Annotated in this window: 49 protein-coding genes and 1 tRNA gene (2 of these 50 only partly in view); 28 read left to right on the plus strand and 22 right to left on the minus strand. The window is 62.2% G+C overall.

The genetic code is table 11. The features are described 5' to 3' along the window. From NY78_RS01360 to NY78_RS01375, 4 genes are all read left to right on the plus strand, one after another. Positions 1 to 1,112 carry the 3' portion of an HD domain-containing phosphohydrolase gene (locus tag NY78_RS01360; RefSeq protein ID WP_231583680.1) on the plus strand. It extends 313 nt beyond the left edge of the window, so 1,112 of the gene's 1,425 nt are visible here — the last part of the coding sequence; its start codon lies off the left edge, out of view; the stop codon is at positions 1,110 to 1,112. A gap of 4 nt (positions 1,113 to 1,116) precedes the next feature. After that, the gene (locus NY78_RS01365) at positions 1,117 to 1,767 is read left to right on the plus strand and encodes a Crp/Fnr family transcriptional regulator (protein WP_043630699.1); all 651 of its coding nucleotides are present in this window, start codon (positions 1,117 to 1,119) and stop codon (positions 1,765 to 1,767) included. A 114-nt stretch (positions 1,768 to 1,881) separates the two neighbouring features. Further along, positions 1,882 to 3,792: an anaerobic carbon-monoxide dehydrogenase catalytic subunit gene (gene cooS / locus NY78_RS01370; RefSeq protein WP_043630701.1), complete on the plus strand. Its 1,911-nt coding sequence runs from the start codon at positions 1,882 to 1,884 to the stop codon at positions 3,790 to 3,792. An 11-nt stretch (positions 3,793 to 3,803) separates the two neighbouring features. Further along, positions 3,804 to 4,589 carry a nucleotide-binding protein gene (locus NY78_RS01375; RefSeq protein ID WP_043630702.1) on the plus strand — a complete coding sequence of 262 codons (786 nt, stop codon included), beginning with the start codon at positions 3,804 to 3,806 and terminating at the stop codon, positions 4,587 to 4,589. 165 nt (positions 4,590 to 4,754) lie between these two features. Here NY78_RS01375 and NY78_RS01380 read toward each other — a convergent pair whose 3' ends face one another. The 10 genes from NY78_RS01380 to NY78_RS01425 all read right to left on the minus strand — a co-directional run bounded on the left by NY78_RS01380 (position 4,755) and on the right by NY78_RS01425 (position 13,865). Further along, positions 4,755 to 5,675: a manganese-dependent inorganic pyrophosphatase gene (locus tag NY78_RS01380; protein WP_043630703.1), complete on the minus strand. Its 921-nt coding sequence runs from the start codon at positions 5,673 to 5,675 to the stop codon at positions 4,755 to 4,757. Positions 5,676 to 5,843: 168 nt separating this feature from the next. Then, the gene (locus tag NY78_RS24425; RefSeq protein WP_156180819.1) at positions 5,844 to 6,560 is read right to left on the minus strand and encodes a PTS sugar transporter subunit IIC; all 717 of its coding nucleotides are present in this window, start codon (positions 6,558 to 6,560) and stop codon (positions 5,844 to 5,846) included. A gap of 81 nt (positions 6,561 to 6,641) precedes the next feature. Then, complete coding sequence (locus NY78_RS01390; protein WP_043630705.1) at positions 6,642 to 7,103, minus strand: PTS sugar transporter subunit IIB; 462 nt, start codon at positions 7,101 to 7,103, stop codon at positions 6,642 to 6,644. A 2-nt stretch (positions 7,104 to 7,105) separates the two neighbouring features. Beyond that, positions 7,106 to 7,543 (minus strand): PTS sugar transporter subunit IIA, encoded by a 438-nt coding sequence (locus tag NY78_RS01395; RefSeq protein ID WP_043630706.1) that lies wholly within the window; start codon positions 7,541 to 7,543, stop codon positions 7,106 to 7,108. Positions 7,544 to 7,757: 214 nt separating this feature from the next. Then, positions 7,758 to 8,645, minus strand: coding sequence for an RNase adapter RapZ (gene rapZ, locus NY78_RS01400; RefSeq protein WP_043630707.1), 888 nt, complete (start codon positions 8,643 to 8,645; stop codon positions 7,758 to 7,760). A gap of 87 nt (positions 8,646 to 8,732) precedes the next feature. Next, the gene (locus NY78_RS01405) at positions 8,733 to 9,182 is read right to left on the minus strand and encodes a PTS sugar transporter subunit IIA (protein ID WP_043630708.1); all 450 of its coding nucleotides are present in this window, start codon (positions 9,180 to 9,182) and stop codon (positions 8,733 to 8,735) included. Then, positions 9,183 to 9,731 (minus strand): ribosome hibernation-promoting factor, HPF/YfiA family, encoded by a 549-nt coding sequence (hpf, locus tag NY78_RS01410; protein ID WP_043630709.1) that lies wholly within the window; start codon positions 9,729 to 9,731, stop codon positions 9,183 to 9,185. A 52-nt stretch (positions 9,732 to 9,783) separates the two neighbouring features. Then, positions 9,784 to 11,220 carry an RNA polymerase factor sigma-54 gene (rpoN, locus tag NY78_RS01415; RefSeq protein WP_043630712.1) on the minus strand — a complete coding sequence of 479 codons (1,437 nt, stop codon included), beginning with the start codon at positions 11,218 to 11,220 and terminating at the stop codon, positions 9,784 to 9,786. A gap of 129 nt (positions 11,221 to 11,349) precedes the next feature. Continuing rightward, on the minus strand, positions 11,350 to 11,886 hold the full coding sequence (locus tag NY78_RS01420) for a KdsC family phosphatase (RefSeq protein ID WP_043630713.1): 537 nt from the start codon (positions 11,884 to 11,886) through the stop codon (positions 11,350 to 11,352). Positions 11,887 to 12,230: 344 nt separating this feature from the next. Next, complete coding sequence (locus tag NY78_RS01425; protein ID WP_043630714.1) at positions 12,231 to 13,865, minus strand: CTP synthase; 1,635 nt, start codon at positions 13,863 to 13,865, stop codon at positions 12,231 to 12,233. Positions 13,866 to 14,045: 180 nt separating this feature from the next. Between NY78_RS01425 and NY78_RS01430 the strand changes: the two genes are divergently transcribed. The 5 genes from NY78_RS01430 to NY78_RS01450 all read left to right on the plus strand — a co-directional run bounded on the left by NY78_RS01430 (position 14,046) and on the right by NY78_RS01450 (position 17,961). Continuing rightward, entirely contained in the window at positions 14,046 to 14,858 is an 813-nt protein-coding gene (locus tag NY78_RS01430; RefSeq protein ID WP_043630716.1) for a phosphoribosylformylglycinamidine synthase subunit PurQ, read from the plus strand. Between the two features lie 246 nt (positions 14,859 to 15,104). Next, a complete protein-coding gene (gene tadA, locus NY78_RS01435; protein WP_047959965.1) occupies positions 15,105 to 15,662 on the plus strand; it encodes a tRNA adenosine(34) deaminase TadA in 558 nt (185 codons plus the stop codon). A 63-nt stretch (positions 15,663 to 15,725) separates the two neighbouring features. Next, a tRNA-Ser gene (locus NY78_RS01440) sits at positions 15,726 to 15,819 on the plus strand. Positions 15,820 to 16,185: 366 nt separating this feature from the next. After that, positions 16,186 to 16,890, plus strand: a complete 705-nt coding sequence (locus NY78_RS01445; RefSeq protein WP_231583682.1) for a DUF599 domain-containing protein — start codon at positions 16,186 to 16,188, stop codon at positions 16,888 to 16,890. A 96-nt stretch (positions 16,891 to 16,986) separates the two neighbouring features. Beyond that, positions 16,987 to 17,961: a radical SAM protein gene (locus NY78_RS01450; RefSeq protein ID WP_043630719.1), complete on the plus strand. Its 975-nt coding sequence runs from the start codon at positions 16,987 to 16,989 to the stop codon at positions 17,959 to 17,961. A 50-nt stretch (positions 17,962 to 18,011) separates the two neighbouring features. On the opposite strand, the gene NY78_RS01455 is transcribed toward NY78_RS01450, so the two are convergent. Continuing rightward, the gene (locus NY78_RS01455; protein WP_043630721.1) at positions 18,012 to 18,296 is read right to left on the minus strand and encodes a hypothetical protein; all 285 of its coding nucleotides are present in this window, start codon (positions 18,294 to 18,296) and stop codon (positions 18,012 to 18,014) included. Positions 18,297 to 18,564: 268 nt separating this feature from the next. After that, positions 18,565 to 20,292, minus strand: a complete 1,728-nt coding sequence (locus NY78_RS01460; RefSeq protein WP_043630722.1) for an aldehyde ferredoxin oxidoreductase family protein — start codon at positions 20,290 to 20,292, stop codon at positions 18,565 to 18,567. Positions 20,293 to 20,899: 607 nt separating this feature from the next. Here NY78_RS01460 and NY78_RS01465 point away from each other — a divergent pair. Further along, positions 20,900 to 21,679, plus strand: coding sequence for a DODA-type extradiol aromatic ring-opening family dioxygenase (locus NY78_RS01465; RefSeq protein ID WP_053062108.1), 780 nt, complete (start codon positions 20,900 to 20,902; stop codon positions 21,677 to 21,679). Positions 21,680 to 21,890: 211 nt separating this feature from the next. After that, entirely contained in the window at positions 21,891 to 23,003 is a 1,113-nt protein-coding gene (locus NY78_RS01470) for an acyltransferase family protein (protein ID WP_043630724.1), read from the plus strand. Positions 23,004 to 23,121: 118 nt separating this feature from the next. Here NY78_RS01470 and NY78_RS01475 read toward each other — a convergent pair whose 3' ends face one another. Continuing rightward, positions 23,122 to 25,056 (minus strand): autotransporter outer membrane beta-barrel domain-containing protein, encoded by a 1,935-nt coding sequence (locus NY78_RS01475; RefSeq protein ID WP_043630726.1) that lies wholly within the window; start codon positions 25,054 to 25,056, stop codon positions 23,122 to 23,124. A 140-nt stretch (positions 25,057 to 25,196) separates the two neighbouring features. Between NY78_RS01475 and NY78_RS01480 the strand changes: the two genes are divergently transcribed. Beyond that, positions 25,197 to 25,394 (plus strand): hypothetical protein, encoded by a 198-nt coding sequence (locus tag NY78_RS01480; RefSeq protein ID WP_043630727.1) that lies wholly within the window; start codon positions 25,197 to 25,199, stop codon positions 25,392 to 25,394. Between the two features lie 16 nt (positions 25,395 to 25,410). Here NY78_RS01480 and NY78_RS01485 read toward each other — a convergent pair whose 3' ends face one another. The 4 genes from NY78_RS01485 to NY78_RS01500 form a co-directional block, all read right to left on the minus strand. Continuing rightward, a complete protein-coding gene (locus tag NY78_RS01485) occupies positions 25,411 to 28,278 on the minus strand; it encodes a caspase family protein (protein ID WP_043630729.1) in 2,868 nt (955 codons plus the stop codon). Positions 28,279 to 28,742: 464 nt separating this feature from the next. After that, positions 28,743 to 31,592 carry an FAD-binding and (Fe-S)-binding domain-containing protein gene (locus tag NY78_RS01490; RefSeq protein ID WP_043630731.1) on the minus strand — a complete coding sequence of 950 codons (2,850 nt, stop codon included), beginning with the start codon at positions 31,590 to 31,592 and terminating at the stop codon, positions 28,743 to 28,745. Positions 31,593 to 31,755: 163 nt separating this feature from the next. After that, entirely contained in the window at positions 31,756 to 32,499 is a 744-nt protein-coding gene (gene mtnP, locus NY78_RS01495) for an S-methyl-5'-thioadenosine phosphorylase (protein WP_043630733.1), read from the minus strand. A 63-nt stretch (positions 32,500 to 32,562) separates the two neighbouring features. Continuing rightward, positions 32,563 to 33,078 carry an adenine phosphoribosyltransferase gene (locus tag NY78_RS01500; RefSeq protein WP_043630734.1) on the minus strand — a complete coding sequence of 172 codons (516 nt, stop codon included), beginning with the start codon at positions 33,076 to 33,078 and terminating at the stop codon, positions 32,563 to 32,565. A 108-nt stretch (positions 33,079 to 33,186) separates the two neighbouring features. Here NY78_RS01500 and NY78_RS01505 point away from each other — a divergent pair, with 108 nt between their 5' ends. The 14 genes from NY78_RS01505 to NY78_RS01570 all read left to right on the plus strand — a co-directional run bounded on the left by NY78_RS01505 (position 33,187) and on the right by NY78_RS01570 (position 48,078). Then, positions 33,187 to 34,518 (plus strand): amidohydrolase, encoded by a 1,332-nt coding sequence (locus tag NY78_RS01505; RefSeq protein ID WP_043630736.1) that lies wholly within the window; start codon positions 33,187 to 33,189, stop codon positions 34,516 to 34,518. Between the two features lie 113 nt (positions 34,519 to 34,631). Continuing rightward, positions 34,632 to 34,874, plus strand: coding sequence for a PxxKW family cysteine-rich protein (locus NY78_RS01510; RefSeq protein ID WP_043630737.1), 243 nt, complete (start codon positions 34,632 to 34,634; stop codon positions 34,872 to 34,874). A 146-nt stretch (positions 34,875 to 35,020) separates the two neighbouring features. Then, positions 35,021 to 36,244, plus strand: a complete 1,224-nt coding sequence (locus tag NY78_RS01515) for a M20 family metallo-hydrolase (protein WP_043630739.1) — start codon at positions 35,021 to 35,023, stop codon at positions 36,242 to 36,244. 254 nt (positions 36,245 to 36,498) lie between these two features. Then, the gene (locus NY78_RS01520; protein ID WP_043630741.1) at positions 36,499 to 37,155 is read left to right on the plus strand and encodes a class I SAM-dependent methyltransferase; all 657 of its coding nucleotides are present in this window, start codon (positions 36,499 to 36,501) and stop codon (positions 37,153 to 37,155) included. Positions 37,156 to 37,303: 148 nt separating this feature from the next. Beyond that, positions 37,304 to 39,166 (plus strand): tRNA uridine-5-carboxymethylaminomethyl(34) synthesis enzyme MnmG, encoded by a 1,863-nt coding sequence (gene mnmG, locus NY78_RS01525; protein WP_043630743.1) that lies wholly within the window; start codon positions 37,304 to 37,306, stop codon positions 39,164 to 39,166. Between the two features lie 40 nt (positions 39,167 to 39,206). Continuing rightward, positions 39,207 to 40,289: a hypothetical protein gene (locus NY78_RS01530; protein ID WP_043630885.1), complete on the plus strand. Its 1,083-nt coding sequence runs from the start codon at positions 39,207 to 39,209 to the stop codon at positions 40,287 to 40,289. A 141-nt stretch (positions 40,290 to 40,430) separates the two neighbouring features. Then, positions 40,431 to 41,249 carry a hemolysin family protein gene (locus tag NY78_RS01535; protein ID WP_043630745.1) on the plus strand — a complete coding sequence of 273 codons (819 nt, stop codon included), beginning with the start codon at positions 40,431 to 40,433 and terminating at the stop codon, positions 41,247 to 41,249. A gap of 209 nt (positions 41,250 to 41,458) precedes the next feature. Beyond that, positions 41,459 to 42,985, plus strand: a complete 1,527-nt coding sequence (gene lnt, locus NY78_RS01540; RefSeq protein WP_043630886.1) for an apolipoprotein N-acyltransferase — start codon at positions 41,459 to 41,461, stop codon at positions 42,983 to 42,985. Positions 42,986 to 43,005: 20 nt separating this feature from the next. Next, positions 43,006 to 44,116, plus strand: a protein-coding gene (gene prfB, locus NY78_RS01545; RefSeq protein WP_156180821.1) for a peptide chain release factor 2 whose coding sequence is annotated in 2 segments (ribosomal slippage) — positions 43,006 to 43,080 and positions 43,082 to 44,116 — 1,110 coding nt in all. Because the reading frame shifts where the segments join, the coding sequence is not laid out codon by codon here. Continuing rightward, complete coding sequence (locus tag NY78_RS01550; RefSeq protein ID WP_043630747.1) at positions 44,103 to 44,972, plus strand: GGDEF domain-containing protein; 870 nt, start codon at positions 44,103 to 44,105, stop codon at positions 44,970 to 44,972. Before prfB ends, NY78_RS01550 begins: the two co-directional genes overlap by 14 nt. An 8-nt stretch (positions 44,973 to 44,980) precedes the next feature. Further along, a complete protein-coding gene (locus NY78_RS01555; RefSeq protein WP_043630748.1) occupies positions 44,981 to 45,811 on the plus strand; it encodes a MinD/ParA family protein in 831 nt (276 codons plus the stop codon). A 112-nt stretch (positions 45,812 to 45,923) separates the two neighbouring features. Next, entirely contained in the window at positions 45,924 to 46,199 is a 276-nt protein-coding gene (locus NY78_RS01560; protein WP_024826291.1) for an HU family DNA-binding protein, read from the plus strand. A gap of 4 nt (positions 46,200 to 46,203) precedes the next feature. After that, complete coding sequence (locus NY78_RS01565; RefSeq protein WP_043630751.1) at positions 46,204 to 47,073, plus strand: UshA-like (seleno)protein family 2; 870 nt, start codon at positions 46,204 to 46,206, stop codon at positions 47,071 to 47,073. A 129-nt stretch (positions 47,074 to 47,202) separates the two neighbouring features. Then, positions 47,203 to 48,078 (plus strand): UshA-like (seleno)protein family 2, encoded by an 876-nt coding sequence (locus NY78_RS01570; protein ID WP_420705114.1) that lies wholly within the window; start codon positions 47,203 to 47,205, stop codon positions 48,076 to 48,078. A gap of 329 nt (positions 48,079 to 48,407) precedes the next feature. Here NY78_RS01570 and NY78_RS01575 read toward each other — a convergent pair whose 3' ends face one another. The 5 genes from NY78_RS01575 to NY78_RS01595 form a co-directional block, all read right to left on the minus strand. Further along, the gene (locus NY78_RS01575; protein WP_043630755.1) at positions 48,408 to 49,565 is read right to left on the minus strand and encodes a glycosyltransferase family 4 protein; all 1,158 of its coding nucleotides are present in this window, start codon (positions 49,563 to 49,565) and stop codon (positions 48,408 to 48,410) included. After that, positions 49,562 to 50,455 (minus strand): glycosyltransferase family 2 protein, encoded by an 894-nt coding sequence (locus NY78_RS01580; protein WP_043630757.1) that lies wholly within the window; start codon positions 50,453 to 50,455, stop codon positions 49,562 to 49,564. Before NY78_RS01580 ends, NY78_RS01575 begins: the two co-directional genes overlap by 4 nt. After that, a complete protein-coding gene (locus tag NY78_RS01585) occupies positions 50,448 to 53,036 on the minus strand; it encodes a glycosyltransferase (RefSeq protein WP_043630759.1) in 2,589 nt (862 codons plus the stop codon). Before NY78_RS01585 ends, NY78_RS01580 begins: the two co-directional genes overlap by 8 nt. 238 nt (positions 53,037 to 53,274) lie before the next feature. Next, on the minus strand, positions 53,275 to 54,702 hold the full coding sequence (locus NY78_RS01590) for an ABC transporter ATP-binding protein (protein WP_043630761.1): 1,428 nt from the start codon (positions 54,700 to 54,702) through the stop codon (positions 53,275 to 53,277). After that, a complete protein-coding gene (locus NY78_RS01595) occupies positions 54,692 to 55,573 on the minus strand; it encodes an ABC transporter permease (RefSeq protein WP_231583684.1) in 882 nt (293 codons plus the stop codon). The genes NY78_RS01590 and NY78_RS01595 overlap by 11 nt, the downstream gene beginning before the upstream one ends. Before the next feature lie 85 nt (positions 55,574 to 55,658). Between NY78_RS01595 and NY78_RS01600 the strand changes: the two genes are divergently transcribed. Both NY78_RS01600 and NY78_RS01605 read left to right on the plus strand, forming a co-directional pair. Further along, complete coding sequence (locus tag NY78_RS01600) at positions 55,659 to 57,641, plus strand: glycosyltransferase (RefSeq protein ID WP_043630763.1); 1,983 nt, start codon at positions 55,659 to 55,661, stop codon at positions 57,639 to 57,641. Positions 57,642 to 57,644: 3 nt separating this feature from the next. Continuing rightward, positions 57,645 to 57,671 carry the 5' portion of a glycosyltransferase family 4 protein gene (locus NY78_RS01605; RefSeq protein WP_043630765.1) on the plus strand. Its footprint extends 1,071 nt past the window's final position, so only the first 27 of its 1,098 coding nucleotides appear in the window; it begins with the start codon at positions 57,645 to 57,647; its stop codon lies beyond the right edge, outside the window.

Genomic DNA, 57,671 nt, shown 5'->3' on the forward strand with positions numbered 1-57,671 from the left:
ATCAGGCCATTTGCCGCGACGGCTTTGTCCTGTGGATCGAAGAATCGGCCCACCGCACCGTTTCCCCGGGGGGCGACCTCTTTTATATCGGTTTTTTGCGCGACGTCACCGAAGAAAAAAGCACCAGCTGGGCCTTGACCGAAGCCGAGGAAAAATATCGTTCCATCTTCGAACATGCCGTGGAAGGCCTGTTCCAGATGACGCCGGCCGGCCGCTTCGTCACGGTCAATGGAGCCCTGGCCCGGATGCTTGGCTACAACGCCCCCCAGGAACTGACCGCCCGGGGCGATGCCGCTGCTGCTGTTTTCGTGCGCCCGGAAGACCGACAATTTCTCCACGCAGCCCTGGTGGAAACAGGCGTGGTGCGGGCCATGGAGACCGAGCTGGCCCGGGCCGACGGCCAACACCTCTGGGTGTCGATCCAGGCCAGGGCCGTTCGCAGCAGCGACGGCTCAGTGGTCCTTTACGAGGGGTCCATGGAAGACGTCACCCAACGGCGCCATTCCCAGGAAGCCCTGCGCCGGACCCTCAAACAGACCCGGGCGCTGTTTCATCAGACCGTCAAATCCCTGTCCACCACCGTGCGCTTCCGCGACCCCTATACAGCCAGCCACCAGGATTCCGTCTCCCGGTTGGCCGCGGCCATGGCCCGCACCCTCGCATTGTCCGATGACACCGTGGCCGGCATCCGGGTGGCCGGCCAGCTCCACGACATCGGCAAGATCAGCGTGCCGGTGCGCTACCTGTGTAAACCCGGCCGCCTTGTGGGGCTGGAATGGGAGTTCATGAAGCAGCATGCCGCCACGGGCTACGAGATTTTAAAAGATATCGACTTTCCCTGGCCGGTAGCCGAAATCGTGCTGTGCCATCACGAACGCTTGGACGGGACCGGCTACCCCCGGGGCCTGGACGCTTCGGCCCTGGGCATCGAAGCCCGGATCCTGGCCGTGGCCGACGTACTGGACGCCATGGCCTCCAACCGCCCCTACCGCCCGGCCCTGGGTGTGGACGCCGCTCTGACAGAGCTGGCCCGACACAAAGGCACAGCCTTTGACCCCGACGCCGTCGACGCCGCCCATGACGTGATCGCTGCGGGCACTGTGCGTTACTGACGCCATGCGCCTGACCGATTCCGATCTGCTGCGCGAACTGGACCAGCCGGAATTTGCCCCGATCCGCGAGGCCTTTGCCTCCCGCCGCTATTCCAAAGGCGCTCAGGTTTTCGCTCCACGCGAAAAACAAAACAGCCTGTTCATTGTGGCCAGGGGCCGGGCCAGGGTCTATCTGGCCTACCGGGACAAGGAATTCACCATGGCCATCCTGGATGCCGGTGACGTCTACACCACCCACACCCGGGCCTTTGTCGAGGCGCTTGACGACCTCACCCTGCTGGTGGCCGACCTGAAAACCGTGGGCCGCTTCCTGACCACCATGCCGGCGCTGACCACGTCCATGGTCAAGGTGCTTGGGGACCTTCTATCCCATGCCTTTTCGGTCATCGACGGACTGGCCTTTTTCGACGTGCGAATGCGCCTTCTCCAGCTCCTGCTCTACGAAGCCGAGCGGGCCAATGCCGTTGACGAGCACATCCTGTGCTTCGCCCACGGCCTCAACGTCGAACAGCTGGCCACCATCGTCGGTTCTTCCCGGCAGACCGTCTCCTCGCTGCTCAATGTCCTGGAGCGGGAAGGGATCATCGAGATGCGCGCCCGAGGCGTCATCTGCGTCCCCGACTTCGCCGCTCTGGCCGCCCTGATCGATTCCTAGTGCCTTTGTCGGCAATCTGACAGACACCCCCTGCCTCGAAATCGTAACTCAGGCCAAACGTCCGTATGTTCCGCCGGTGCATCCCCGCCCGGCCGGGCAAACCAGGAGGATGGCATGGCCAAGGATACGAGAACCATCGAGGACCTGTCCCAGTGGGAAGATGCCCGCCGGATGCTTTATAAGGCCCAAAACGAAGGCATCGCCACGGTCTGGGACCGGCTGGCCGAGCAGACGCCGCATTGCAATTTCTGCGACCAAGGATTGACCTGCAGCAAGTGCGTCATGGGCCCCTGCCGCATCAACCCCAAAGGCCCCAAACGCAGGCTCGGCGTCTGCGGAGCCGACGCCGATTTGACTGTCGCCCGCAATTTCGGCCGGTTTATCGCGGCCGGGGCGGCGTCCCACTCCGACCATGGCCGCGATCTGCTGGACGTCCTGGAAGCCGTGGGCCAGGGTGAGAATATCGACTATGCCGTGCGCGACCCCCAAAAGCTCGCCCGGTTGTGCACCGAGGTCGGTCTTGATCCGGTTGGCCTGGATGCCACGGCCCAGGCCAAGGCCCTGGCCGAGGTGTTTTCCAAGGATTTCGGCACGCGCAACCCCGCCCTGTCCCTGCTCTCGCGCGCCCCGCAAAAACGCCGGGACATATGGCAGGACACCCGTACCACGCCGCGCGGCATTGACCGGGAATGCGTGGAGATGCTCCACCGCACCCACATGGGCGTGGATTGCGATCCGGTCTCCATCTGTCTCCACGCCGCCCGCACGGCCCTGGCCGATGGCTGGGGCGGTTCCATGATCGGCACCGAACTCTCCGACGTCCTTTTCGGTACGCCGCGCCCGGCCACGGTCGAGGCCAACCTCGGGGTCCTGGCGGCCGACAAAGCCAATATCCTGGTCCACGGCCATAGCCCGGTGGTCTCGGAAATGATCCTGGCTGCGACCCGCGATCCGGCCATGCTGGCCAAGGCCCAGGCCGCCGGCGCAGCCGGCATCAACGTAGCCGGCCTGTGCTGCACCGGCAATGAGGTGCTCATGCGCCAGGGCGTGCCCCTGGCCGGCAACCACCTCATGACCGAACTGGCGCTGGTCACCGGGGCCGTGGAAATGATCGTGGCCGACTACCAGTGCATCATGCCAAGCCTTGTGCAGATCGCTTCCTGCTACCACACCCAGTTCGTCACCACGTCTGAAAAAGCCCACTTCCCCGGGGCGGCCCACCTGGAATTCACCCTCGGCAACGCCCGGGAAATGGCTATTCAGGCGGTCACCCTGGCCATTGAGGCCTTCCCCCGGCGCGACCCCTCCCGGGTGGAGATCCCGGTTGCTCCGGTGAACCTACGCACCGGTTATTCCAACGAAGCCATTCTCGAAGCCCTGGGTGGTTCGGCCGAACCGCTCCTGGCTGCGATCAAGATTGGCCTGGTGCGCGGGGTGGTCGGCATTGTCGGCTGCAACAATCCCAAGCTGCCCCACGACGGCCTGCTGGTGGGGCTGGCCCGGGAACTTATAAAGCAGGACGTCCTGGTGGTGGTTACGGGCTGCGCCACAGTTGCCATGGGCAAGGCCGGGCTTATGACCGAGGACGGACTGGAGCAGGCCGGGGTCGGGCTGGCGGAGTTTTGCAGCCGCTTCGACTTGCCGCCGGTGCTCCATGTGGGCAGTTGCGTGGACAACTCCCGGATTCTGGCCCTGTGCGCCTTGCTGGCCGATGCGCTTGGCGTCGATATCGCCGATCTGCCCGTGGCCGCCAGCGCCCCGGAATGGTATTCGGAAAAGGCGGCCGCTATTGGCCTGTATGCTGTGGCCAGCGGCATCATGACCCATCTGGGCCTTCCTCCCAACATCCTGGGCAGCGAGCTGGTGACCAATCTGGCCGTCAGCGGTCTGGAAGACGTCTTTGGCGCAAGTTTCGTGGTGGAGCCGGACCCGGTCAAGGCGGCCGCCGCCATCAGCCGGCGCATTACCGCCAAGCGACTGGCCCTGGGCCTTAATGACCGGTTTGACGGCACGGTGTATTCCTAGGTGGAGCAGATATGAAGATCGCATTTGCCGGCAAAGGCGGCGTCGGGAAAACCACGCTGACAGCGCTCCTGGGCGACTATCTGGCCCGTTTGGGTCGGGATGTGGTCTTAATCGACGCCGACACGGCCCTGTCGTTGGGCGCAGCCTGCGGTCTGCCGGAAGAGGCCCTGCCCGCAGCCCTGTGCCACCGTGAAACCCTGGTGCGCCAACGCATCGGCGATGGGGTCTATCTCAATCTCACGCCCCGGGTGGACGATCTGCCCGGGGAGGTGAGCGTAGCCGTGCCGGTTGGCGACGGACCGCGCCCGGGCGGGCGGCTGGGGGAAAAGCGCCTGCTCGTCATGGGCGGAGTATCCGGCGGCGGCGGCGGCTGCGCTTGCGCGGCCGGGCATCTGCTCCAGGCGGTCATTGCCCATGTCCTGACGGCCGACGATGTCTACACGCTGGTCGATTGCGAGGCTGGCGTGGAGCATCTGGGGCGGGGGACGGTGCGCGACGTGGACGGATTGGTGGTGGTCAGCCAGGCATCGCGCCGGTCCCTGGCCGTGGCCGCCCGGGTGTCGGCCCTGGCCCGGGAACTGGGACTGACCCGCCAGATCCTGGCCGTGACCGGCTGCGATGGGGCGGCCCTGGACGCTTTGCCAGCCCTGCCCGGTTTGCCGTCCGTCCAGGTGGCGGTGCCGCCCCTGGCCGGCCTGCTCCAGCGCCAAGCCTTGGACGGCAGTGTCCTGTCCCTGCCTGAAGTGGCGACGGCCGACGCCGCCTGCGCCGCCCTGCTGGCCGGCCTTGGCGACTGAGGTCGTCCTTCCCAATCCGCTGACACTGACCAGGACAACCACCGAGAAAAAAACTTTTCACAAACAATCGGCACGAATTCGTTCAGCCAAAGACGCCAACGCAAACCCGAAAAAAAAGGGAGCGGTCCGAAAACCGCTCCCTTTTGCGCGTTTACGCCAAAGGACTTAGGCGAAAGCCTTTTCAAACGGCGGCACGACCTGCTTTTTGCGGGACAGCACGCCTTCGAGCCACACCGAGTCGCCCTTCACTTCGACGCCGAAGGCCTTGGCAACGTAGCTCGGATCGTCGGAGACGATCAGCATCTCGGAGCCTTCCTTCATGATGTCGGTGAGGAGCAGGAAGACGCTGTGACGGCCCTCAGCCTTGACCTTCTTGCACTCGGCCAAAAGGTCGGCCTTGACCGGCTCAAGGATGGACAGGTCGACCACTTCGAGCTGGCCGATGCCGATCTTCTTGCCGCCCATGTCGAAGTCCTTGTAGTCGCGGAAGACCAGGTCGCGGGCCGGGGTGCCGCCAACGGCCGACTTCACTTTGAACATCTCGACGCCAAGGCCCATGGTGTCGGAAACGCCGGCGATCTTGGCCAGGGCTTCGACAGCGGCTTTGTCAGCCGGGGTGCAGGTGGGCGACTTGAACATGACGGTGTCGGACAGGATGGCGCACAGCATGATGCCGGCCATGGGCTTGGAGATCTCCACCTTGGCGCAGTCGTACATCATCTTGACCACGGTGCAGGAGCAGCCGACGGGCTTGACCAGGATGTCCAGGGGATTGGGGGTGGTCACGTCGCCAAGCTTGTGGTGGTCGTAGATGCCGATCAGTTCGCCCTTGGACAGGTTGTCCAGGCTCTGGGCCAGATCGGAGTGGTCGACCAGGATGATCTTCTTGTCGGTGGCATCGGTGATGATTTCCGGAGCAGCCACGCCGAACTTCTCAAGGACGAAGGCGCTTTCCGGGTTCAGGGGGCCCTGAGCGGCGGCGATGGCGCCCATGCTCTGGGACTTGTTCATGAGATCAGCCACGGCAATGGCGGCGGCAACGGAATCGGTATCGGGGTTTTTGTGACCAACCACGTAAACGGACATACTCTTTTCCTCCTGGTGGTTTTTCGAAGACCCTGTCGGGTCGGCTCCGCATTTAAAACTTGTGAATAATATCCCAAAACCCGTCCTTTGCCAAGTCAAATCCCCGGCTGACAGTGTCTTTTTTGCGCCCCCGCCCGTCCGGCTGTGGCTCGGGTTTGTGAAAAAGGCCTAGAAAAAACGCCAGAGAACGGCCGCGCCCATACCCCCGGCCAGGGTCACGTAAGCCGGACGGTAGCGCAGGGAAAGAACCGCTCCGAGGCTGCCGAGAATCCACAGCTGGCCCCAGGTGGCCTTGGATGAGGAAAGATAGGGCCACACCAGCGGCAGGGCCACGGAAAAAATGGCGATCAACCCGGCCAGGGCCGCGCTAAAGGCCACCCCCTGCAGGACCGCCATATTGACCAGGGCCCGACGTATAAGACGGCCGGGTTCGATGGGAGCATGCTGGCGTTGACGGGCCGCAGTGTACCGGGAAAAGACAATGTTCTCCACCACCCGTTGCGCCCCTTCCAGGGTCGAGAACAACCGGGCCAGGACAGAGGTGGCGGCGGCCACACACAGGGCTTCGGCCGGGGTGGTCAGGGAAAAGACATGCATCAGGGACAGGCCGGCCAGGGTGGCGGCGGCGGCGTTTGGCGGAATGATGGTGCCGGCCGGAATGCCGTCGAGCCAGAACAGCTCGTAGAAAATACAGAGCCTAAGGGTCGCGTCGAGATCACCCTGGCAGGCGGCCCAGAAGCAGCCGATCAGCAGCGGGCGTTCCAGCAGTGCGACGTTTACGGCAAAGCGAAACGACGAGAAAAGGACAAAAAAAAAGCGACGCCAAGGACGTGGAGCAGGATATCGGCCTGGTGGGTCATGGCATGTCTCTCGCCTGCAAGGAATCGTTTAAACCTGAAAACGGAAGCGATAGCTGTACCCGTGTTCTGCCGTTCCTGCAAACCCAGATCATCCTGCCCCGCTCCCTCAGGCCAAACGCGGTTGGGCCGGATCTCCCGGCAGGCAGCGGTAATCCAGGCGCACGCCCTGGTCCCGCAAAAATTCCAGGCAGGATTCGTCTTCTTTGGACAGGGCTACATGGGGGCAGATCTGGCGCTTGCCGGGAGCATAATGAAGATTACCGAGATTGAGGTTTGAAAAATCGAACCCGCGCTCGTAGGCGGCCTGGGCATCCCGACAGTTGGAAAAAAGGATCAGGGCTTCGCTGATGTCAAGCGGGGCGCGGGAGAAATAGGCGGCCAGATCGGCAACAGGCAGAAACACGATCTCAATCCCCGAGGGAATGGCCAGGGACATGATTTCCTGGCGCAGATGATCAGCGGCCAGCTCATCGTTGACCACCACAATCATGCGGGCATGGGTGAACGGCAGCCAGGTTTCGATAATCTGGCCGTGCACGAGGCGGTTATCAACGCGCACGAATGCCACGGCTAGCCCTCGGCCACCTTTTTGCGAAGCACTTCGCCGGCCACGACAATGCCCTGGCAACCGGCCTGTTTGGCCTCAACCGCCAGCGCTTCCAGGGGCTTGGTCCGCGAGCCGAGGATTTTGATCAGCATGGGCAGGTTGACGCCGGTGAGCACTTCCAACCGGCCCGTCCCCAGGAGCGACAGGCTCATATTGGTGGGGGTCCCGCCGAACATGTCGGTGAGGATGAGCACCCCGCCGCCCTGCTCGGTTTCCTTGATGGCGGCCTTCAGCGCTGTCAGCGTCTCGTCCACGGCTTTGGTCAGATCAACGCTGACGGCTTGGCAGAACTCCTGGGGACCCAGAATAAATTCCGCAGCGGCAATGAGCCGCGAACCATAGTCGGTGTGGGTGACGACCACCACGCCCACCGGCGCGTCCGTTCGGGACTGGGCATTCATAAGCAAACATCCCTGAGCATAACGCCCCAACTAGAGGACCCGGTCATCCGGCAACGGCCACGGCGCTGCCTGCGCCCCCTTGGCCGTTCTCCAGACCACGACCAGCCTTCCTGGTCAGTACCCCGCGACAAAACACGCCGTTTCAGGTGAGAATCCGCCCCGGCCCGGCTGACGGACACCGGGAACGTGACGAAAAACGTCCTGGACCGCCCCGCTACCCGCGCTCGATGTGTCGATGTTCCAAAGAAATATTGTAGCCAGCCTTGGACAACGTGTCAAAGACGGACTCGGCCACGGCCACAGAACGATGCCGGCCGCCGGTGCAGCCAAAGGCCAGGGTCAGACGGTAGCGCCCCTCCTTGCCGTAAAGCGGCAGCAGGTAGTGCAGGAATTCGGTGAGGCGGCGCAAAAACTCCCGGCCCGGGTCTTCGGCCAGCACATAATCGCGAACGGCAGCCTCCTTGCCGGTATGCTCCCGCAATGCCTTGTCGAAATACGGGTTGGGCAAAAAGCGCAGATCAAAGACCATATCCGCTTCGGAGGGGGGGCCATATTTGAAGCCGAAGCTCATGACATGGACCTTGAGCGTGCCGGCGGTGGGCCGGATAGAGGCCCATTTTTCCTGCAATTTGCGACGCAGATCGTGGATGGTGAAATGGGTGGTGTCGAGCACCATGTCGGCGGCGTCACGAAGCGGGCGCATCCGCTCGCGTTCCTCAAATACCGCCTGTTCAAGTCCCCGTTCGGCGCTTTCCAGGGGATGGGGCCGCCGGGTGGTGGCGTAGCGGCGGATGATTTCGCCGGTATCAGCTTCAAAAAAGATAATTTGGGGGGCGACGTCCTTGACCTTGATCTGGGCCAGGGTCGCGCCCCAGTCCGTATCGAGATCTGCCTGGCGCACGTCCATGCCAAGGGCCAGCCCCTTGTAGCGCTGGCCGCCCTTCTCGTCGAACAGGTTCATGAGCTTGGGCACGAGGCTGACGGGCAGGCCGTCCACGCAAAAAAAACCCAGGTCCTCAAAGACCCGCAGGGCCGTTGACTTGCCGGAACCGGACAAGCCAGTCAAAATGACGATGATGAGGTCCCTGGCTGCATTTTCCATGGCGTCCTCTCCCCGGCCCGAGGCTTTAACAGATTCCCCGCGCGGCTGTGTGACAACAACCGCGCGGGGAGATGATTTCTGGCGGACCTAGGCGGCGGTGAGCACCTGCCACAAGGCGGCGTCGTTTTCGGCGTCCAGAAAGGCGCGCCGGAAGGTCTCGTCGGAAAGCAGCCGGGAGATGTGGGCCAGGATGCGCAAATGCAGACCCGCAACATGTTCAGGCGCCAGCACCAGGAAAAAGATGCGGCAGGGCTTGAAGTCCAGCGCATCGAAGCTGACGCCGGCAAGGCTTCTTCCAACGACGATGACGATGCGTTCGAGGCTCTCCATCTTGCCGTGGGGGATGGCCACCCCGTCGCCGATGCCCGTGGTGCCCAGATTTTCGCGGTCAAGCAGCACCTGATGGGCGCGTTTGGCGTCAAACTCGGGCCAGTGCGCCTTGATCGGGGCCACCAATTCCGCCAGCACCTCGGACTTGGACTCCGACGCAAGCTCCCCGATCACGAAATCGGGCTGGAGATAGTCCTCTAACCGCATTTAGACGCCCGTTCCAGGATCGATGAGGCCGAAGTCGCCGTTGCGCAGTCGGTAGATGACATTGGGCCGTTCGCTTTCGGAATTGATAAACACCAGGAACTCGTACTTGAGCGCCTCAAGCTGCATGGCGGCCTCTTCAACGGCCATGGGCTTGGGCTCGTACTTGTCCGTCTCGATGATGGTGGGGATGCGGCCGCCCTCGCTGTCCTCACTGATGCTGATGACGTCCATGCGGACCTGCTCGATGGTCTGGCGACGGCGGTCCTTCTGCTTTTCCCGGAATTTCTTGGCCTGGGCCTCAATTTTGTCGAGAATCAGGTCAATGGTGGAGTACATGTCCTCGGACACTTCGTGGGCCGAGATGTGCATGTTGTCGGCCTGGAAGATCACGTCGGCCATCTGGCGGGTCTTTTCCACAGCCAGATTGACCTGCAACTCCGAAGAGTCCACGGCCGTGGTGTATTTGGCAAGTTTTTCAAAACGCTTGCGGGCATAGTCCCGCAAGTGATCGGATGGTTCAAAATTTTTGAAATTAAAGGTGATGTTCATGTTATCCTCCGGGATGGCGTGGTGTGGGGCCGGGAAAACCCGGTCCGAAGCATCAGAAAACCGCCTTGCGTTTCGACGATGACTCGATGCCCATGGCCGTTCGGTATTTGGCCACGGTTCGCCGGGCGATGTTGATTTGCAGCTCGTCTTTGAGCATATCGGCGATAGCCTCGTCGCTGATGGGCTTTTTGGCGTTCTCGCCGGAAATAATGCGCTTGATCATGGCCTTGACCGACTCCGAACCAACCGTGGTGCCGTCGTCGAGCTCCAGCGAACTGTTAAAGAAGAACTTGAGCTCAAAAATGCCATGGGGCGTGGCCACGTACTTGTTGGAGGTGATGCGGCTGACCGTGGACTCGTGCATGCTGATGTCGTCGGCCACGTCCTTGAGAATGAGCGGCCGAAGCTTGGTCACGCCGTCCTCGAAAAAGCCGCGCTGAAATTTGACCAGGCTCTCAAGCACCTTATACAGTGTTCGCTGGCGCTGATACAGGCTTTTCATGAGCCACATAGCCGAGCGCATCTTGTCTTGCAGGTAGTCCTTATCCTTGTCTTTATTCGGGTTCGTGCCGTCGAGATAGGTCGTGTTGAGCCCCAGGCGGGGCATCCCTTCCTCGTTGAGCACGATAACGAAATCATCCCCGTATTTATACACGAAGGCGTCAGGACTGACGTAGATCGGGTCCCCGGAACCGTAGCTGGCCCCGGGCATGGGATCAAGGGTCTGGATCATCTCCAGGTATTCCTTGAGTTTTTCCATGGTCAGATGAAATTTTTTGCAAAGCGGCTTGTAGCGCTTCTTTTCCAGGTCCTCAAGATGCTCGCGCACCAGTTCAATGAGGATGGTATCTTCGTAGCCGCAGACCTCGATCTGGATCAGCAGACACTCGCTGGGCGTGCGGGCGGCCACGCCCACGGGATCAAGGCGCTGGAGGCGATGGAGCACCGCTTCCACCATGGCCGGTTCGGCCCCGGCCATCCCGGCCAGCTCTTCCACCGTGGCCTGCAGATAGCCCGAGGAGTCCAGGCTGCCGATGATGGCTTCCCCGACTTCCACTTCCTTGGGGGTAAAATTGGACAGATGCATCTGCCAGCCCAGATGCCCGTCCAGGGACGGCTTGGAGGCCAGCCGGGCGTCATAGGCCATGCCCTCTTCGGGAATTTCGGAATCGCGGGACTGAGACTGGCGGCCGGTGCTGGCAAAATCACCAAGGTAGTCATCCCACTCGGCGTTTTTGAGCAGCTCCTTCTCCATGGCTGCGTCCGTGGAATTGCCGGTCGGCCCGAGGTTGTCTTCGGCCATGACCCGTTCAGTTGGCCGGTCGTCCTCGACGGTCTCCTCCAGCATTGGATTTTCCAACAGCTCCTGCTGCACGCTCTCAAGCAGCTCCAACCGGGAAAGTTGAAGGAGTTTGATGGCTTGTTGCAGCTGGGGGGTCATCACCAGCTGTTGGGAAAGCTTGAGCTGCTGCCGCAGTTCCAGGGCCATGCTTACCGCCGTGCGCGTGAGTCGTTTGCGTCCAAGGGTTCTACTCGGTTTGGACGGCGGCCCACAGCCAGCCCGCCCAACAAAAACCATGCCACAATTGCGACCTCGTGGCAATCGGCACAAGCGGCCCTAGTCGAGGAACCACTCATAGGCAGCCCCGAGTTGCCCCTTGGCTGCCAGGATAAACCGCACAGCCTCGCGGACCGCCCCGTGCCCCCCACCCCGGCGCGAGACCCACAGGGCCAGCTCCAGGATCTCCGGTTGGGCATCGGCCACGGTCATGGGCAACCCGACCAGCCCCATGGGGCCGGCGTCCACCCAATCATCGCCCAGATAGGCGGTCTGTTCTGGCGAAACACCCTGGCGTTCCAGAATACCCCGCAGCACGCCCATCTTGCGGTGATGGCCCGGGTGGTACTCGGCAATGCCCAGATCGGCCATGCGCGCGGCCACGGCCGGACTGTCCAGGCCGCTTATGACCGCAACAGCCAGTCCGACAGCCTGGGCCGCCATGAGGCCCAGGCTGTCATGGACATGAAACCGTTTGGTCACCTCGCCACGAGCATCGACATAGATGCCGCCGTCGGTCATGACGCCGTCGACATCAAGAACCAGCAACGCCACTTCCCTGGCCCGGCTGGCGGCCAGATTCGCATCCTCAGGCATACAAAACCTCCAACGGCCGGAGCACACTTCCTCCCCGACCCAAACGCCGCTCCTGACAGACAAGACCCCAATGCCCAGACGCAGCCGGCATGTCCCGCCCAACGGGGCGATCATAGCCAAAAAACACCGAAATGACCAGCAGATAGAGGTGTTTTTCCTGCTCTCATGGCAACGGGACAAGGAGCACGCCTTGGGCCTTGGCCGCCCTGGTCTCTTCCCTGGCCCCAGGACACCGCGCATAGCCAACGAGCCCGGCAGGCCAGACGGGCCCCAGTTACAACGAAGCCGTCCGGGAGAAAGTCGCTTCCCCCGGACGGCCGTCAGACGTGCCTCGCGTGAGCAGGCTAGGCTTTCTTGCAGCGTTTGGCCGCAGTCACAAATTCCCGGAACAGCGGATGCGGGCGCATGGGGCTGCTCTTGAATTCCGGATGGAACTGGCAGCCCAAAAACCAGGGATGTTCCGGCAACTCGACCATTTCCACCAGTTCGCCGTCAGGCGACAGTCCGCTCAGGACCAGTCCACCCTCCTCGAAGGCGGCGGCGTAGGCCTTGTTGAATTCGAAACGATGGCGATGGCGTTCGGAAATTTCGCCGGTTCCGTAGGCAGCGGCGGCCCGGGTGTCCGGGGCAACGACGCAGGGATAGGCACCCAGGCGCATGGTGCCGCCCTTGTCGCTGGAGGGATCGCGATGTTCGATGGTCTGGGTGCGGAAGTCATACCACTCGCGCATGAGGTAGATGACCGGGTGCGGCGTGGTCAGGTCGAACTCCTCGGAGTTGGCCCCGGCCAGCCCGAGCACGTTTCTGGCATATTCGATGACCGCGCACTGCATCCCCAGGCAAATGCCGAAGAACGGCACGCCCTTGGTGCGGGCATATTCGATGGCCGCGATCTTGCCCTCAACCCCGCGCGACCCGAAGCCGCCCGGGACCAGGATGCCGTCGATGCCAGCCAGGGTGGCGGCCACGTTTTCCCGGGTCAGTTCTTCGGAATTGACATAGACAAAGCGGACCGACACCCCGGCGTGGATGCCGCCGTGGACCAGGGATTCGTGCAGGCTCTTGTAAGCTTCCTTGAGATCGACATACTTGCCGACAATGGCAATCGACACCGTGCCGGAGGGATGCTCCAGACGGTCCATGAGGTCGTGCCACGGCTCCAGTTCGGCGTTTTTGGCCGGCAGGCGCAGCAAAATGGCGATTTTCTGGTCTACGCCCTCGCCATACAGACGAAGGGGCAGCTCATAAATGTTTTTGACGTCCACGGCCGTGAACACGGCATCGGCGTCCACATCGCAAAAAAGCGCGATCTTCTGTTTGATGTCCTTGGCCAGGTCCACTTCGCTGCGGCAGATGATGATGTCGGGCTGGATGCCGATGGAGCGCAGTTCTTTGACGCTGTGCTGGGTGGGCTTGGTTTTGACCTCGCCGGCCATGCGCAGATAGGGAACCAGGGTCAGGTGGATATAAAGGGCGTTTTCCTTGCCAAGCTCCATGCGCAACTGGCGGATGGCCTCCAGAAACGGCTGGCCCTCAATATCGCCGACTGTGCCGCCAATCTCGATAATGGCCACGTCCTCATCCCGGGCCACGCCCAGGATGGAGCGCTTGATCTCGTCGGTAATGTGGGGGATCACCTGGACCGTGCCGCCCAGATAATCGCCCCGGCGCTCTTTCTGGATGACGCTGAAATAGATGCGTCCGGAGGTAAAATTGTTGTTCTGGCTCATGGGAACGCCGAGATAGCGTTCGTAATGGCCAAGGTCGAGGTCGGTTTCGGCCCCGTCGTCGGTCACGTACACCTCGCCGTGCTGGAACGGATTCATGGTGCCGGGATCGACGTTGATGTAGGGATCGAGTTTCTGGATGGTGACCTTGAGTCCCCGGGCCTGGAGCAGCGCACCGATGGAAGCGGCGGCGAGTCCTTTGCCCAGAGAGGACAGCACCCCTCCCGTCACGAAAATAAACTTGGTCTTCATTGCTGATGCCGTCCTTGTTGTACTGGGGGCCGCCCCGGCGACCCCGGCGGTTTGCGGCCGGAAACCACACCTTTGGCACGGCTCCGGTTGACGCGGCCGGGGCGGCCCCGTATGTTCCGCTGCGCAAGGTACGCTTTCGATCCTAATTTTTCAAGGAACCCTTTGGGAGGATTTCCCCATATGCCCCAGGTGCGCACCCTCGTGATCACCGGCTTTGGCACCAACTGCGAGGTGGAATCGGCCCATGCCGCCCGCATGGCCGGCTCCGACGTCACGGATATTGTGTTTTTTTCCGACATCGTGGCCGGGCGGACAAGAATTGACGCCTACAATTTTCTTGTCTTTCCCGGCGGCTTTCTCGATGGGGATGATCTTGGCGCGGCCCAGGCCGCGGCCGTTCGCTGGAAACATGCCGCAACTGCGGCCGGCGAACCGCTTTTAACCCAGTTGCGGACTTTTTTTGATGCCGGCGGACTGGTGCTTGGCATTTGCAACGGCTTCCAGCTGCTGGTCAAACTCGGCCTCCTGCCGGCCCTTGGCGGCAACTATTTCTCCCGGCAGGTGAGCCTGGCCAACAATGATTCGGCCCGGTTTGAAGACCGCTGGGTGACCCTGACCGCCAATCCCGAAAGCCCCTGCGTCTTCACCAAGGGCCTTGGCCGCCTGGACCTTCCGGTGCGCCACGGCGAGGGCAAGCTCGTGCCCATGGAGCAAAGCGTCCTGGACGAACTGCTGGCCAGCGGGGCCGTCGCCCTGCAATACGCCGACCCGGCCACCGGGCAGATCACCATGGACTACCCAGCCAATCCCAACGGCTCGCCCCACGCCATCGCGGGCCTCACCGATCCGAGCGGCCGCATTCTCGGACTCATGCCGCACCCCGAGGCCTTCAATCATCCGACCAACCACCCCGGCTACACCCGGGGCGAACGTCCGACGCTTGGCACGGTGCTGTTTGAAAACGCCGTGGCCTATCTGCGCGCCCAGGCGTAGCGGCCCATCCGACTTCCCGGCAAGGCAGGGCTGACGCCGCTGCCTTGCCAACCGCAACTGTTTCTCTTCCGCCTCAGGCCCGCGTGTTGCCCAGGCAGGCCAGACAAATCATGGTAGGCCCCGCAGCCCAAATGCTCCCTGCCGGACGCGGCGGGCGCTGCCTCCTGTGTTGCGCTGCAACAGTGCGGTCCGATAGAACAGCGCTCAAACGTAGCCCATCCCATTTTGCCTCCCAAGGATGCCTCTATGGCTTTGAAGCCAGCCAAACGGTTTGACGCCGGAACAGACGCCCTGCCCCCCCCACCTCCGGGGTGGGCGAGTTACGAAGCGCTCATGGAACTCGCCCTGGAAGATGCCCGGCAGGCTGCGGCGATCGGCGAGTCGCCGGTCGGCGCGGTCATCGTGTCGGTCCACGGCGAGGTGTTGGCCCGGGCCGGCAACGCACCCATCTCCAGCACCGACCCGACTGCCCACGCCGAGGTGCTGGCCATTCGCCGGGCTGCAACCCAAATGAACAACTACCGGCTCCTCAACACCACTCTGGTGGTGACCCTGGAGCCGTGCCTCATGTGCCTGGGGGCCATTGTCCACGCCCGGGTGGACCGGCTCGTCTACGGCGCGTCAGACCCGCGCACCGGAGCGGTGACGTCCCGACTACCCGGCCCGGACCTGCCCTTTCTCAACCACCGCTTCGACGTCGTGGCCGGCGTCATGGCCGAAGAGTGCGGGACGCTGTTACGGGACTTTTTCCGCAGCCGTCGCAGCCGGACAGGGGCTGAACCGGCCAGACCGGGACGGGTCTAAAAAAAAGCTTGCCAAGCCGTCGATTGCTGGATAGCTTTCCAAATTCCTTCTGGTTCTCAGAGCGGAGAGGTACCGAAGTGGTCGTAACGGGCCCGACTCGAAATCGGGTTGCGGGTTAATAGCCTGCACGTGGGTTCGAATCCCACCCTCTCCGCCAATAACTCATCCAGCCAAGTCCAAGAAAGTCCTAAAGACCAGCAAAAGAAGCGCTTAATCGGCCAGGGATGGTCCGAGGGCGTCTTGATTGCGTCCGTTGACATCCACTTTCCCCTTGCGTAGCTTTTTACGATACAGGCTTTGGATTGCGTTGCGAGCGCTCGCGAAACAGAACCTCAACGGCTCAAAGGGTCCCCAATATCCCAAAGAAAGGCACGGGGACACCCAAAGCCCACAGCCTAGCGCGCGCCCTGCCCGGAGGCAGCTCGATCCGTTTCGCCCGGGACTCTCTCCTTAAATACTGCACCGACCTGGACGCAGCCGCAAAAGTCCTCTTACAGAAAACATGAATACGGAGGGACACGTCGTGGATATCCTGTCGCCCCATGCTCTCGACCTGGAATCACTCCTGCTCTCTCTTTTTATGTTCACCATGTACAATGTTTTCATCTGGTTAAAACTCAAAAACGATCCTATATATACCATCCAAGGGGCTACAAACCTGGCTCGCATTGCCTGGGTTGTCAGTATCATGGAAGATAAAAACGAAATTCTTGCGGTACAGACGCTTCGCAATTCCACGATGGCGGCCACATTCCTTGCCTCAACGGCAATACTTCTTTCCGTTGGCGTTTTGTCATTGACCGGACAGGCAGAAAATATTGGCAATACGTGGCACGCGTTAAACATCTTCGGATCTACAGAAAAAAGTACTTTGGCACTGAAAATTCTTGTTCTTTTGATAAATCTCTTCATTGCCTTTTTCAGCTTCTCTTCCTCTATCAGGCTGTACAATCACGTTGGCTTCATGATAAACACACCATGCACAGACGGAAACTACAGCTCGTCCATGACATTTGTAGCCATGCAATTAAATCGCGCCGCCAGTCATTTTCATTTTGGCATGCGGGCTTTTTACTTTCTAATTCCTCTGGTTTTTTGGATTTTTGGCCCATTATTATTAGTCCTATCAACAATTGCCATTATTCTCGTCGTGTATTTTCTAGACAGGACTCCCCGTCTTTACAGTGATTACATGACGCCATTCGGCATCAAAGCCTGCAAGCTCTGAGTTTATTACAAGCGTTTGTTTTACCAAGGTATATTCTCAGGACATGAAAGACGAGATACTGCCCCGAACCCAAATGGTCGCCTGCAAGGACGTATTGTGCCCGGTTTTCTCTGCGATTTCTTAAACGAAGTGGTTCTCTTGGCAGACGGTCACGTCACTACATGCTGCCTTGACCCCTTGGCAATGAATGTTTTCGGAAATATTTACGAAGAGACTTTTTTGGAAATTGAGGAAAAGTACCGACACAAAGTTGCTGCAATTACGCAGGATGTTCTTTCGATGCCCCGATGCCGCATCTGCTATGACAAGATTTCCAGCGCAGGATTTCCAAACACTGGCACGTACAAAGTCGACTTTACACATGGCGAGCAAGAATTTTTTTTGGAGAACAAGACCAGAATACGACAACTGGTTATAGAGCCGACATGTATCTGCAACCTTCAATGCAATGGTTGCATGCAAAGTCGTCATGACATCTCTGAATCCCGGGACAGCAACTTCCTGGACCTTGATTTTGTCGACAAATGGCTAAGCGCAAGCCCCCATTCCGTCGAGGCCATACGACTTTACAACTATGGCGAGACTTTTTTGCATACTGGTGCAATTGACTTTATACGAAAGACTAAACAAAAAAAACCATCACTAACCATCGACGTCGCCACCAATGGCCTCAAACTCGACACTCCACAAAAGAGAATAAATCTCGTTCGTTCCGGGGTCGATATTTTGTATTTTTCAATCCATGGAGGGCGAGAGGCGTCTATTCAAAACTACATGACAAACGCATTTTCATACTCAAAAATTCTTGAAATAATAGCTGACTTGACACGCCTCAAAGCAATATACAAGACAAACAACCCGAAACTCGTCTGGAAGTATTTGTTGTTCTCTTGGAATGATTCTGCCGACGAGATCAAAGAAGCGATGGATCAGGCGTGGAGGGTCGGGATAAACGACATGGTTTTTGTCGTCCCGGGCTACCCCTCTCCGTCGCCCATTTTCCAGGGGAAAAAACAGCTTGTCGCGGCGCTTAACAAACAATACCGTCGTATGGCACGAGGCGATTCATGAGACAGACGGATGAGTAGGCACTGCAGCGTTCCAGACTTGCAGTCCCACGGTCACCCCATTTTCTTGAACCCCAACAGCACGCGATAGGGACCGGGCACGCCCCGGGGCGCCAAGGCAACCCTATCTCCGCCCTTCACGATTGCCAGTTCCGGCGTGAAGGCCTTTCCGTTGACAAAAAAGACCTCGACCGCGTCCTCAGCAAGGTCGAGCATGGCCAGAAATTCCAACCCTGTCATCGCGCCTTGGACAGCAACGTCCTTGGGATTGCTCCAGTTTCTTTCCCGAAACGTATCGGCCAGTCCCATGAATGCGCGAAGTTCGATCATTGACGACACGTCGGGAGCCTCCTCGAATGCACACCGTGACGGCGGGCAGCGTCCGTTTAACCGTTGGGAGGTGCAGTGGCGCATAGGGTGAAAAGCAGGTTAACGATCTTCTGTCGTCCACACTCATTTGTCAATCATTGCACCTCACTTGCTGCAGAGCTGGCTTGGTTGTGGCCCGGCGTTTCGCGCTAGTCGAAACGCCGGGCCGCGAACGGAACTCACCGCGAACGCCGCGCCCTGGCCAAGCTGTTGGGCGCGGCGTTATACATACAACCGGCTAGAAGTTGAACACCTCGTCGATTTCAGCGTCCGTGAAGTCCCAGGTCACATCGTGCGGGGCGCACTTTTCCTCGAAGAATTCCGGCAAACGGTCATGGGCGTTGGTAAAGCCGGCCTGCTGGTTGAAGCCACGTTCAGCCTTGAGGATGGTCTTGCCGAGCGCGACGACGTCGTCTCCGGTCAGGGCGAGGTTGTAACGCGCGTTGATCATTTCAACCAGGGCGTTGAAACCGTCGGCAATGTCCAGAATGGCAAAGGCGATAAACAGGCACATGCCCGTGCTGTCGACCGCGGCGGTGGCGATTTGCAGGTTGCGGGACAGTTCCACCTGGCCTTCCTTGCCCAGCGGATCAACAAAGCCGCCGACTTTGAGGATGTTGGTGGCGACCGCATAACCCGCAGTGTGGTCCGCGCCCATGGGGGTCGTGGCGTAGGTCAGGCCGACGCCCTTGACCGCGCGAGGATCGTAGGCCGGGATGGCCTGGTTTTTGACCACAGGCACCCGGGTCAGGCCATACATCTGGCCCAGGGCCCCGGCGCCGCTGCCGACGATACGGCCCAGCGGGGTTCCTTTGCGGATTTCCTGGATCAGTTCCAGCATCGCCGTGGCGTCGCCCCAGGGTATGATGCCGGCTTCCATGGCCACGCCGACAGTTACGGAGACTTCGATGGAATCCACGCCGACGTCGTCGAATTCCCGGTCGGCGTAGGCGATGGCGTCCAGGTCGTCAACGCAGGCATTGGCGCCGAGAGCCCAGATGGTCTCGTACTCGAAGCCGCTGGTGAGGTATTTGTCGTCCTTGTCGTTATAGTGCTGGGAGCAGCGGATGATGCAGCCGGCATGGCAGCCGTGGGTCGTCTTGCCGTGGCGGGCTTCGATGGTGGCGGCCATGGTTTCGCCGCCGATGTTGTTGGCCCATTCGTTGCGGCCGGTGCGGAAGTTCTTGGTGGGCAGGCCGCCGGCCTCGTTGAGGATGTTGACCAGGATGTTGGTGCCGTACTTGGGCAGTCCCTGGCCGGTGACCGGATGGGTGGTTAGCGCGTTGGTGAAACGCTTGGAAGCAGCCTTAAACGCCTCGGGATTGGCGATGGCGACCGGGCCGGAGCCGGTTTCGTCGATGACCACCGCCTTGATCTTTTTGGAGCCCATAACGGCGCCCAGGCCGCCGCGTCCGGCGCTGCGGATATTGCTCTGGGGATCGGCAAAGGAGATATTGGCTGCCGTCAGACGCATTTCACCAGCCGGTCCGACGATGGCCACGCCGACTTTGGGACCGTATTGGGCCTGCAGGACTTTGATGGCTTCGTAGTTGCCCATGCCGATGATTGCAGCCGGAGCTTCGTCGATGGTCACGCCGTCCATGGCCACTTTAACGACGTAAAACTTGTCTTCCTCGGGCAAGCCCTCGAAGACAATGGCCTTGATGTCCATCTTGGACATCTTCTGCGCGAAGGTGCCGCCAGTGTTGCTTTCCTTGATGCCGCCGGTCAGCGGGCTTTTGGCGCCGCAGGACAGCCGGCCGGAGTTGGCCGCACTGGTGCCGGTCAGGAAGCCGGGAGCAAAAACCAGCTTATTGTATTTACCCAACGGGTGGCAGGTCGGTTTGACTTCATTGGCGACGAAAATGGATGTGAGCGCCCGACCGGCCAAACCGGCGTACTGTTCCGGGCACTCGTCGATCTTCACAGCCTTGGTTCCCATGTCGATACGGATAAATTTAGGCATATAATCCCCTGTTATTATTTGAACAACCTGGCCACAGCGACCTTACAATCCACCGAGCATTGTCCCTACGTGTGGACCTCGTCCCGCACTGCCCCGCTCTCGTCGCCCCGGTTCAGGGGCGGCCACCCTGCCAACGTCGGTAGGCGCGGCTTGGGTCGGTTCGGGTGTCGGACGGAAGTCTCGTGTTAGGTTAAAATAAGCAAGTATTGCTCCAGACGAATAATATCCTATAAAACCAGATAGTTGTTTGTTTTCGTCGAGGCTGTGCAGTGGAACAAAATGGCGTATCGTGACCGGCAATGGGGCAAAATGGGTGGGAGAGGAGTGCCAGATGTTATGTTATATTAAATATTATAGTTAGTTGAAGACGGGGAGGCGAAAAGAAACACGCAGCTTTCTTTTTGGGTCAAAATGCGCCACATGTGATTGTATTCACGTCTTTACAGGCAGATTATTGATCAGTTTGCCCGTACGTTGGGCAGCAAAAAAATCTGCGCCCCAAAACAGGCCCGCATTGAGAGAGGCGCTCACGAAAAAAAACGCCCGGAGCCAAAGGCAAGACCATTTCTTGACAGATTGCGCCCTTAAGACCAACAAGCTGGTGATAATGCCGCCAAAGCCAATGCCATCGCTCTTTGTTTCCCATGGAGCGCCGACACTCTACCTGGAACCGCAACCAACCAGAGCGTTCCTCATGGAGCTTGGCAAGGCCCTGCCCCGGCCCAAAGCGGTGGTCTGCGTCTCTGCCCATTGGACCACGGCCAAGCCCATGCTGACCACGGCTGCCAGCCCCGGAACCATGCACGATTTTGGTGGGTTCCCGGAGGCGCTCTTTGCGGTGCGCTACCCTGCCTCGGGCCATCCCGCCCTGGCCGGGCACCTGGGCGAACTGTTGGCCAAGAAAGGAATTACAGCCACGTACGATCCCCAAAGGGGCCTTGACCACGGCGCCTGGGTGCCACTTGGCCTGATGTATCCCGAGGCGGACATCCCGGTGGTGCAGCTCTCGGTACAACCGGAGAGGAACGCAGCCCACCATCTGGCCATGGGCGAGGCGCTTGCCTCCTTGCGGCAGGACGGCGTACTGGTCGTGGCGAGCGGGTCAGCCACGCACAACCTGCGCGGCGTCCGCTGGGATGCGCCGGCAACCCCGCCTCCGGACTATGTCGTCGCCTTTGACGCCTGGCTCAAGGAAGGGGTTCTGGGCGCCCGGACGGATATCCTCGTCGATTATCCACACCAAGCGCCGTTTGCCTTTGACAATCACCCGACACCCGAACATTTACTGCCCTTGTTCGTCCCCCTGGGGATGGGCGGCAAGGCCCGGTTGCTCCATGACCACTTCACGCTGGGCGTGCTGTCCATGGCCGCTTTCGCCTGGGAATAAAACTGACTGCGAGGCGGGGCCGATTTGCAACGCAACCATAGGACCTTCGCCTTGATCCCCGACCAGCAACCAGGCCCAGACAGCCCGCTTGGAAGCACTCCTGACCATACCCGATAGCGGATCGTTGCACCTGCTACGCAAAGACACAGCCGCACGCCGAAACACCCGCTGCATGAAAAGTCCATCTTCGATCAAACACCCGAGGAACAATGTGGCCAAACCACACACAACCAGGCTGCAATCCGTGGATGTCCTGCGTGGACTGGCCATTGCCGGCATGATTGTCGTCAACAATCCCGGCGATGCCCTGTACGCCTACCCGCTGCTGCATCATGCCACCTGGAACGGCTGCACCGTGGCGGATTTCGTATTTCCCCTCTTCCTCTTTCTCGTTGGCGTGTGCGTTGCTTTGGCTGTCAACCGGGAGGCTGTCCTGTCCGGCCAAGCACCCGGCTTCTGGCCAAAGGTTCTCAGACGGGCCGTCATCCTGTTTCTACTTGGCCTGCTCGAAAACGCCTATCTGCATCTGAGCTTTGACAAGCTGCGCATCCCCGGCGTGTTGCAGCGTATTGCCGTGGTCTATCTGGCCGTGGTCTGGCTGCATGTCCGTCTGGGCCGCCGGGGTATTGCCTCGGTCATCGTGAGCATCCTGGTCGGCTCCTGGCTGCTTCTGGCCTTTGTGCCGGTGCCGGGACTGGGGCATCCGAGCCTCGGCATGGACGTCAATTGGCAGGGCTGGCTGGATCAACTGCTGCTTGGCGACCACATCTGGAAATTCAACACCGCCTGGGACCCTGAAGGCGTCCTCTCCACCTTCCCGGCCATTGCCCTGGGACTGATCGGCCTGCTCGCCGGAAGCTGGCTGCGCTCTGGCGGCCAGGGAACGGGCCGGGCTATGGCCTGGGGAGTGGCCACGTTGCTGCTGGGCTTTGGCTGGAGCGTCTGGTTCCCCATCAACAAATCGCTTTGCACCAGTTCGTTTGTGCTTGTGACCGGTGGAGCCGGGGTCTTGCTGCTGGCTGTGTGCCATTGGCTGCTCGATGGCGGCCGGCAGGGGCTCGGAACCAAGCCGCTGTTAGTCCTGGGGCAAAATCCCCTGACCATCTACGTGACCGCCTCGTTTATTGCATCGACCCTGCGCCAATTCAAACTGCCGGACGCCACTTCCGGGATCATCTCCCTGCAGGCGTTTCTGTTTCGCTGGCTCTTTTCCGGCTGGACCGACAAACCAGCGGCCTCGCTGGCCTGGGGAGTGCTGTTCCTGCTCCCTCTGCTCCTGGGGGCCTGGGTGCTCCACGCCAGGCGCATCGTCTTGCGGGTTTGACCGCCACGCAGACCAGCCAGACCACGCATCGCCCCAAACACATGAAAAGGCCATGCCGACCCAAGCCGGCATGGCCTTTTCATGTGTTCTGTCCCAGGGCCGCAGCCCGGAAACTCAATCAGAAAGCGATGTTCATGCCGAGCTCGCCGCCGTAGGTGACCACCTGGTTATTGCCCAGCATGGCCGAACCGGCGCCGCGAAGCATGACGCGCTCGCTCAGTTTATAGGAGGCCCCGACAGTTCCCGTAGTCCAATCCGTGGGCACAGGCGCGGCATCGACCTTGTAGTTGCCGGCGGTAGCCGTGGTCAGCGCCGCCTTGACCATCCGGTCCTGATCGATCAGCTCATGGTTCCACTTGGCCTCGGCAAAGGGCTGCCAGCTGCCCACATCGACCATGATGCGCCAGCCGAGCTGGCTTATGGCCGAGTCGCGCACCTGCTCTCCATAAGAAAGAGCCGTGATGCCATTTGGGCTGCTTGCTCCGGCGGTCGTGCCGGACTCGGTAAAACTCTTAATACGTATCCGTTGCAGAACCAAGCCTGCCACCGGGCCGGTGGTGAGCGGTCCCAGGCTGATGTCGCCGCCGGCCCGGAGGGCCAGGGCCAGGGACTGGCCGGTGGTGTCGGAACTATTGTTGTCAGTCAAAAGGCCAAGCTTCACCGGACGCTCGATGGTATCCTGATACAGGCCATAGCTGGCCACCGCATTGCCCCAGACCGGGCCGGCCTTGTAGGCGGCGTAGAGGCTCAGCGCCTCGTCGGTCTGGTCAAAATGGCCGGTTCCCATGGAAAACTCCTGGGTCTGGCGGCCCAGGGTAAAGGCTGCGCCAAGAATGAGGCCTATGGGCGTCTGGTAATCCGCTCCCAGCGACCCGACAAACGGCGTCCCGGAATCGTTGGGGAAACCGGATGCATTGTTGATTTGCAATGCGCTGACCCCACCACTGGCCCAGACATTGAGGCCATTTGAACCGCGCTGTTTCCCGGACAGGTCGATCTGTCCCTGGATGGTGGCTGCCCGGGCCAGACCGCCCTGCACCGCCCCCTCGGCCAGAAGCGACATCTGGCTGGGCCCGGAGAGCAGGCTGGCTTCGTAATCGGCCTCGATGGTCTGGCCGGCCGTGGTGAAGTGGACGCCGTTGGCCCCGATAAACAGAGAGGTTTGCAACTCGACCGGGGTGACGTCGGCCCAGCTGACATAGAGTGGACTGAGCGAAGAGGACACGGCATTGGCCGAGAGCACGGAGGACGGGGTAAAGCCGAAGAGTGTGGGATTCTGCGCCACATACCGAAAAATACTGTCAATATCGGCAGGGATATAGCGCACGCCCACCCCGGAAAGGCTCGACCAGCGCATCATGCCATAGGACAGGGAGCGCACGTACAAATCGGTGTTATCCGAGGAAATGGAGCCGCCGGTTCCGGCAAAGACAGCAGAGTTGTAGGAATTGGGCACCATGATGGTGCGGGCTCCGGCTGCCTGCAACAGGGCCACGTTGGCCGCCTGGCTGTAAGCCAGTTCGGCCAGAAAGGTGGGGTTGGCGGCCATCCAGGAGGCGCTCATGGCCCGGACGAACTGCAGGTCGTTGTCGCCGGTTTTGACCACATACAGGGCATTGGGATTGGCCGCCCCGCCGACGGATATGAGATAGTTCTGAATCTGCTGGTTGGTGGCCACGTTGGTGAGCGCCGAAACGCCGGACAGATAGGTTCCGGTTGAAGGGACAAGGAGCGGTGCGGAAAAAGCGCCGCCATTGGCGAAATTCATTCCGCCACTACCGACCGCACCGCCATACTGGCCAAAGCGCGCTGCGAGCTGCAAGGAATTCATCACCCCGGGACCGACAAAAGCGCCGCTGGCCCCTTGGGAAACGGCTGCGGCGATACTGGCATCTTGCGACGCTGTGCCAGTCGTATTATAGCGAAAATATCCACTATCAAAGGTGCTATCACCAAAACCAACAAATTGATTGAAACCAGACGCCCAAGAACTGAATGTCGAGCAAAGAGAAATACAGACACAAACTACCATTCCAACAACACGCTTTTTCATTTCAATTATACCTTTCAACAAAACACTGTAGGCCAACTGAATTGATTGACCTTGGAAAAATCTAAAAAGCGACAGTTCTAAGGCCATTACCAGAGTTCAATATTTCCGTAAAGCCTTTTATTCTTGCATGTTAAGGACAAATGAGCAACGCTGAAACAGACATCGCCATCAACAACGCTTCGTTGTTTCGAAAGTGCACGACACACGACATGGCCTCATTCCTGGGCAGCCACGCAGTGATGGTGGTGCGCATTGCCTCCTCGGCTGCAAAGCATCCCCTGGAAACGCCAAAACGCCCCGCCGCCGCCAAAACCAGGCGACGCCGGGGCGCTTTGTAAAGCACCGGCCAAACAATCAGTAGGCCGCTATGGGGAAATCCTCCACCGTGCCGGGAACGCCAGTGGTCGGCGTTTGCTCGCCGCCGGTAAGCTCCTTGACCCGCTCGGAGATATAGAGGTCGAGCATTTTAAAGGTCACCCGGCCGGTATGGCGGTTGTCCGCCTTGCCAAGCACCCCTTCCACCAGGGCCTTGGTGAAGGCCCCGTTTTGCCATTCCGGCTTTTCCAGGGAATACTGCCGGCCGGTGGAGGCGGCAAAGACAATGGCCCCGTTGCCCGAGCTGGAGAGCTCGTTAATGACGCCGTTCAAGTCGCCCATGCCCCGCCGGCCGGCCCCCATGATGGAACCGCTGTGGCAGGTGTCGACGAAAAAGAGCGTCTTGCCGGCGATATTACGGATGGTCTTTTGCACTTCCATAAACGGCAGCCCCGAGGCCCGCAGCTTTTCCAGATCAACCGTGGTCGGCAGGAAGTAGTAGTCGCCGTTTTTATCGTTAACCCCATGCCCTGCCAGGAAAATCATGGCCACGTCATGCTGGGTGGTCTGCCGTTCAATCCAGTCCAGACCCTCCAGCACGGCATCCTTGGTGGCGGCCTCATCGGTGAGTACGCGGGTCACCACATCGCCGTAGAGCCGGCCCTTTTGCAGGGACATGGCCTGGGCAAAGTCCTTGGCGTCCTTGGCCGGATAGGCCAGGGACAGAGCCTTGTCGCTATACGCTCCGGCTCCGACAGCCAGCACGTAGAGCTTGGCCGCCGGAGCGGCCGGAGCCGCCGCCTTGCCGGCCCACTTGAGCCGCACCGTGGCCGGGGCCGAAGGGCCGTTCTTGTTTTCCGCCACCACCGAAAGCACCACGTCGTGCTCAGGCAGCGTCACCTTGGCCGCCAGCACACTCGGCTCAAAGCCGCGGCCGGCCAGAGCAGGCCGCTCCTCGCCGACGCGCGCCCCGTCCACCAGCACACGCACGGTAGTGATGTCCTCGCCGCCAGGACTGCGCACAGCGTATTTGACGGTCATGTCCGGCGCGGTGAAGCCAGCCCCGGCCGCCGGAGTCAGGATTTCCACCACTGGCGGGCGGGCGGTCAGCACCGAAGGCACGCGGACATCGCCCCCACGGGCCACGTTGGCTGCGGCGAGGGCCTTGTTTTCATCCAGAGTGCGCAGGGCCAAATCAATGACATCCGGCCGGTGAAAGGCCTCGCGGAACCGCGAGGCCGGGAAAAAGTCGGCGGCATGGTCCGGGCCGTTGTTGACGTTCCAGCCGATCATGTCCTCGCCGCCGGACGAGGCGTCGTAATAGCCGGTCTGGGTCCACAGCACCCAGCGTTTGCCGTCGGCATGGGGGAAAAACGACAGGATTTCCCGACCGTCCTCCATGCGATACCAGCGAATGGAACCGTCGCCGATGGCCGCCGCCGCCACCCGGCCGTCGCCGCTGACATTGACGGCCCAGACCGTATCCGGGGCCGGCGTCTGCCATAAGGCCGCGCCGTCCGCCCCATACGCGCGTACGTTCCAGGAGGTGCCCAGAACAAACCGGCGGTTGTCCGGGGACAGGGCCAGGGAATACGAGGTTTCAAAATCCTTGAGCTTGAGCGGCTGGCCATTGAGCGTCGGGGTTCGGCTGCCCTCCCAACCGGTGACGGCCAAACCCGACGCCTGCAGGTGCGGGGCGGTCAGGTCCGGGGTCGGCACGCCGAGCTGGCGCAGGTCGCGTCCCGGCAAGGCAAACCGGAAAACACCCTTTCGCCCGCCCACGGCATAGGCCACTGTTTCGCCAGTGCGGTCGAGGTAAAAGGCCCGCACCGAGGAGCGGAAATCCAAAATGGCCGGGGAGCGCGTCATGCCGAAACTGCCGTCCGGGCGCAGCACGCCCCAGCGCGGAGCCACCGTGCCGTAGGCCAGCCCGCCGTCCGGCAGGGGGCACAAGGTCACAACAGCCGACTTGCCGGTATCAAGGTCGCGGTAGGCAACGAAATCCGAGGGTTTAAAGCTGCGTATGGGACAACCTCGGTCCGTGACCCAGCGGCCGGAAGCCAAAAGCGACCCATCGGCGGCAAAGGCCACGCTGGACAGATTGCCGTTGTCCACCCCGGTCAGATTGGGCGCGCCCAGAAGGCCGAGGGTTTCGCCGTCAAGGACCGTGACGGCCGTGGTATCGGTAAAGCCCACGGCGAGTTGGCTGCTGTCTGGAGAAAAAGCCAGGGAAAACGGCCGGCTGCCGCCTTGCGACTGGTGTTTGGCCAAAAGGGTCAGACCGGTATCGGCCACACGGTACAGCCGAATCTGGCCATCGTAGCAGGTGGTGGCCAGATGGCCTTTGCCGTCGAAAGCCGCGCCGTAGCTCTCGCCCTTGTAATCCCGGTCCTGGCCGACCAGGGCCAGATCGGACAACCGCCAGACCCGCAGGCCGTCCTCGCCCAGGGCCGCAGCCAGATACAGGCCGTCGCGCGAAACCGCCAGATGGTTGACCACGCTCGGCAGCCCGGTCAGCCGTCGCACCAACTGGCCGGATTCGCGCTCGAACACGTAGACGCTGTGCGCCTTGTCCCAGGCATAGCCGGACCAGCCGCCGCAAAAAACGTAGCGGCCGTCCGGGCTCATGGCCACGCTGTAGAGCCTGCCTTCGTAGTCGTGCCCAATCGGCGGACGCAGGACGCGCAACTGCTCGCCGGTCTTGATGTCCCAGACCCGGCAGGTTTTGTCGTCGGAGGCCGTGGCCAGATAGCGGCCCAGGCCATCCACAGCGATGCGCTTTATAAGCGCGGTGTGCATCCCGGTTTCGATGCGTAAAATCGGTTCGCCGGGCGGCGTTCCGCCAACGGCATGGTTGGACGCCAACAGCAAAAAAAAGACCGCTATACACAATACGCGCGTGCGCATGGACATACTCCTCGCCCACTCCGGGGCGGCGCGCATTCTTGTCCCGACGCACTGCCGCGTCAAGTGCCCTGCTTCCCCAGCCGGCCCGGCAAGGTCCTCGGCACAAGACTTTCCGGGTTTCTAAATAGTTGATGAAAAAAAAGTGAGCGTTGCACCTAAAAAGGAGAAATGCAGGGCAGATGCCTCCGGCGGCCAAAGGGGTGATCCCTTTGGAATCCCGTATGGGGTTCGTTTGCTATGACTGGGGGCGCTGCCACGTCGATAGGCGGAAGTAAGCAAGAAAAGACGGGAAGCAGCCAGGGGAATGATCTGATCTCCCTGGCCACGGAACGGTTTCCAGTGGATTCCTGGCGCTGGCGTACCATACGGTCGCGTGTGGCCCATGGCAGCAGTGAGGCGTCTATGTTTTCCCCCAGGCCTGTCGACGACCTCGGGAGCAGGCCTGGGGGAAAAAACAGAACGCGTTACGCCTTGGGCTGCGCCGCCCGGTCCACCAGATAGACGATGGACTGGTAGGGCACGCCGCCGTGGTAGGACAGCCCGATTTCGCAGGTACGGCTGTTGGAATAGCCCGACGTCGTCGTGGCCGGCAGTTGGCCGGGCAGATCGGCCAGGGCCGAGGCATTGAGTTCGGGATAGAAAAAGCCCCGGTCGCCGGCAAAGCCGCAACAATGGATGCCGCGCGGCACCACGACCCGGCCGGCGCAGCGCTCGGCCAGGGCGGCAAACTTGGCGGTCAGGCCCATTTTCACCGAAGAACAGGACACGTGGACGGCCACGGTGTCCGGCACGGGCGTGATGTCGAGATGCGGCAGGCAGTAGTCGTGGATGAATTCCACCGGCTCATGGAGTTTGAGTCCCGGCTCCATCTTGCAGCGCATGGTGTAGAGGCAGGGACTGGCGTCGCACAGGATGGGGATGGCTCCGTTGTCGCTGACCTTGCGCAGCACCGCTTCAAGCTCCCTGGACTTTCGGGCCGCATCCTCGTGCATCCCCTTGGATTCAAGCGTCAGGCCGCAGCACAGGTTGTTCATGGCTTCCGGAAAAATCACGTCATAGCCGGCCTTGGCCAAGACCGACATGGTGGCCTCGAACAAGCCGCGCTGGTCCGGGTCGAGGGCCGAGGGTCCCATGGCCCGGGTGGTGCAGCTTGGGAAATAGACCACCTTGCGCCCGTGTCCCCGGCAGGTGTTGCGCAGTTCCACTTTCGGGCCGGCCTTGGGCGCATAGGGCGTCCAAAACGGGACCAGTCCGCCGGAGAGCTTTCGCAGCCCATAGGTCATGGACGTCATGGCCGGGGTGCCAATCAGGCCGTGGACGACGTTTGACAGCCACAGCCCCCGCCCGGCGATCCAAGTGACCAGCCCGTAGTGGTCGGCCACGAAACGGCCGATCTTTTTGCCGCGCGGGCTGGCTTCCTGGCGGCGGTAGTCCTTGGTGAACATTCCCGTATCGACCGAAACCGGGCAGACCGTGGCGCACAGGCCGTCGGCGGCGCAGGTGGCGCTGCCGAAATAGTCGTAGGCGTCGTGAAACTCGGTGAATTCGCCCAGATCCCCGGCTTTTTTGGCCAGGGCCATATGGCGCTGCAGGGTGATGCGCTGGCGCGGGGTGGTGGTGACGTTGCGCGAGGGGCAGACCGATTCGCAGTAGCCGCACTCGATGCAGCGGTCGATCAGCGGATTGACCTCGGGCAGGGGTTTCAAGTTCTTGAGGTAGACGTTGGGGTCGTCGTTTAAAATGACGCCGGGGTTGAGGATGCCGTCCGGGTCAAAGGCGCGCTTTAAGCGGTGCATGAAGCCGTAGGCCGTCTTGCCCCACTCCATCTCGACAAACGGGGCCATGTTGCGGCCGGTGCCGTGCTCGCCCTTGAGCGACCCTTCATAGCGGCCGACCACCATGGCCGCCACCTCGTCCATGAGCTTCTGGTAATTGGCCACGGCGGCCGGATCACCAAAGTCCGGACAAAAAACGAAGTGCAGGTTGCCCTCCAGGGCGTGGCCGAAAATGATGCCTTCCGGGAACCCGTGGACGTGCATCAGGCGCTGGAGCTCGACCGTGCCTTCAGCCAGGTTCTCGATGGGGAAGACCACGTCTTCGATAATGACCGCGCTGCCGGGCTGGCGCGCCCCGCCAACCGAGGTGAAAAGCCCGCGCCGGATGTTCCAGAGCTTTTCGTAATCATCCTTGGCGTCCATAAAGAGCAGCGGAAAGACCGGCTCGATGCCGGCCACCCGGGAAAGCGCCCCGTCGATGGCGGCGAGCAAGCCCGGTTTATCGGCGGCCCGCACCTCGACCAGGATGGCAGCTGCCGCCTCGGAAAGCTCCTTCAAATAGGCCGGCATACCGGGTTTGTCCTCAACAGAGCGCAGCGAGGCCCGGTCCATGAGTTCGACCGCCGCCACGGGACCGGCTTTGAGGGCGATGGTCGCCCGGCAGGCAGCGTCAATGTCGGGATAAATCATGAGCGAGGAGGCCTTGAACGGATGCTCGACCACGGTGCGGTAAGTGACTTCGCTGATAAAGGCCAGCGTCCCTTCGGAACCAATGATGAGGTGGAGCAGGATGTCGAAGGGGTCATCGAAATCGACAAAGGCGTTTATGCCGTAGCCGGTGGTGTTTTTGATCTTGAATTTGCGCCGGATGCGTTCGGCCAGCTCGGCATCGGCCAGGATTTCGGCCCGCATGGCGGCCAGTTCGTCCAAAAGTGGCTTGCGCACGGCGGCAAAGCGGGCCTTGGAGACCGGATCGGCCGTGTCGAGCATCTCGCCGTCGGCAAAGACGAGGCGCATGGACTCAACGGTCTTGTAGCTGTTTTCCGCCGTGCCGCAGCACATGCCCGAAGAGTTGTTGGCGGCGATGCCGCCGATCATGCAGGCGCTGATCGAAGCCGGGTCCGGGCCGATCTTGCGGCCATAGGGGGCGAGCTGGAAATTGGCCTCGGCCCCGATGACGCCGGGTTCAAGGCTAATGTGCCCGGCCCCGGGATGGACGCGAAACCCCTTCCAGTGGCCGGCCAGATAGATGAGTACGGAATCGGTCAGGGCCTGCCCGGACAGGCTCGTGCCGGCGGTGCGGAAGGTGACGGCCACGCCCTCGACCGAGGCAGCGCGCAACAACTTTGCCACCTCGTCCTGGGTCACGGCCTTGACCACGATCTTGGGGACCAGCCGGTAAAAGCTGGCGTCGTCGCCAAGGGCCAGATTGCGAAATGGGCCAAGGATGACGCGCTCGGCCGGAAGAAAGGCGCGGACTCGGTCGTAAAAGGCTTTATGGGCAGCGGGCAGGGTATCAGTATGGTTGGTCTGGGTCATGGCAGGCTCCTGGCGCGACGGGGAATGTTGCGGGGACGAGGATTGTCGCAGTGTTATGCCATGTGTTTGAAGGATTGGGAACGGCACTGGCACGCAAAAAGGGCGTCCGCCAGCGAACGCCCTTTCAGAATCTTTTGCAGCAGCCGGCCAGCCGGCCGCGTCGCTACATCTTCCCTACCACCTCGATCAGCACGCTGGTCACTTTCTCGGCGTTTTCCTTGAAAATCGTCACGATCTCATCCCAGGAAACCGGCGGCTCGTCGGTCTTCCAGCAATCATAATCCGTGCTCATGGCCACGGCGGCATAGGGAAGACCGGCTTCGACGGCCAGGGCGCATTCCGTGGCCACGCTCATGTTGATCACATCCGCGCCCCAGGCCCGGAACATGTTCGACTCGGCCCGGGTGGAAAAACGCGGGCCTTCGATGGTCACCACCGTGCCCTTGTCGTGGTGGCGGTAGCCGAACTTGCGGCAGGCGGCCACGAGCAGCTCGCGCAGCGGCTCGGAAAACGGGTCGGCCATGGGCGTATGGGCCGGGTTATGCGGCTCGAAACGGTCGTGAAAGGTCAGGTTGCGACGCCGGGTGAAGTCAATGAACTGGTCGAGAATGACCAGATCACCGCGCCCGATCTCGGCCCGAAGCGACCCGACCGCCGTGGTGGACAGGATGGCGGCGCAACCGACGGTGCGCAGGGCATGGATGTTGGCCCGATAATTGACATTGGTGGGCGTGGCCGTGTGGGAGCGGCCATGGCGGGCCAAGAGGACCACGTCCTTGCCGCCGATCTTGCCCTGGCGCAGGGTGGAATTGGGTGCGCCGTAAGGCGTGTCCACCTCGATGTCGCTGGGATTCTCCAAGATATTGGGGTCGTCCAGGCCGCTGCCGCCGATGATGCCGATTTTCATGCTGTCCGTCTCCAACCAGGGCCGCCGCTGCCAGGGCTGCGACCTGGGCGTGATAAAGAGAAGCTAGGCGATTTGCAGGATGCTCTCGCAACCATAGGAACGCAGCTGTTCCTTGCCGTTTAAGAACTCCAGCTCAATGACCACGCCGATGCCGACGATATCGGCCCCGAAATGCTCGACCAGATCAATGACGCCGGAGAGTGTGCCGCCGGTGGCCAGCAAGTCGTCGATGACCAGCACTTTCTCGCCCTTGAGCAGGGCGTCTTCGTGCATGCAAAGCGTATCGGACCCGTATTCCAGGTCGTAGGAAATGGACACGGTCTTATACGGCAGCTTGCCCGGCTTTCGCACCGGCACAAAACCGAGACCCATCTTGTAGGCCAGGGCAGCGCCGAAAATAAAGCCCCGGGCCTCGGCCGCCACGATCTTGGTCGCCCCGGAGTCGGCGAACCGCTCGGCCAAAAGATCAATGGCCCGGCGGAACCCGGAAGGATCGCCCAGAAGGGGCGTGATGTCGAAAAAAAGGATGCCTTCCTTGGGATAATCCGGGATGTCGCGAATGAGTGTGCGCAGATCCATGGCCATCTCCTTGAAAATTCGGTCTGGTAACCGAAGTCGGATAGGGATTTTAAGCCCGCCGGTCAAGCCGGGCTTGGCGGTTAGCCGGGTCTGCGCTAGAAATCCGGCATGACAAACGCTGCAAACAATTCCATTCCCTGCGACACCCTGGTCACGGCCGCGGTCGTGGTCAGTCAAAATGACGCCCGCGACGTGCTGCGCGATGCCGCCCTGGCCATCACCGATGGCCGCATTACGGCCATCGGACCGCGCGCGGAACTGACGGCCTGCTACGCCCCGGCCGAAACCATCGCTCTGCCCGAGGCCATGGTCCTGCCCGGGTTGGTCAATACCCACACCCACGCGGCCATGACCCTTTTCAGGGGTCTGTGCGACGACGCGCCCCTTTCCGTGTGGCTTTCGGAGCATATCTGGCCGGCCGAAGCCAAACTGACTCCCGAGGCCGTGCGATTGGGCACACAGCTTGCCTGCGCCGAAATGCTGGCCTCGGGAACTACGTGCTTTCTCGACGCCTATCTTTTTGTTGACGCCGTGGCCGACGCCGTGCAGGCGGCCGGCCTGCGGGCCGTGTTGTGCCAGGGCGTCTTTGATATTGAGAACGCGGGGTTTAAGACCTCAGACGCGGCCCTGGCTGCGGCCGCAGCCCTGGCCGACCGGCTGGCTGGAGAGCCGCTCCTGCGTCCGGCCATTTTCCCCCACGCCGTCTACACCTGCCGGGAAAAAACCCTGGAGCGGTGCGCCGCCTTTGCCCGGGAGCGCGGCGTCCTGCTCTCCACCCACGCCGCCGAGACGGCCCGGGAAAACGACGATTGCCGCAAGGCCAACGGCGCACGGGTCATCCCCTACCTGCACCAGCTCGGGATGCTTACCCCGCACACCCTCATCGCCCACGGCGTGGCCCTGGATGACGCAGACATGGCCCTTTTGGCCGCAACAGGGACCACCGTGGCCCACTGTCCCAAAAGCAATATGAAGCTTGGCAGCGGCATTGCCCCGGTCCACGCCTTGCGTGCCGCCGGAGTCACGGTCGGGCTTGGCACCGACGGCGCGGCCAGCAACAACGCGCTCAACCTCTTTTCCGAGATGACCACAGCCGCCCTGCTCCAGAAAGTCGCAACCAGCGACCCCACGGCCTTGCACGCCGGAGCGGCTCTGGACATGGCCAGTCGCGACGGTGCGCGGGCCATTGGCTGGCCCGAACTGGGCCGGCTGGAACCCGGCTGTCCGGCCGATCTGTGCGCCCTGGACCTGACCCGGCCACAGCTGCAGCCAAACATTGACCCCGTGTCCGACGCGGTCTATGCGGCCAGCGGCGGCGAGGTCGTGCTGACCATGGTGGCCGGACGCTCTCTTTTCCGTGACGGGGAATTTTTGACAATGGATTACGACAGGTTGCGCAGCGAGTTTGGGAAAACGGCACTGCGGCTCAGCGGACGCTGAGGCGAGGATCCGCGCCCCAGCCCCCTTGACAAGACGGCCATCCTCCATAATAAAGGCTGGCTTTCCGCTGAAAACATTCCCGCGCCCCATCCGCGCGGCCCGGAGGTTATCCCATGTCCCAGGTTATCACCGTCAATGGCGTCGAATGCCATCCCATTGTTGAAAAATGCGAAGGCTGCGAACGCACCATGGAGCAGGATGGGGTCAAGTACTGCAAGAGCTATCCCCTGCCCGAGCGTAAATGGGCCCAGAAGGTCTGCAACTTTGCCACCCACATGAAGCTCGAAGTCGACAAGGGCGGCAAGGTCAACATCAACCCCTTGAAGGCCTCCAAGCGCGCTGCCCGCGGCCGCTAGCTCCCAGGCCGTTTTTTTCGTCGCATCCCTGCCGGGAGGTTTCTGCCTCCCGGCTTTTTGCGTTGCGGCGCATGTTTGCCAAGCCCCGGGCGAACGGCTATGTTCCGGCGATTGGCGATCTCTCAACAAAACTGCCTGGAGCCTGTATGCTTGACGATCTGCTGGCCTTCCTCGACACCGAGCGCGATGCCGTTATCGACCTGCAACGCGAACTGACCGCCATCCCGGCCCTTGGCCCGGATAACGGCGGCCCAGGCGAACGCGAAAAAGCCGACCGCCTGAAAACGCTGCTCGCCGCCATGGGCCTGCCCGAAGTCCGCGAAATAAACGCCCCTGACCCCCGCGTCCCCTGCGGCCACCGGCCCAATCTGGCCGTGGTCATGCCCGGGGCCGACACCTCGCGCACCTTCTGGGTCATCTCCCACCTCGACGTCGTTCCCCCGGGCGACCGGACCCTGTGGCGCACCGATCCCTACGCCCTCGCCGTCGATGGCGACCTTGTCTACGGACGCGGCGTGGAGGACAACCAGCAGGCCGTGGTCAGCTCCATCCTGGTGGCCCGGGCCATTGCCGCCAAAAAACTCCTGCCGCCCATCAATTATGGCATGCTGTTCGTGGCCGACGAGGAAACCGGCAGCAAATACGGCCTGGATTACGTGGCCTCCCACGCCGACGGCCTTTTTACCAGGGACGACCTGTTCCTGGTGCCGGATTTCGGCCTGCCCACCAGCGAAATGGTGGAAGTGGCCGAAAAAAGCATGTTGTGGCTCAAAATCATCATCGAAGGCCGGCAGTGCCATGCATCGACCCCGGAGCAGGGCATCAACACCCTGTCCGCCGCCGCCCTTTTTATCATCAAGATTCCCAAGCTCTACGACAAATTCAGTGACAAAAATCTGCTGTTCCAGCCGTCCAATTCCACCTTCGAGCCGACCAAAAAAGAAGCTAACGTCGAAAACGTCAATACCATCCCCGGCCGCGACGTGTTCTACGTCGATTGCCGGGTGTTGCCCCACTACAGTCTCGACGAGGTGTTGGCCGCCATTCGCGCGTTTGGCAACGAGGTTGAAGCGGCCTGCGGCGTGACCATCAGCTACGAAATCATCCAGCAGGAACAGGCTGCGCCGGCCACCGACATCGAAGCCCCCATCGTGCGCCGGGTCATGGACGGCATCCGGGCCGTCTACAACGCCTCGCCCAAACCCATGGGCATCGGCGGCGGCACCGTCGCCGCCTACCTGCGCCGCCACGGCTACCCGGCCGTGGTCTGGGCCACCCTGGAACACAACGCCCACCAGCCCAACGAACGCTCCAGCATCGCCAAAACCATCGGCGACGCCAAGGTCATGACCCGGGTGCTTTTTACGTAGCATTTGTGAACAGAAATGGGAAAGGGGGCAGGAAGAGTGCTCCGGCGCCAAAGGGCAGTGCCCTTTGGAAACCCACCTGGGATGAGTCGGATTTTACCCGGCGCGCTCCCAAGCCGACGAGTGAAGTTGCGCAAGAAAAGACGGCAAGAAGCCAAGGCCTTGGCGATTGGTATGAAGCTGGACGGGAACCAACATTGCTCCGACGCCGGGGGAAGGGAAGCCCCCGGCAACAGGACAAGTGTCAAGGGGTCGCAATGAATGTGAAGCGCGCCTGGAAAAAGCTCTTGATGGAGCAGTGCCGCCGGCCCGGGGGCATCCTTGGCGAATATATCGGCCGGCGCATGAACCGCAGCCATTTCGAGCTGACCGGCTGGGGCCTGTCCCATGTGGACATCGCCCCGGACAGCGATGTGCTCGACATCGGCTGCGGCGGCGGACGCACCCTGGCCCGTCTGGCCCAGCTCGCCCCCAAGGGACGCATCTGCGGCATCGACGCCTCGGAAAAAAGCGTGGCCCTGTCCCGGCGCTACAATGCGGAAACCATCGCCCAGGGACGCATGGAGGTGCGCCAGGCCTCGGTTTCGGCCCTGCCCTATCCGGACGCCACCTTCCATCTGGCCACAGCCGTGGAAACGCACTATTTCTGGCCCGACCTTGCCTCGGATCTGCGCGAAGTGCGGCGCGTGCTGCGTCCCGGCAGCCGTTTCCTGCTCCTGGCCGAGGTCTACAACACCCCGAAATTCGATGCCCGCAACCGAAAATGGCTGGAACTCGTGCCCATGACCTACTTAAGCGCGGCCCAATTCCGGGAGCTCTTTACCGCCGCCGGCTTCAACGACGTCGCCGTCCATGAAGAGAACGACCAGGGCTGGCTGTGCTGCCTTGGACAAAAACCCTCTTTCGTTGCCTGACGCTTTGTTCATGTAATACGTCGCACATGCGCCAACTGCTTTCCCGACTCCATCCCAGCAAGGGGTCCGGGGGGATTATCCCCCCGGCGGGGTGCAGGGGCAGCGCCCCTGATGCTCTTCCGTTTTTTTCTTTTGGAGGCTCCAGTTCATGACTTTCGACCTCATCGTCATCGGGGCCGGCCATGCCGGGTGCGAGGCGGCCATGGCTGCGGCCCGGTTGGGCCTGGCCACTTTGCTCCTCACGCAAAATGTGGACCGTATCGGCCATCTGTCCTGCAACCCGGCCATTGGCGGCCTGGCCAAGGGACACATGGTCCGCGAGATCGACGCCCTGGGCGGCCGGATGGGCCTGTGGGCCGACGAAGCCGGCATTCAGTTCCGTACGCTCAATACCAGCAAGGGACCGGCCGTGCAGGCCACCCGGGCGCAGATCGACCGCGACGCCTACATGCGGGTGGTCAAACGCGACGTCTTCGCCCAGGACAATCTGGCCGTGCGCCAGGACAGCGCGGAAGACATCCTGGCCAAGGACGGGCGGGTGTGCGGCGTGCGGGTCGCCTCGGGCGAGGTCTTTGCCGGCCGGGCCGTGTTGGTCACCACCGGCACGTTCCTCGGTGGCCTCATTCACATTGGGCTCACCCAACTGCGCGGCGGCCGGCTCGGCGATCCGCCCGCAGACGGCCTCTCGGCCAGTCTGGCCCGCCATGGACTGACCCTTGGGCGGCTGAAAACCGGCACCACCCCGCGCCTTTTGGCCAAGAGCATCGACTTTTCCCAAACCGTGCCCCAGCCGGGCGATACCCCGCCTCCGGGCTTCAGCTTCCACGGCCCAGGCCCGGTTCTGCCGCAGGTTCCCTGCTACCTGACCCACACCAATGCGGCCACCCACGCCGCCATCCGGGCCGGGTTTGACCGTTCGCCGCTCTTTACCGGCGTCATCGAGGGCACTGGAGCGCGCTACTGCCCGTCGGTGGAAGACAAGGTGGCCCGGTTTCCCGAACGCGACCGGCACCATGTTTTTCTGGAACCGGAGGGGCTCGACAATCCCGAGATCTATCCCAACGGCATTTCCACGAGCCTGCCCATTGAAACCCAAAAGGCCATGATCGCCACTATCCCGGGCCTGGAAAAAGCCCGGATCGTACGGCCGGGCTATGCCATCGAATACGACTACATCGATCCGGTCCAACTGCGGCCGACCCTGGAGACCAAGGCCCTGGCCGGACTGTATCTGGCCGGACAGATCAACGGTACCTCCGGGTATGAAGAAGCGGCGGCCCAGGGCCTGTGGGCGGCGCTCAACGTGTACTGCGCCCTGACCAGCCGGCCGCCCTTTCTCCTGCGTCGCGACCAGGCCTACATGGCCGTTTTGGTCGACGACCTGGTCACCAAGGGAACGACCGAGCCCTACCGCATGTTCACCTCCCGGGCCGAGCACCGGCTGCTGTTGCGTGAAGGCAACGCCGACGCCCGCCTGACCGGCCTGGGTCGGGATCTCGGTCTGGTCGGCGATGCCCAATGGGCTCTCTTTTGTCGCAAGGAAGCGGCCATTGCCGCTGCCATGGCCGGATTGGCCGAGCGTCGGGTGCGCCCCGGGGACTGTGACGACGCGGCCTGGGCCGTTTTGGGCGGGCGGCCGGCGGATCGCAGTCTGCGTCTGGACGAGCTTTTGCGCCGCCCAGACGTCGCCCTGCCTGATCTGGCCCGATTCTGGCCCGAGCTGGCCCAACTGGATCGGCTGGCCGCGGTGGAGACCGAAACGCGCATCAAATATGAAGGGTATCTCAAACGCCAGGAAGAGCTGGCCGGGCGCACGGGGCGCCATGAGACCGTAAACCTGCCCCCGGACCTGGATTATGCCGCTGTGGCCGGCCTGTCCCGGGAGGTGGTGGAGAAGCTTGCCCGGATAGCCCCCCACACCCTGGGGCAGGCCGGGCGCATTTCCGGGGTGACGCCGGCGGCTGTGGCCTGTCTGGAAATTCATCTCAAAAAACGCCACCGAGAGGGATAGCCCCCTTGTGTCCGCCGGGGTGATGGCTTATGACTTATTCATGGCGTATTTCAGGGGTTTCGACCATCTTCCGGCCTTTATGAGCCTCTTCGATCCCGGCTGGTGGAACAGGATGCTTGACGCCACCAATAGCGGACACGCCTCCCCGGAAGCGCTCATCCTCATGGCGGCCATGTTCGGCACGTTTTTCAGCCTCATTGCCGTCGGACTGATGGTCAAAAGTCGCGCCCGTCCAGGCGAGATCAAACCCACCACCTGGATCACCCAGCCAGGCGAGATTCGCGCCCTGGTGGAAACAGCGCTGACCCAGCGCAGCAAGGTCCGGGTAAGCTTCGTGCGCGACGACCCCGGAGCCCGCTCCACCGATGCCACCATCCTGGCCGCCTCGGCCGGGCGCGGCATCGAATTGGAAATGACCTCGCTCGTGCGGGCCAACCCGACCTGGGTGGGCAAGCTCGTGGCCTGCGACTTCCGACTGCGCCTCGATCCCCACAAGGACCTGCACAGTTTCTATAATTTCGTTTCGCCTATCATTGCCGTCAACAAGGCCGGCGACAACTTCATCCACATGACCGTGGACTGGCCGCATCGGCTCGAACTGGAACAGAAACGCGCTTTTTTGCGGGTGGAACCACCTCGCTCCTGCATCCTGGAGCTGGAATTGTGGCATGAGAGCACTATTAAAAATATCCGGGGCCGCTTCGGCGATCCAACCACCTGGGGACGCCCGCTTCTGCGGCTTGACCACAAGCTCGAAACCCCGGACATTGAAATGCGCAACATCTCCGGCGGCGGTCTTCGTCTGGAACTCCAGCACGAGGCTTATCGCATCAACCATCGCCTGCTCGAACCCGGTTCCCGATTCATTACCCGGATGCTTTTGGCCGAACCCGAAGCCGACCAGCCCTTGGAGTTTCATCTGGCCCTGCGACTGCAAAACACTTATGGCGACCCGCAGGCCATGGGGCTTGTGGCCATGGGATTTCGCATCATGAGTTTTGCCGTCCCCGGCGACACCCCCGGTGAAGTGTTATCCTGGAAACCCGCAGCTTCTGGCGTACCGGCCCTGGATGACTGGGCCTTTCGCCGGCATCTGGCCATCTACCGCCAGCGCGGCGAGTAGCCTCCCCCGGGCATGGACGCGCTGGCGGTTCTTTGCTAGCCTCCTGTCGTTTTTTCAGGAATTGTCACGGAAACGACGCAGAACACAGACTATTGCGCGCCTGCCGCCACATGACGATACGGCCCGCCAAGGAGGACCAGGTTGGACGACGATTCCGATAGTCGGTTTTGGAATGCCCTGACCAAGTTTTTCCGCCAAAAAAGCATTTCCATCGAAGAATTGATTCTTGAAGCCAAGGCGGAAGGCTCCATCATCCCGGAAGACGCCTCCATGCTGCTCAACATTCTGCGGCTGGAAAGCAAGCAAGTGTCCGACGTCATGGTGCCTCGCCCAGACATCGTCTGCGCCGAGATCGACGACGGCCTTGAAGCCGTGTGCGCGCTGATTAAAACGCACGGGCATTCGCGCATTCCCGTCTATGAAGGCAACCGGGACAACATCCTCGGCGTGCTCTACGCCAAGGACATTCTGAGCCAAATGCTGCCGGCCTGCAGTGAGACACCCGACCCGCGCGCCGTCATGCGCGAGGCTCTTTTTGTTCCGGAGACCCTTGATCTCAAAAAAATGTTGCTGGAATTTCGCAGCCAGAAAAAGCACATGGCCGTGGCCCTGGACGAATACGGCGGCACCTCGGGACTGCTCACCCTGGAAGACGTGCTCGAAGAGATCGTCGGCGAGATCGAAGACGAACACGACCCGAGCAAACCCGAAGAAATCAAGGAACTGCGCCAGGATGTCTACCTCGTCTCCGGGCGCTACATGCTTGAGGATCTCAACACCTCTCTGGGTCTGACCCTGGAATCGGAGCAGGTGGAGACCATCGGCGGCTTTCTCACCGAACTGGCCGGCCGGGTGCCGCGCCAGGGCGATGCCTTCACCCTGGAAGGACGCCGCTTCACCATCCGCGAGGCCGACCGCCGACAAATCCGTTGGATTGTCATCGAGCCGACCGCCGACTGACCTTGGACGGTCCCAATACAGAATAATGGCGCACTGCCCGCAGCCAACCGCCTCTGCCACTGGCGGTCGACTGCGGACGGTGCGCCGGCCGTGTCGGGCAGGCTTGCAGTTGGCTGCGGCCTGGGACATATTCGGCCCCCGGTCCCAACCTGTTGTTGCCGGCCCCTATCCCGAATCTGCAACCCTCGATGCTTTCGAAAAGAAACACCGTGACCATAGCCGCCATACTGGCCGTTGCCGGAGCCTGGCTCGGGCTGGCCAATCCCGTCTTTCGCTTGCCCTTTTTGATTCTGCTGCTGCCTGCGGCCCTGGCCTACGTCGCCGTATACGCCCCAACGCCCCGGGGTGCGGCCAAGGCCGCCTACTGGATCGGGGCCTTGTCCGCCAGCGCCAGTCTCTACTGGACTTGCCTGCCCATCCACAATTTCGGCGGGATACCCTGGATTTTGGCCCTGCCCGTGCCCATCCTCATGGGACTGGTGCTGGGTCTGTATACGGCAGCCCTGGCCCTGGCCCTGCGCTTTGGGGCCAAGCGCCTGCCGCCCTGGCTTTTCGTGCCCTACTGCGCCGCGGCCTGGACCGTCATGGAAATGGCCCGGGGCGTACTTTTGACCGGTTTTCCCTGGCTCACCCTGGCCGCGGCCTTCTCACCCTGGCCCGTCGCCATCCAGGGAGCGGCCTTTATCGGAGCCTACGGCCTGTCGGGCCTCCTGGCCGGCCTGGCTGCGGCCCTGGCCGTCTACGGCCCGATTTCCCGGCCCGGCCTGACCGTCATGGTCCTGACCATGGCGCTTTTCTTCCTGGGCAACCGCCGCCTGGACGAACCGCTGGCCAAAGACGGCGCGACCCATGTGACCATTGTCCAGGGCAACGTGGATCAGAGCCGCAAATGGGCTCCCGAGGCCGAAGACGAGACCGTCACGAAGTATCTGGACCTGTCCCGGCAGGCCATTGCCCAAACGCCCACGGATCTGCTCATCTGGCCCGAGACGTCCATGCCCTTTTTTTACCAGGACAACGGCCCGCTGGCCAAGCGCATCCAGGACTTTGTCGCCAACGCGGGAGCCCCGCTTGTTTTCGGCGCACCGGCGTACGAGCGCACGATCGGCGGCCATATCCTCTATAACCGGGCCTATTTTCTCGCCCCCTCTGGCGAAACCGCCGCCTATGACAAGGAACATCTCGTTCCCTTTGGCGAATATGTTCCCCTGGGCGACTTTTTCCCTTTCATCGGCAAGCTCGTCGAAGGCGTGGGCAACTTCGGGCCGGGGCATACCGGCTCCCCCCTGGCCCATGGCAGCCTTGCTCTGGGCACGCTCATTTGTTATGAGGCAATCTTTCCGGAACTCGCGCAAAAACGGGTGGCGGCCGGGGCCAATCTCCTGGTCAACATCTCCAACGACGCCTGGTTCGGCGATTCAGCGGCCCCGCATCAGCACCTCGATCTAACGCTGTTGCGCGCCGTGGAACAGGGACGCTCGCTTATCCGAGGCACCAACACGGGCATTTCCGCCGTGATCGACCCCCGGGGACGCATCATAGCCCAGGGCGGCCTTTTTACGACGCTGACCCTGCCCTGTCCGGAGGTGCCCATCATGTCGGAAACGACTTGGTTTCACCGCCATTATACCCTTGTCACCTGGGGCATCCCCGTGCTGTTTACGATCCTTGGCTTGACGGCCCTGGTCCTGCCCGTGCGCCGGCCAGAAGAACGCGCCGGCAGCTTAACCCTTTAAAACCAAGCGATTACGTCATCATGTTGCAATATTCGGAACTGCGCACCCAAAGTACGGAGCTGTTGGATAAATTCGAGGAACTCTGGAGGCGTCTTTGACCTGGACAAAAGCCGCGTCCGTCTGGCCGACATTGAGGCCGAATTGTCCAAACCAGGGGCCTGGGACAATCCGGAAGGCCTGACCCCGATCCTGCGTGAAAAAAGCGTGCTGTCCGGCAAGGTCGGCGATGGCGAGCGGTTGCTGGCCGCCAAGGCCGATCTCGACGAATGGCTGGGCATGGCCAAGGACGACGGCAGCCCCGAGATACTCGACGCCCTGGCCGAGCAGATTGAGTCGCTGCGCGCCGAATTGGCCGATGCCGAACTGGCCGCCTTTTTCGGTCCCGAAGACAATGCCGACGCCATTATGGAAATCCACTCCGGGGCCGGCGGCACCGAGGCCCAGGACTGGGCGGAAATGCTCCTGCGCATGTACCGCCGTTGGTCTGAGCGCAAGCAGTTCGCCGTCAAACTGCTCGATTTCCTGCCCGGAGACGAGGCCGGCGTCAAAAGCGTCACCTTGCAGATTTCCGGTCCCTACGCCTATGGTCTGCTGGCTGCGGAAAAAGGCATTCACCGCCTGATCCGCATATCGCCTTTTGATTCCTCGGGACGCCGCCATACTTCCTTCGCTTCGGTGGACGTCTACCCCGATGTTGGCGTAGACATAGACATCGAGGTCAAAGACGACGACCTGCGCGTGGATGTGTTTCGGGCCTCGGGTCCTGGAGGACAGCACGTCAACAAGACCTCCTCGGCCATCCGCATCACGCACTTGCCCACCAATATCGTGGTGCAGTGCCAAAATGAGAAGTCGCAGCACCGCAACCGTGAATCGGCCATGAAGGTGTTAAAGGCCCGGCTCTACGACCTGGAACTGAAAAAAATCCAGGCCGAAAAGCAGGAAAGCTACGAGTCCAAAAACGCCATAGGCTTCGGTTCCCAGATAAGGACCTACACCATGCAGCCATACCGACTGGTCAAGGACCATCGCACCGGCGTCGAGGCCGGGGATGTCGAAGCGGTGCTGGACGGCGACCTGGATAAGTTCATTCGCGGCTTCCTCCTTTGCGTCGGCAATGAAACCCGCTGACGCCGGCTGTTCGTCGGATTTTCCGGACGAGGCCCTGCTGGCCGAACTCGACGCCCTGCGTCGGATGCTGGCTTCCGTGGACAAACCGGCTTGCGCCACCGATGGCGACGGCCTGGTCATCATGCGCCTGTGCTCGGGGCTGACCCTTCCCGAGTGGGAAACCCTGCGCAACCGACGGGATCTGCGCGACTGGCTGGCCCTGCCGCTTTCGGCCAATCCGTTTCCCTATCTGACCCGCATCCAGCAGACGCTTCAAGAGCTTGTTTTCCTTTCCGAGCACGACCCGTTGACCAAGCTCCACAACCGGGGTGCCTTCGAACGCATCCTGGCAGCCGAACTCATCCGGTCGGCCCGTTCCGGCCAGTCCCTGGCCCTGGTTTTGATCGACCTCGACGATTTCAAACAGGTCAACGACACCTATGGGCATCCTTGTGGCGACCGGGTGATCGCAACCCTTGGCGCGTTATTGGCGGCGGAAAAACGCACCTACGACTATGCCGCCCGCATTGGCGGCGAGGAATATGCCCTGATTTTACCCGGCATCGGATTGGTGCGGGCCGAAGGTGTCATCGAACGGCTCATCGAATCAGCCCGGTCGCTTCACATTGTCTGCGACGGCGTGGAAACGCCGCTTCGGGTCACCATATCGGCCGGTATTGCCTGCACCAAGGGCAAACTCGCCATTTCCTGGGAAAAGCTCTACGCCCTGGCCGACGAGGCGCTCTATACGGCCAAGGCCCTGGGCAAGGACCGGCTCCACTGCGCCCCCATCGCCGATCTGACCGCACCCCCGGAAAAAACCCTGGTGCGCGCCGACGAAAAACGCTTCCTCTTTACCGGCTCAACAAAAGGATGACACGGCGTATGTCCCAAGCCCCAAATCCCAACGCCACTCTGGCCGTGGCCATTTTAAGCGGCAAGGGCGGCGTGGGTAAAACAAATCTAGCCCTGAATTTGAGCTATGCCTTATTCCGGGCCGGCCATCGTGTCCTTTTGATGGACTTCGACGTCGGCCTGGCCAACGTGGACGTGCTGCTTGGCTTGTCCCCGGAAAAAAACCTTCAGGATCTCTTCCGTCCCGATGTGCAGGCCAAGGACGTAATGCTGGCCGTGGAACCGGGCGGCTTCGACTTTCTGCCGGCAGCCAGCGGCGTGCCTGAACTGCTTGAAATGGACGACGACATGCGCGAGGTGCTTTTTGACAAGCTCAACGCCGTGTTTGGCAGCTATGACTACCTCATGCTCGATCTCGGGGCCGGTATTTCCCAGACCGTCCTTTCGGTCGCCGCCATGAGCCAGGTGCGCGTCCTGGTCGTCACGCCCGAGCCGACCTCCCTGACCGACTCCTACGCCGTCATCAAGGTGCTTCACACCCAGTACGGGGTTTCCGACTTCCACGTACTCGTCAACCAAGTGGAAAGTCCGGCCGATGCCCAGGCCACCTTCAATCGCCTCTCGGCCGCCTGCAACCATTTCCTGGGGTTCACGCCCGTTCTGATCGGCGGAGTCCACTCCGATCCGGCCGTACCTGACGCCGTGCGCCGCCAGATTCCCCTGCTGCGCCATGCCCCCCGCTGCCAGGCCGCCCAGGACATTATTGGCGGCGCGGTCAAGCTCCACAGGGTCCGCCAACAGCGCAAAGACGCCATCATTGCCGGCCCCGTTCTTGGAAAAATACCGATAATCCGCAAGTAAGCCTTGACGGGGACCGGTTTTTTTCGGCAATGGTATGAAATAGATGGACGATTGCTCACCACCCGCCATCACGCGGGCATCGGCCAACCGTCAACAGCGCGAGGACCACGCGATGAACAAAAGCGAACTCATCAAGACTTTGGCCGAAACCAAAGGCCTGCACATCGACGAAGCCGCCGACATCGTCAACGCCTTTGTCGACTCCGTCAAACAGGCCCTGATCAACGAAGACCGCGTGGAAATACGGGGTTTTGGCAGCTTCAAGATCAAAGGCTACAAGGGCTACACCGGGCGCAATCCCAAGTCCGGCGACGTGGTCACCGTGGCTCCCAAGAAACTGCCGTTCTTCCGCCCGGGCAAAGAACTCAAGGAATATCTCAACAAGTGACCCTATGCCAACACTGACTGCTCTGCTTCTGGCCCTGGTTCTGACGACAGCGACCGGGGTTGCGGCCTTTGCCGCCGACCCGGTCCTGACCATTCTTTACGCCGGCAATACCTACGGCTATTTCGACCCCTGCCCCACTTGCGGCCCACAGAAACTCGGGGGCTTGGCTCGGCGGGCCACGGCGGTGGAGAATTTGCGCAAAACCGGCCCCACAGCTGGCAAGCTGCTGGCTGTGGCCGGTCCGTGGGAGTTTGCGCCCGAAGTCTCGGCCGCGCCGCCGGAACCCGATAAGTTGCCGGTGGTGGCCAAAGCCCATGAGCGTCTGGCTTACGATGCCATGGCGGTGACCCCGCAGGAAATGGCCATCCTGTCCGAACACAAGGCTGCACTGCCCAAGAACGCCCAGTTGCTTGGCGACGCGCCTGTGACCCGCGTCCTCAGTGTGGGCGGCCAGACGATCGGGCTGGTCTACTTCCCCATGCCCAAGGACGTCAGCGCCATGGTGCCGGACAAACTCATGGACGCCACAGCCAAAGCCGCTTCCGAACTGCGGGGCAAGGTCGCTCTGGTGATCGGCGTGAGCCCCTGGGGGGCCATTGACGAAGAAGCCTTTATCAACACCCGAAAAGGGGCTGTTGACGTGCTGCTCGGCAGCGGCGGCGGTTCGGGTTTTGCCTCCCGGCTCTCCAAAGATAGCCGCACCCTGTGGACCCGGGCTTACATCAAGGGCAAAACCATCAATCGTCTGGATTTGCTGGTTCTGCCCGGAAAGCCCGACTTCGTCTGGAAGATCGGCGAAAACTTCACGGCCAAGGTGGACCCCCTGGATGAGAATTTCCCCCAGGATGCGGCTGTCGGAGCTTTGCTCAAATAATCCGGCACCCGCGCCTGCCCGGCCGCCCCGGTTGTCGGATTGACCGGATTATATCCCAAGACTCCGGTCTCCGACTTCCTGCATCCGTTGTATCAAAACCGCCAACCCCTTTGAGGCGACACCGTGAATATGCTTTTCCGCCCTGTCCAGGCGGCCGCGCTGGCCCTTGCCCTGGCCCTTTGCGCCGCCTTGCCGGCTCGTGCCCAGGAACCCATCCTGACCATCGTCCTTTCCGGCAACACCTACGGCAACTACGAGCCCTGCCCTTCCTGAGGCGGCAAGCTCGTTGGCGGGTTGGCCCGGCGGGCCGCCTTCATCAAATCCCTTCGCGCCACTGATGCCGGTCGGGAACGCACCCTGGTTCTGGGCGCTCCCTTTGAAATTCTCCCCGATGGGCCGGACAGAAAACCCGACGCCCGCCGGTTGCCGGCCATCAGTCAGGCCCTGACGCAAATCGGCTATTCGGCCGGGACCCTGCTCCCGGACGAGGCCGCCTATCTTAAAAGCGCCGATGCCCCGATTCCGGCCGGGTTCACCGTGGTTGCCCCCACACCCCGCACCACCGTCATTGAAGCGGCCGGCAGGCCCATCGGCATTGTCTTTTTCCCGCCGCCGCCCGATCTGACCAAACCGGCCCCGCCAGCCATCGGCGACGCCGTGGCCGAGGCGGCCAAGGAGCTTCGTGCCAAGGCCCAGCTGGTCATCGGCCTAAGCGGTCTGGGCATGATGGACGAAGAGGCCTTTCTGGCCGCCCATCCCGACGCCCTGGACATCCTCCTTGGCAGCGGCATCAATGCCGGCAACGCCGGAAAGGTCGGCCCCGGAGGCAAGACCCTGTGGGCCAGGGCCTATACCCGGGGCAAGACCGTCAACCGCCTGGACTTGTTCGTCCTGCCTGGCGCAGCCGATTTCACCTGGACCCCCAACGGCGCCTTCAAGGCCGAAGTCATCAATCTGGACGAGGCCTACCCGGCTGACCCGGACATCAAAAAGCTTTTCGAATAGCCGGGCGCTGCCCCGGTTGCCGGCAAGCCCCAAAGTGCCTCATCAAATGAATTTGGCGGCCAAAGGGACACCCTTTGGCCGCCATCACCCGGTGATATCCGTCAGACTTGCATTGCAGCGGCATTGCCCGACCAACGTTTTTCCTGGCGTCCTTCCACCGACGAGGCCACGCCGTCCCCTTTACCCTTAGGGGGCCGGCCTCTTCCCGTCTTTTCTTGCTCAATTTCCGCCCGTCGACTTGGCAGCATACCCGGTCAAATCAAACTCCCCCCAGGTGGGATTCCAAAGGGCACTGCCCTTTGGCCGCCGGAGGCACTCTTCCCCTTCTCTCATTTTCCCCAGGCCGGCGGCAGGCCAAGGACGCGGGCATAGGCATCGGCCACGATGCGGGCGGTTTTTTCCCAGGAAAAAAGCCCGGCCCGGGTTAGCGCCCGTTGCCGCAGCCTATCGCGCAGGGTCGCATCGCTCCCGACAGCGGCCATAGCCCGGGCCAGACCGGGGACATCCAGGGGATCGACCAGGATGGCTGCATCCCCGGCCACTTCCGGCAGGGACGTGGCATCGGACGTGATGACGGCCGCGCCGAGGCTCATGGCCTCCAACACCGGCAGCCCGAAACCTTCAAACAGCGACGGATAAAGAAAGGCGTGACAGGAGGCATACAGCCAGGCCAGTTCGGCGTCGGTCACATACCCCGTGAAAACGAGATGTTCGGCAATGCCGAGTTCGGCCACGGTGCGGGCCACGTCGTCCATGAGCCAGCCTTTGCCGCCGGCCAGCACCAGCGGCATGGTCCCGCCAGTCTCGCGTCTCCAGGCGGCGTAGGCGGCAAAGAGGCGTTCGTGGTTCTTACGCGGTTCGATGGTCCCCACGCACAGCCAGAAGCCATCCGGTTGCAACTGCGCGACCGCCTTGGGGCGTTCTTGGGGGCTGTCCGGTCCGAACCGGCTGGCCAGCGGCGCGACAACCAGCCGCTCTTTCGGAAAGTGGGGGAAGACCCGCAGAAAATGGCCGCGGGAATACTCCGAGATGGCGATCACCGCATCCGCCTGGGTGGCAGCCCGAAACAGGCCGTCGAAACAGCCGGTGCGGTTGCCTTCGGTGGTCCAGGCCGGCTCGACCAGAAACGACAGGTCATAGAGCGTATAGACCAGTCGCGCCCGGGTGAGGCCGGCGGGACAATAAAAGTTGTTGGCATGGACGATGTCGGGCTGGCCTAAGCGGGCCTCAAAATCCTTTGGCGGCTGGCGGAAAAAGCGTTTCTGATCCCAGAAACGGCGAAACCTCGGTCCCTGCTGGAAGCGGTCGCCGGCCGGGCGCAGGCATTTCTCCGGGTGGGGTTCACGAAAAAAATCCCCAAAGGCCGGATAGAGCACGTACTGGCTCGTCGTATCGACCTCGGCCAGGGCCGACAACAAAGCGGCCGCGAAATAGCCGCAGCCGGCCTTGCCAGCTCCGGTCTGGGACACGTCAAAGCCGATCTTCATGCCGGGCCGCTCCCGGGACGGATAAGGCCGCGCGTCAGCCAGGAGGCCGTGGTGCGAAGAACCGTCGGCGACAGGCCGCGATTCCAACGCAGCGAGGCGTTCACCGAGGCCAGGGCCACGGCCGGGGTAAAAAGCGCGCTGCCGTCGGCCACCTGCCATTTCTCCCGCACCAGGGCGTGGGCGTAGTTATAGAGCCAACGCTCCGGCACCCGGCCGAAGGTGAAACGCATCATGTCGTTTATTTCGCTATGCACGGTGAGCTTGGCCCCGGACGTCTTGGTCTGGGGGTAGAACCGCGAGCCGGCCAGTTTTCGGGGCAGATAGCGGAACACGGCCCCGCCCTTGGCCAGACGCAGCCAGAACTCGTAATCGAGGGTATACTGCCAGCGCAAATCCAGGTTGCCGAAGCGCTCAACCACCCGCCGTCGAAAAAAAGCCGCCGGCTGGCAGATGATGCAGCGCTCCATGAGGCGCGTGAGATCAAAGGGCTCGGCCGGGTAGGGCTCGATAAAGGCGTCGTTGATGTCAATGTGATCGGCGTCGCCATAAACGACGTCTACATCTGGGCTTTTCTCAAAAACTTCAAGCACTGCTTGAAGTGCGCCGGTCGTGTAGACATCGTCGGAATTAAGCCAGGCGATGATCTCGCCCGTGGTCTCGGCCATGCCCTTGTTGACGGCGTCGGGTTGGCCCTTGTCCGGCTCGGAACGAAAGCGCAGTCGATCGCCGTAGCTCTCAAGGACCGACACGGTCTCATCGGTGCTGCCGCCGTCCATGATCACATATTCCAGGCCGTCCACGCCCTGGGACAGGACGCTGTCAATGGTGCGTCCGATAAAACGCCCCTGGTTATACGACGGCGTGACGGCGGAAACCGTAAGGCTAGCCATGTGTTGCCTCCGTATAGCGCAGATCGACGTCGCGCTCGCCATCGGTCAGGCGCAGTTCCTCGCAGTGGACCGACAAGCGCCGTCGGTCCGCCGCCGCACCCTGGCCGTTGCCGCGTCGCGCCCCGTCCAGGACAAACTCCACACAGCCTCCGGTCGGCGGCAGATCCGGGTCCAGGCTGACCGAACGGCCAGGGGTCAAGGTGACCGGCTGGCCAACGGCCCGGCCGTTGACCAGGGTCGTCACCACCACCCGCCCGCTCGGAGCCTTGGCCGGCAGGGAAAATCGCGTCCGCAGCCACTGGCGCTGGGCAGCCGGGCCAAAGGCCACAAAAAGTCGCCCGCCACACCAGCCGTCAGGGAAAAGCCCGCGCACCGCCGTGCTCTGGGACACCGGCCGGGCCAGCACCTCCTCAAAGACGGCCAGGTACTTCCGCGCCATGTCCGCTGGGCCGCCAATGGCGGCCAGACGTTCAAAGCCCCGGGCCACCAGGGCCTCGGCCAGCCCGGGTTCGTCCCAAAGCCGGGCCATGGCCGCAGCCATGTCGTCCGGGCGGCGCGGATCAAAATAGAGCGCCGCCTCGCCGCCGACCTCGGGCAGGCTGGTGACATTGGAACATAAAATGGGTGTCCCGACAGCCATGGCCTCAACCAGCGGCATGCCGAATCCCTCATAGAGCGATGGGAAAAGAAGCGCCCTGGCCCCGGTGAGCAGCGCCGACAGCTCGGCGTCCGAGACATACCCGGCAAAGACCACCCGGTCGGCCAGTCCCAGGCGCTGCGCAGCCTGCCCCAGTTCGGCCCGAAGTCCGGTGTCCGAGCCGGTCAGCACCAGCTTGCAGTCGTTTTCCGGCCGGGAGGCCGCAAACAGGCCAAAGGCGGTCAGGAGCATGCGATGGTTCTTGTGCGGCCAGTAGTTGGCCGGAAACAGCAGATAGTCGGCCTGGCCCAGGCCAAGGCGCGTCCGTGTGGCGTATACGGCCTCGGGAGCGGTGCGGACCAGCCGACGCGGCAGCGAGATGTGGACGGCGGCTGTCCGGCCCGGCGGCACCTGCCCCTGCGCCAGGACGCTTTGGCGAGTGAATTCCGAGATGCACACCAGCCGCTCGGCCACCCGGGCGGCGGTCAGAAAGGTCCGCTCCCGCCCGGCTTCGTCTTCCGGCGAAAAAAACTGCGGATAGGCGGCGTATTGCAGATCGTAGACGACCGAAACAACCGGCACGGCCGGATGGTGAAAATAGGGCATGGTAAAGGGGCAAAAAAGGAGGTCAACCGGCACGCCCTGCCAGTGGGACAGACCACGCAGCCGCCCCAGGCCTGAGGCCCGCGCCCGCGTCACATTGGGCGCGTCGAGATGGGCCAGTTCGTCATGGGCTGCGTCAGAGGTCAGGCAGACAAAGCGCCAATCCGGCCGCATCTGGCGCAGGGCGCCGAGCAGCAGGATGGTCATGAGCTTGGCCCCGCCATTGTCGCCGCCAGGAAGCACCGGGGTCAGATCGACCAGCACCAGGACCGGCCCGGCTTTGCCGCCGGCCGGGGCCACCCGCCGGCCACGCTCTTTAAGCACGTACTTGACGGCCTTATTCCATAACCAGGCCACCCGGCCGACCCGGGCGAGCGCCTTGTTGACCACAAGCGGCAACCGGCCTTCCGAGACCCAGCCCGAGGCCATCTCCCGGACAACGCCCTCCAGGCCGCCGATGATCGGCGCGTCCGCCCCGGCCAGCCTTGCCGCCTGCGCCTCGGCTGCTTCGGCCCGGGCAGCCAGATCGAGCATGGCCTGCACCATGCGGCCGTCCGGCGTGGCGCACAGGGCCGCCTCCACCGTTGCTGCATCGTGGTCGGCAAGGGCCGTGCGGCCGGCCAGAAAAAGCATGTCATAAGGGAAAAGGGCTTGGCCGAAACGGCATTGTCCAAGGCCGGCCGCCGCAAAAAGCGCCCGTACCGCCTTTTCGCTATACAGATAAAGATGTTCAGCCGGCAGCAACATGCGCAGAAATGGGTCAGCCTCGGTGGTCAAACGCTCATGGGTCGCGCCAGCCGGCAGACACGGCGTCTGCACCAGCACAACGCCTTCCGGGGCCAGCAACCGGCCCACCCGGCGCAGCAACTCCACCGGATCAGGCAGATGCTCCAGCACGTCCATGAGCACCACAGCCGACAGGCTGCCCGGGGCGATGTCCTGCTCCTCCAGCGGTCCGGCCAGGACTTCAATGCCAAACGTCCGGCCAGCCAGAGCAGCCACCGATGCGTCCAGCTCAAGCCCCCTGGCCCGGAAACCGGACCGGCCAAGCAAGGCCGTAAAGCCGCCATGGGCGCAGCCGAGTTCCAACACCTCGCCCGGCGGGAGGCAAGCCTTTAAAAAAAAACCCAACCAGGCCACGCACCGCTCCGGCATGTCCCGGCGTGCCCGGACCTCGATGGACGGCTGGCCGAGATCGGCCTCCTGATGGCCGTACCAGTAGTCCCGGCCGTAGCCCTCCCCGTCCTCCACCCGCGACACCAAGGTGCCGCAGGCCGGACAGAGCATGTACGCCTCGTTAAACGGCTCCAGCCCGCCCGTCCCGCACCAACATTGTCGCATATAGAAGGCTCCTTGGGGAGAGAGAGGCGAAGGACTGGGGGAGGAAACCCCTTTTTGAAAAAAGGGGTTTCCTCCCCCAGACCCCCACCTTCCCCAAAAACTTTTCATGGGGGGTTAGGTGCTCTTGTACGAACACCAGGTGTTGCTTGAAAGTGGAGCGTTGGAGGCATGCGGCGTTTGCATCAATACCGGGCGAATTGCCAGCCAGCCCCAAGAATCCCTTGAAAACCGTTGCCCATCAAGGGGGTCCGGGGGGGATTATCCCCCCCGGCCGCCGGAGGCTCTCTTCTCCCTCGCCTCCGCTGCCATACAGCCGCAGCGTCGCCTGTCCCGGCAGGTTGGCCACGCCGTGGTGGGTGAGCTGCACCGGGGTGGTGTCGCGGCTGCGGAAGGTCACCAGAAAATCACCGGCCCGGGTCAGGATGGAAATGACGGTGGTGCGGCTTTCCAGCTCCTGGTGGGACAGGCTGGCCCGGCGGTCGAAGTCTTCGCGGCTTATGGCGGAAAACCCAAGATTGAAGGTATATTCGCCCGGGGCCAGATCGAGTTTTACGTCAAAGCGCACCCGCAGGCTGCTGCCGGCCGGGGTCAGGGTCGGGTGGTCGCTGTCAAATTGCAGGGTGTTCTTGCCAAACACGATGACGCGCTTGTCGTTTATGAGTTCGACGCCGGCCACGGCCACTTCCAGGTCGTGGTACACGGCGTAGCGGCAAAAAATCGAAAGGGTTTCGCCCTGTTCGAAACTGCGGCAGGGCTGGCCCGAGGCGTCGCAGATGGCCACGTGGGTGCAGCCGGCCCAGTCGTTTTCAGCGGCGGCAACCTGGGAGAGATCGACAAAGGCTTCCGAGGCGGGCCAGGGATCATTGGCTTGGGCCTCGGGCGGCAGCTCGAGACTGCGCATGACCTCGCCAAGATTGGCCGGGTCATAGCCGCCGTCGCCCACCATGTAGCGTTTGACCGCAGCCGCCGCATCGCCCAGATAGGTCACCCGGCCGCGCTCGAGCATGAGGCCCCGGTGACAGAACTGGGCCACGTCGTTCATGGCATGGGAGACGAGCACCACCACCGTGCCGCGGGAAAGGAGTCCCTCCAGGCGCTTATAGCACTTCTGGCGAAAAAAAACGTCGCCAACGGCTAACGCCTCGTCGATGATGAGCACATCGGGGTTGAGGCTCGTGGTCACGGCAAAGGCCAGACGCAAAAACATGCCGCTGGAATAGGTCTTGACCGGCTGGTCGAAATGCGCCCCGATGTCGGCAAAGGCGGCGATCTCGTCCAAACACTCGGTGACTGTGGCCCGGGGGATGCCGAGCACGGCAGCGTTGACGAAGACGTTTTGGCGGCCGGTGAATTCCGGTTTGAAGCCCGACCCAAGCTCCAAAAGGGCTGTGGTCCGCTCGGGCAGGACCACCTCGCCGCTGGTCGGCTCCAGCACGCCGGCCAGAATTTGCAGCAACGTCGATTTGCCGGCCCCGTTCTTGCCGATAATGCCGAAGGCTTCGCCCGGGCCGACCTCGAAGGACACGTCGCGAAGCGCCCAATGCTCCCGGAAAAGCGGCTTGCCGCCCGGGAAGAGCATCTGGCGCAGCCGGTCCTGAGGCCGGGCGTACAATTCGTACATTTTGGACACGCCCCGGGCGGCGATGATCGGGGCGTCAGACGGCATCGGCGAACAGCCTCTTGATATTGATAAAAAACGTATAGCCGGCCAGCATCACCCCGGCGGAAACCAGGGTCACCCAACCGAAGGCCGGCCAGTCGGGCATCTGGCCGTAGATGATGGTGCGCCGCAGGTGGTCAACCACCGGATGGAGCGGATTCAGGGCCAACAGGGCCCGGTACGGCTCAGGCACGGCGGTGAGCGGATAGAGAATGGGGGTGGCGAAAAAGAGCAGCTGCACGGCCACGCCCACGATATTGCCGAGATCTTTGAGAAAAACGCCGACCGGGGCGAGCAGCCAGCACATGCCAAGGGTCAGCATGCCAAGGGGCAGATAGGCCAGTGGGGCAAAAAGCGCCGTGGCCGGCAGGCGGCCCGTGGTGACAAGCACCCCAAGGGCCACCAGGGCAAGACTGACCAGGGATTCGAGCACGGCGGCCAGAATGACGCCAACCGGCAGGATTTCCAAGGGGAAAAGAACTTTTTTGATAAAATTGACGTTTTCCGACAAAAGCCTTGGCGCACGGTTGAGACTCCCGGCAAAGACCTCGAAGGCCGCCAGCCCGGCAAAGAGAATCAGCGCATAACCGGCCACCCCGCCATCGCCGCCGCCGGCCCAGGTTGGCTTAAAAACGACCGAAAAGACAAACGTATAGACGGCCAGGGTGGCCAGCGGCGAGACCAGACTCCACAGTACGCCGAGCTGCGCCCCGTGGTAGCGGGAGGAGAACTCGATGCGGGCGAAGGTGGCCAGCACTTCCCGGCGCTGCCAGAAGGCGCGGACAAAGGCCATGGGGTTTAGGCCTGCCAGCAGACCGGACCATAACGATCCGGCCCGGGGCCGCCGCACGACCATGGCTTTGGGTGGTACATACATGGAGCCGGTTGCATATTCGATCGAATTGACGCATGTCAACGCATCCGCTCCACCCCCCGAACTTAGAAGCCGCTTTGGACGTCCCATGCGCATCACTATAGACGCCAGTTCCCTATCCTATCCCAAGCGCACCGGCATCGGCCGCTGTCTGGAATCCATCCTGCCCCATCTGGCGTCTTTGGCCGCCGGCCGCGACGACATCACCCTGGTTTCGGGCCAGCCCATCGTCAATGCCACGGCCCTGGCCCTGCTGGAATCCGGCAGTCTGCACGCCGCCACGGTCAACGTGCCCTCGCTCTATGGCTGGCAGCAGACCGGCATGGCCTGGCAGATCCGCCAAGCCCGGGCCGACGTCCACTACGCCCCGGACGGCCTGCTGCCGCTGGGCTTTATTGGCCGGTCGGTCGGGGTGGTCAACGATATTTTATGGAAACGCCTGCCTAAGACCCTGCCCTGGCATATCCGGCTGGTTTTTGCCCTGCGCCAAAAGGCCAGTCTGGCGCGACTGACCATCCCGCTTTCGCTTTCAGCCTTTACCCGGCGCGAACTGTTGCGCCTCTACGGCCCCATGGCCACCCGCACCCGGCCGACGGATCTTTGCGCCGTGGACCAGCACCGCTTCCGCCCGGCAACGGCTGACGACGCCCCGGCCCTGGCCGATTTTCGCGTCCGGCACGGTCTGCCCGAGAATTATATCGTGTGCGTCGGCAATCTCCTGCCGCACAAGAATCTGGCCGTGGCCTTGCAGGCCATGGCCCGGCTGCCGGACGCTATTGCGCCAGTCCTGGCCGTGGTCGGCTACGGCGACGCGGCAACCCTGGCCGCTGCCGCGCCCCCGGAACTGGCTCCCGGGCGCGTGCGCTGCCTGGGCTACCTGTCCGACGAAGACGTGGCCCTGGCCTACCGGGCGGCATCGGTGTTTGTCTTCCCGTCGCGCTACGAAGGCTTTGGCCTGCCTATGCTCGAAGCCATGGCCAGCGGCACGCCGGTAGTCTACGCCGACGCCGCCTCGCTGCCGGAAGCGGCCGGCGTGGCCGGACTGATGTTTGCCCCGGACGACGCCGACGCCCTGGCTGTGTGCCTCACCCGGCTGGCCGGTGATGCTGCCTTGCGCTGCCGCCAGATTGCCCTGGGCCTGGACCGGGCCGCAGCCTTTTCCTGGGAGGCCTGCGCAGTGAGCGTCTACGAGGCCCTTATCGAGGCCTCGGGCCACAGCCCCAAACGGCCCAAGGTCAGCATCGTCACCCCGTCGTATAACCAGGCCGGTTATCTGCCCCAGACCCTTCAGAGCGTGGCGGATCAGAAAGACGTTTGCGTCGAGCACATTGTTCTCGACGGCGGTTCCACTGACGCCACCCCCGACATCCTGCGCCGCTGGAACGACCGGCTGGCCTTCTGGCGCTCGGCCCCGGACGCCGGGCAGACCGCAGCCCTGGCCGAAGGCTTTGCCCGGGCCACAGGCGAGGTCATGGGCTGGCTCAATTCCGATGATCATCTTTGGTCCGATGACGTCCTGGCGGCCGTGGCCGAAGCGTTTGCCCGTCATCCCGATGCGGTTATGGTCACTGGCGATACCGTCCTGACCGACGCCGACGGCCGTCCGGTCATGATCGACATGGTGCTGGCCCCCTCGGCCCGGCAGATGCGCCACACCATGGCCGTGGCCCAACAGTCCACCTTTTTCCGCAAGGACGCCTATCTGGCTGCCGGCGGTATGGACACGGCCTTTTCCTACTGCATGGATTTCGATCTGTTCGAGCGCATAAGCCGCCAGGGACGGATCGTACGCATCCCCAAGGTCCTGGCGAGCTTCCGGCTCCACGAATCGGCCAAGACCGCCACCTGGCAGGACGTCTTTCGCCGCGATGTCCACACCTGTCAGCACCGCTACGGCCAGGGGCCGCTCCATGAACTGACCATCAAGCTCGTGACCATGGAGGTGCGCCTGGGTTCGGTCCTGGCCCAGCTCGGAGCCGTCATTACGGGGCGCAAGCTTCCGAGCCACGTCAACTGCCGCCTGGAACCCCTGCGCGCCTATGCCCGCAACAAGCACCGTCTGGCCGGATAAAGCATGCGCATCGCCATAAACGCCCGCACC

The sequence above is a fragment of the Desulfovibrio sp. TomC genome, from assembly GCF_000801335.2.
GTDB lineage: Bacteria > Desulfobacterota > Desulfovibrionia > Desulfovibrionales > Desulfovibrionaceae > Solidesulfovibrio.

Excerpts from the sequence above, each read along its gene's own strand:
- NY78_RS01365 (WP_043630699.1), top strand. The coding sequence starts at position 1,117 with ATGCGCCTGACCGATTCCGATCTGCTGCGCGAACTGGACCAGCCGGAA.
- cooS (WP_043630701.1), top strand. The coding sequence starts at position 1,882 with ATGGCCAAGGATACGAGAACCATCGAGGACCTGTCCCAGTGGGAAGAT.
- NY78_RS01375 (WP_043630702.1), top strand. The coding sequence starts at position 3,804 with ATGAAGATCGCATTTGCCGGCAAAGGCGGCGTCGGGAAAACCACGCTG.
- NY78_RS01380 (WP_043630703.1), bottom strand. The coding sequence starts at position 5,675 with ATGTCCGTTTACGTGGTTGGTCACAAAAACCCCGATACCGATTCCGTT.
- NY78_RS01395 (WP_043630706.1), bottom strand. The coding sequence starts at position 7,543 with ATGAATGCCCAGTCCCGAACGGACGCGCCGGTGGGCGTGGTGGTCGTC.
- rapZ (WP_043630707.1), bottom strand. The coding sequence starts at position 8,645 with ATGGAAAATGCAGCCAGGGACCTCATCATCGTCATTTTGACTGGCTTG.
- NY78_RS01405 (WP_043630708.1), bottom strand. The coding sequence starts at position 9,182 with ATGCGGTTAGAGGACTATCTCCAGCCCGATTTCGTGATCGGGGAGCTT.
- hpf (WP_043630709.1), bottom strand. The coding sequence starts at position 9,731 with ATGAACATCACCTTTAATTTCAAAAATTTTGAACCATCCGATCACTTG.
- rpoN (WP_043630712.1), bottom strand. The coding sequence starts at position 11,220 with ATGGCCCTGGAACTGCGGCAGCAGCTCAAGCTTTCCCAACAGCTGGTG.
- NY78_RS01420 (WP_043630713.1), bottom strand. The coding sequence starts at position 11,886 with ATGCCTGAGGATGCGAATCTGGCCGCCAGCCGGGCCAGGGAAGTGGCG.
- NY78_RS01425 (WP_043630714.1), bottom strand. The coding sequence starts at position 13,865 with ATGAAGACCAAGTTTATTTTCGTGACGGGAGGGGTGCTGTCCTCTCTG.
- NY78_RS01430 (WP_043630716.1), top strand. The coding sequence starts at position 14,046 with ATGCCCCAGGTGCGCACCCTCGTGATCACCGGCTTTGGCACCAACTGC.
- tadA (WP_047959965.1), top strand. The coding sequence starts at position 15,105 with ATGGCTTTGAAGCCAGCCAAACGGTTTGACGCCGGAACAGACGCCCTG.
- NY78_RS01460 (WP_043630722.1), bottom strand. The coding sequence starts at position 20,292 with ATGCCTAAATTTATCCGTATCGACATGGGAACCAAGGCTGTGAAGATC.
- NY78_RS01465 (WP_053062108.1), top strand. The coding sequence starts at position 20,900 with ATGCCGCCAAAGCCAATGCCATCGCTCTTTGTTTCCCATGGAGCGCCG.
- NY78_RS01475 (WP_043630726.1), bottom strand. The coding sequence starts at position 25,056 with ATGAAAAAGCGTGTTGTTGGAATGGTAGTTTGTGTCTGTATTTCTCTT.
- NY78_RS01480 (WP_043630727.1), top strand. The coding sequence starts at position 25,197 with ATGAGCAACGCTGAAACAGACATCGCCATCAACAACGCTTCGTTGTTT.
- NY78_RS01485 (WP_043630729.1), bottom strand. The coding sequence starts at position 28,278 with ATGCGCACGCGCGTATTGTGTATAGCGGTCTTTTTTTTGCTGTTGGCG.
- NY78_RS01490 (WP_043630731.1), bottom strand. The coding sequence starts at position 31,592 with ATGACCCAGACCAACCATACTGATACCCTGCCCGCTGCCCATAAAGCC.
- mtnP (WP_043630733.1), bottom strand. The coding sequence starts at position 32,499 with ATGAAAATCGGCATCATCGGCGGCAGCGGCCTGGACGACCCCAATATC.
- NY78_RS01500 (WP_043630734.1), bottom strand. The coding sequence starts at position 33,078 with ATGGATCTGCGCACACTCATTCGCGACATCCCGGATTATCCCAAGGAA.
- NY78_RS01505 (WP_043630736.1), top strand. The coding sequence starts at position 33,187 with ATGACAAACGCTGCAAACAATTCCATTCCCTGCGACACCCTGGTCACG.
- NY78_RS01510 (WP_043630737.1), top strand. The coding sequence starts at position 34,632 with ATGTCCCAGGTTATCACCGTCAATGGCGTCGAATGCCATCCCATTGTT.
- NY78_RS01515 (WP_043630739.1), top strand. The coding sequence starts at position 35,021 with ATGCTTGACGATCTGCTGGCCTTCCTCGACACCGAGCGCGATGCCGTT.
- NY78_RS01520 (WP_043630741.1), top strand. The coding sequence starts at position 36,499 with ATGAATGTGAAGCGCGCCTGGAAAAAGCTCTTGATGGAGCAGTGCCGC.
- mnmG (WP_043630743.1), top strand. The coding sequence starts at position 37,304 with ATGACTTTCGACCTCATCGTCATCGGGGCCGGCCATGCCGGGTGCGAG.
- NY78_RS01530 (WP_043630885.1), top strand. The coding sequence starts at position 39,207 with ATGGCGTATTTCAGGGGTTTCGACCATCTTCCGGCCTTTATGAGCCTC.
- NY78_RS01550 (WP_043630747.1), top strand. The coding sequence starts at position 44,103 with ATGAAACCCGCTGACGCCGGCTGTTCGTCGGATTTTCCGGACGAGGCC.
- NY78_RS01555 (WP_043630748.1), top strand. The coding sequence starts at position 44,981 with ATGTCCCAAGCCCCAAATCCCAACGCCACTCTGGCCGTGGCCATTTTA.
- NY78_RS01560 (WP_024826291.1), top strand. The coding sequence starts at position 45,924 with ATGAACAAAAGCGAACTCATCAAGACTTTGGCCGAAACCAAAGGCCTG.
- NY78_RS01565 (WP_043630751.1), top strand. The coding sequence starts at position 46,204 with ATGCCAACACTGACTGCTCTGCTTCTGGCCCTGGTTCTGACGACAGCG.
- NY78_RS01575 (WP_043630755.1), bottom strand. The coding sequence starts at position 49,565 with ATGAAGATCGGCTTTGACGTGTCCCAGACCGGAGCTGGCAAGGCCGGC.
- NY78_RS01580 (WP_043630757.1), bottom strand. The coding sequence starts at position 50,455 with ATGGCTAGCCTTACGGTTTCCGCCGTCACGCCGTCGTATAACCAGGGG.
- NY78_RS01585 (WP_043630759.1), bottom strand. The coding sequence starts at position 53,036 with ATGCGACAATGTTGGTGCGGGACGGGCGGGCTGGAGCCGTTTAACGAG.
- NY78_RS01590 (WP_043630761.1), bottom strand. The coding sequence starts at position 54,702 with ATGCCGTCTGACGCCCCGATCATCGCCGCCCGGGGCGTGTCCAAAATG.
- NY78_RS01595 (WP_231583684.1), bottom strand. The coding sequence starts at position 55,573 with ATGTATGTACCACCCAAAGCCATGGTCGTGCGGCGGCCCCGGGCCGGA.
- NY78_RS01600 (WP_043630763.1), top strand. The coding sequence starts at position 55,659 with ATGCGCATCACTATAGACGCCAGTTCCCTATCCTATCCCAAGCGCACC.